The organism is Bradyrhizobium sp. BR 10261, assembly GCF_019455395.1.
GTDB classification, from domain to species: Bacteria; Pseudomonadota; Alphaproteobacteria; order Rhizobiales; family Xanthobacteraceae; genus Bradyrhizobium; species Bradyrhizobium manausense.
Genome location: NZ_JACOFQ010000039.1, coordinates 1 through 57,671, shown reverse-complemented (window position 1 = coordinate 57,671; position 57,671 = coordinate 1). Strand labels below are relative to the sequence as shown.

Below are 57,671 nucleotides of genomic sequence, written 5' to 3'. Positions count from 1 at the left end.
CGGCCATCTCGGCATTCCCTACACCATCGTCGAGAAGAACGCCGAGCTCGGCGGCACCTGGTGGATCAACCGCTATCCCGGCTGCGGCGTCGACACGCCGAACCACTCCTATTCCTACTCGTTCGGCCCGCGCAATGCCTGGACACGCTATTTCTGCCAGCGCGAGGAGCTGCTCGGTTATCTCCTGAAAGTCGCCGATGAATACGGCATCCGCAAGCATCTGCGCGTCAAAACGGAGCTGACCTCGTCGCGCTGGGATGAAGGAAAGCGGCGCTGGATCTCGACGCTGAAGACGTGCAATGGGGAAGAAACCTTCGAATCCACCGCGCTCGTCGCGGCCATCGGCCAGCTCAACGATCCCTCCCGCGCGCAATTCAAGGGCGAGGAGAGCTTCGAGGGCACGATCCTTCACTCGGCGTTGTGGTCGGACGACATCAAGCTCGACGGCAAGCATGTCGCCGTGATCGGCACAGGCGCGACGTCGATGCAACTGGTGCCGTCGATTGCCGGCCGCGTCGCCTCGGTCACGGTCTATCAGCGCAGCGCGCAATGGGCGCGACCGGTGAAGGGCTATGCCGATCCGATCACCGAGGGCGCGCGCTGGCTGCTCGCGCACCTGCCGTTCTATGTGCAATGGTATCGCTTCAACATGTTCTGGCGCTACGGCGATGGCCTGCTGCCGTTCCTGCGCAAGGACCCGGCCTGGCCGCATCCGGAGCGCGCCGTCAACAAGGGCAACGATCGACACCGCCAGGAGCTGACCGACTTCATCCTGTCAGAGCTGAAGGACCGGCCCGACCTGATCGCAAAATGTGTGCCGACCTACCCGCCCTATGGCAAGCGCATCCTGCTCGACAACGACTGGTTCAAGACATTGACGCGGGATCATGTCGAGCTCGTCACCGACGCAATCGACCATTTCGATCAAAGCGGCGTCGTCACCGCCGACGGCACGCACCGCCCCGCCGACATCATCGTGGTTGCCACCGGTTTCAAGGTCACCGAGATGGCCGCGCGCCTCAACATCAGCGGCCGGGACGGCAAGGCTTTGCGGCAGGCCTGGGCCAACGACAATCCGACGGCGTTTCTCGGCCTCACCGTGCCCGATTTCCCCAACTTCTTCTGCATGCTCGGACCCAATTCCGGTCCGGCGCATGGCGGCAGCGTCATCTTCCAGTCGGAATGCCAGAGCCGCTACATCTCAGTTTGCCTCGTCGACATGATCGAGCACGACATCGCCGCGATTGATGTCCGCAGGGATGTGCTCGACGATTACGTCAGCAAGGTCGATGCAGAGCACGAGGCGATGATCTGGACCCATCCGGGCATGAGCACTTACTATCGCAACGCAAGCGGCCGCGTGTTCTCGGCGATGCCATGGCGCTTCGTGGACTATTGGCGCATGACGCACGATCCGGACATGCGACAGTACAGGTTGACGAAGGCGTAGGTTCGCGGCTCTACGCCGCGAGCCCGCTTTCCACCGGCGCGAATTCCAGCCCGAGGCTGTCCGCCACCGCCTTGTTGGTGATACGGCCGCGATGCACGTTCAGCCCGTTGCGCAAATGCGGGTTCTCCAGCATCGCGGCAAAGCCCTTGTTCGCCAGCATCAGGCCGAACGGCAGCGTCGCATTGTTGAGCGCCTGGCTTGAGGTGACCGGCACCGCGCCCGGCATGTTGGCCACGCAATAATGCACGACGCCATCGACCTCATAGGTCGGCTCCGCATGCGTCGTCGCATGCGAGGTCTCGAAGCAGCCGCCCTGGTCGATCGCGACGTCGACCAGCACCGCGCCTGGGCGCATCGATTTCAGCATCGCGCGCGTGACGAGTTTCGGAGCGCTCGCGCCCGGCACCAGCACCGCGCCGATCACGACGTCGGCGCTGAATACTTCTTCTTCGACGGACTCGATCGTCGAGAAGCGCGTGCGCACACGTCCGGTGAAGAGATCATCAAGCTCGCGCAAGCGCGGAATCGAGCGGTCGATCACGGTGACTTCGGCGCCGAGGCCTGCGGCCATCCGCGCGGCCTGCATTCCCACCACGCCGCCGCCAAGCACGACGACGCGCGCCGGCTGCACGCCCGGCACGCCGCCGAGCAGCAGCCCGCGACCGCCGGCCGTCCGCTTGAGCGCGGCGCCGGCGGCCTCGATGGCGAGGCGGCCGGCGACTTCGCTCATCGGCGCGAGCAGGGGGAGGTGGCCGGCCGCGTCGGTGACGGTTTCATAGGCGATCGCTGTGCAGCCGGAAGCGAGCAGGCCCTTGGCTTGCTCCGGATCCGGCGCAAGGTGGAGATAAGTGAACAGGATCTGGCCTTCGCGGAGCTGGGCCCATTCGCCCTTCTGCGGCTCCTTCACCTTCACGATCATCTCGGACTTGGCGAAGATGTCGCTTGCGCTCGCCGCAATGGAGGCCCCTGCCCGCTGGTACACCTCATCGGACGCGCCGATGCCGTTGCCAGCGCCCGTCTCGACCGTCACCTGGTGCCCGGCTGCGACATATTCGCGGACGGCGCCCGGGGTGAGCCCGACGCGATATTCCTGGACCTTGATTTCCTTGGGTACACCGACACGCATCCTGCTGGTCTCCTTTTGATTCCTCCTGAGATCGTAGCGGCGCAGGCGGTTTGGTTTCGTGCAAATATCCGCTAGCTTTGACCTTCCCGCGCCGGTTTCGGTCGCGGAAGTGTCCTTTCACGCCGGAAACGAAACCTTGGCCCTCGACCGCAAAGACCTCGCGATTCTCGCGGAACTCACGACCAATGCGCGCGCCAGCCATACCGAGCTCGCCAACAAGGTCGGCCTGTCAAGCACAGCGCTGGCGCGACGGCAGAAGGCGCTGGAGGATGACGGCTACATCCAGGCCTACCAGGCCGCGCTCGACCTCGCCCAGTTCGGCCTCACCACGACGGTGCTGGTGCGCATTGCGCTTGAGAGCCAGAGCGACGAGGCCCTGAAGGCCTTCGAGGCGGAGGTGGTGAAGTGTCCTTCCGTCGTGCGCTGCTTCCTGATGTCAGGCACCGACGATTACATCCTGATCGTGCTTGCACGTGACATCCAGGATTTCGAGCGCATCCACCGCACCGAGCTGTCGCGACTGCCGCGCGTGGCGCGGGTGCAATCGAGTTTTGCGTTGCGCGAGGTCGTCAACCGCGCAGTGCCGACCGTGGTGTTCGGCGAGACGAAGCGGTAGAGCACGGTGCTCGATTGCCGCCAACTGTCATAGGACTTGCATCGAATGTGCAGAGACCTGTCGGCTCCGCACATTCGGGACTTGCCATGGACTATTTCAAACGCTTCAACTTCCCGTTCGTCGCACCCGGGTTCGACGCCGGCGACCTCGAAGCGTCGGGTTCGCGCGCGCTCACCTGCACTGCGGCGTCGCCCATCGCCACGGCCGCTGCACCGACACCGTCATGGTGCAACGTTCGCTCGGTGCGGGGACGACGGCTCCGCCGCCGGTCACAGCGCCGGGCCGCTAGCCCTCACGACGGAAAATCGGACGGCCTGACCTGGATGCGATCGGCATGCAGCGACCAGTGATGCAACGCCTGGTCCTTGCAGAATTTTGCCTTCGCTCGCTCCGTGGCCTCGATCTCGTCGATAGCGTCGATCTCGAGCGTACCCTGACAAACTTCGCTCTGCCGGCCGTACTCCCCGAGCACGTCCTTCATGAACCTGACGACATAAGTTGACATGGGACCTCCTGCTGCGCCGCCGGCACTCTAATCCCATTTAGGCCGGTTGGGGGAGGGAGATTTTGACGCGGATCAAGGCAAGGCGGCGGTTCCCGCCACCGATGCGCCCGTCGATACAGTCCGTCAGCAATCAGGCGGTGATGTCGAGCAGGGACTTTTCCGTCTCGGAATAGGCCTGAATGACCTTGGCATTGGCCACGAAGCTGTATTTTGCGGTCGCCAGCTGAACGAATTGGTCAGCGAGATCGACATTAGGCGCAGCGACCAGGCCATCCTGGTTTGCGAAGGGAGCGCTCGGGTCGGATTGTGCGATATAGCTCGGCGACACCGTCGACACGGTCGCGACCGTACCGCCAGGCGTCGAGCCGCTCGATCGGTCGACCTGATCGACGCGTAGCGGTACATAGGCCGCCGGAAACGTGGGAGCAATGCCCGAACTGCCCGCACCGGCCGGTGCGCCCGATCCGCTTGACGCGGGCAGCGGACCCGCCGTTCGAACATTGGCAATGTTGCTGGCGGCCACGTTCGCTCGCAAACTCGCCGCAGAAAGTCCTGACGCCGCAATCGAAAAGATGCTCATGGGCCCTGATCTACAGGACAAGTCATACGCGTTCACTGACCCAATCAGTAAAATCCGTTGGGTTCTGTTTTCATCCGCGTAACCAGCGCAGAGGGCGCTTCGCCCCTACCCCGGCGTCACGCCAAAGGCCTGCCTGAAGCGCTCGGCATAGACGGGCCAGACCTCCGGATTGATGATGCGCGGCGGCCGCTTGCCGTCGAGCGTCTCCAGCACCTGCTCGGCTGCGATGCGGCCCATGTTCCGGCGGGCTTCGATCGTCACACCCGCCGTATGCGGGCTTGCCAGCACGTTGTCAAACTGCAGCAGCGGATGCTCCGGCGGCGGCGGTTCCTTGGACCAGACGTCGAGACCGGCACCGGCGATGCGCTTGTCGCGCAACGCCTGGAGCAGCGCATCCTCGTCGTGGATGAAGCCGCGTGCCGTGGTGATGAAATAGGCGTGCGGCTGCATCAGGCCGAATTCGCGCACGCTGATCATGTTGCGGCTGCCCTTGTTGAGCGGGCAGGAGATCGAAACGAAATCGGCTCGGCGCAGCAGTTCGTCAAGCTCGACCTTCTCGCCACCCCGCTCGGCCATCACCTCTTTGGTGAGATAGGGATCGTAAGCCAGCACCTTCATGCCGAGCAGGCCCTTGCAGAGCGCGGCGATGCGGCGGCCGACATTGCCGAGACCGATGATGCCGACGGTCTTGTGCTCGACCTCGTTGCCGACGAGCTCGTTACGATTGACATTGGCCTCGCGGCGCAGCCGGCGATCGGACTGGATGATACGCTTGGACAGGGTCAACATCATCGCCAGCGCGTGCTCGGCCACCGAATGCGCGTTACCGCCGGACTGGTTGACGACCAGCACGCCTGCATCCGTGCAGGCCTCGACATCGACGGGGTCGAAGCCCGCGCCGTTGCTGGAGACCAGGAGCAGGTTTGGTGTGCGCTTCAGGAAGGCGGCGTCGACATGGAAGTGCGGCGCCAACTCGTCGCGCGCGGCACCGATCTGATAGACATGCGCCGCGCTCAGGATCGGCGCGTAAAAATCCTCTGGGCTCTCGTTCTCGATGCGGTCGAGCCGTACGTCGGACCGCGCCTTCAGGATGTCGATGTAAACAGGGTTGGCCAGGTATTTGACGTAGAAGACGCGCTTGCTGTTGACCGACATCAGGACCCTTCCGGCTCTGTCGCGGAGGCTCGCAAAGGTCGGCGCAATGCGCGTCCGTTCCTAGCGTTCCTCCCGTTCTCATTATCCCGCTTATGGCACGGCGGTGCCGGCCACGGGAGCCCGTCTGGCGCAGATCACGGTGCCGGCCCGGACATGTTGACAATCCCGTCCGCTCCGTCAAGTTCGGCAAACGCCAGGACGACCAAAGAAGACGGCCAAAGAAGAAGCATGTGCGGCGCGAGGGAGAACGCAATGGCGATTGCGGAGCAGCATAATTCGACGCAGGAATCCGGCGACAAGAGCTGGCATGGCATCGTCCTGCAAACCCTGAAGCGGAATGAAATCAGTCTCATTCCCTACGTGCCCGACCGGGTGCTGACGCCGCTGATCAAGAATTTGCACGCCGATGCTTTCTTTACGACCTTTGCCACCGCCCGCGAGGAAGAGGCCGTCGGCATCGTCTCGGGCGCCTGGATGGGCGGACGGCGCGGCGCGGTGCTGATGCAGACCTCGGGCTTTGCAACGCTGGCAAACACCCTCGCCTCGCTCGCGGTGCCCTACCAGATCCCGCTGATCATGTTCGTCTCCGAGCGCGGTACGCTTGGCGAATTCAACTACGGCCAGTCGCTGGTCTGCCGCACCATGCGCCCGGTGCTGGATTCGCTGGCGATCGAGCACCACACCATCACCCGGCTCGACGAGCTGGAATTCATCGTCGACCGCTCGATCAAGCAGGCCGTCACGACACAGGCGCCGGTGGCGCTGATCCTCAATCCGCTGCTCACGGGCGGCAAGGTCTTCGACAAATGAGCACCGCCATGAAAACTGGCAATACCAAGATCATGAACCGCTTCGATGTGACGTCGCGCCTGATCGCAAAACTCAAGCATGGGGAAGCGGTGATCGGCGGGATCGGCAATACCAATTTCGACCTCTGGGCCGCCGGCCACCGCCCGCAAAACTTTTACATGCTGGGGAGCATGGGCCTCGCCTTCCCGATCGCACTCGGCGTGGCACTGGCGCAGCCTGATCGACGCGTCTTCGCGCTGGAGGGCGACGGCTCACTGCTGATGCAGCTCGGCACGCTCTCGACGATCGCGGCCTTGAAGCCGAAGAACCTGACCATGATCGTGATGGACAACGGCATCTACCAGATCACCGGTGCGCAGCCGACGCCCGCCGCTGATGTCGCCGATCTCGTTGCAATCGCACAGGGCTCGGGCCTCACCAACAGCGCATGGGCCACGGACGAAGAGGATTTCGAGCGGCTGGTCGATGAGGCGATGTCGGCTGACGAGCCCAGCCTGATCGCGCTCCGCATCGACGATAAGCCGGGCGTCGGCACCACCCGCCGCGATCCTGTGCAGATCCGCGAGCGCTTCATGCATGGCCTCGGCGTGCGCGAGCCGCTCTAGGCGCTCGTCATTGACAATAAGGCCCCACGGAGCGTTGCTCCGGGGGCCCTTTGCCTGACGTTCAACCGGATCAGTCGATGATCTTGATCACCCGGCGGGTGCGCGGCTCAACGATCACGCGGCGATCGTTCACCACGGCGTAGCGATACTGGGTGTAGTTCGGCACGGGGCGCAGCACCACGGTCGGGGGCAGCGGCTCGCCGACCTCGACGCGCTCGTGAATCACGACTGAATCATCGCGCGGGATGCCGCCGAGGATCGCATTCGGAATCTCGAGACCGGCGCCGACCGCCGCACCCACGGTGCCGCCAACCATCGCGCCGATCGGGCCGCCGACTTCGCCGCCCGTGCGTGCGCCGTTCCTGGCGCCTTGTTCGGTCGTCGACTGAGCAAAGGCTGCACTCGACGCCAGCAGCGACGCGGCAGCCAACGAAATCACAAGACGGGTCTTCATATCCACACTCTCCAGTATTGTTGTGTGCGCTTTCAACCCGCGGGGGCGGACCATTGTTCCGGTTCCCCTGCGCCGAAAGTTGCATCAAACGCCGAAAGGCGCATCTCACCTTGGGAGTGTTACGCCGTAACAATTCAGCTGGCTGTGATCTCGTGACCCGCCATCAGTTCCAGCGCCCGCACCATGGCCGAATGATCCCAGCCTCTGCCGCCATGCGCGGTGCAGGACGAAAACAATTGCTGCGCGACTGCCGTGCTCGGCAGCGACAGGCCGAGAGAGCGCGCGCCTTCGAGCGCGAGGTTTAGATCCTTCTGGTGCAGCTCGATGCGGAAGCCGGGATCGAAATTGCGCTTCACCATGCGCTCGCCATGCACTTCGAGAATCCGCGACGAGGCGAATCCCCCCATCAGCGCCTTGCGCACCAGCGCAGGATCGGCGCCGGCCTTGGAGGCGAACAGCAGCGCTTCACTGACCGCCTCGATCGTCAGTGCCACAATGATCTGGTTGGCGACCTTGGTCGTCTGGCCGTCGCCATTGGCGCCGACATGCGTGACGTTCTTGCCCATTTTGTCGAAGATCGGCTTCATGGTGCCAAAGGCCCGCTCGGAACCGCCGACCATGATGGTGAGGCTCGCGGCCTTGGCGCCGACTTCCCCGCCGGACACCGGCGCATCGAGGTAGTCCGCACCGAGTGCCTCGATCTTCTTGGCGAACTCCTTCGTCGCCAGCGGCGAGATCGAGCTCATGTCGACCACGATCTGGCCTTTGGAGAGGCCGCCCGCAACGCCGTCCTTGCCGAACAACACGGCTTCGACATGCGGCGTGTCGGGCACCATGATGATGACGACATCGGCCTCCTCCGCGACCTCCTTGGCCGATTTGCAGGCGACGCCGCCTGCGGCAATCAACTCGGGCGCGACGGGCGAAATGTCATGCAGGAATACGCGATGGCCCGCAGCAAGGAGATGGCCGGCCATCGGCCGTCCCATAGTGCCAAGTCCGATGAATCCGATGTCGATCATGGTCTCGTTTCCTCTCGATCAGGTAAGTCGATCTCCGCGCTCGCTCCCTCTCCCGCTTGCGGGAGATGGGAGCGCACCGCCGCTGTGGCTGCGTCTCACGTCTCAAATGTCTGCGCGGCGTGCCAGGACAGGCCTTCCAGCGTCGTGGTGCGCGGCTTGTACTCGCAGCCGATCCAGCCACGATAACCGATCGCGTCGAGATGGCGGAACAGGAAGGGATAGCTGATCTCACCGGTGCCGGGCTCGTGCCGGCCGGGATTGTCGGCGAGCTGGATGTGGGCGATTTGCGGCAAATGTTCCTGCATCGTGCGGGCGAGATCACCCTCCATGATCTGCATATGATAGATATCGTACTGGATGAACAGATTGTTCGATCGCACCTCGGAGATCAGCCGGAGCGCCTGCTCCGTGCCGCTGAGGAAGAAGCCGGGAATATCGAGCGTGTTGATCGGCTCGATCAGGAGCTTGATGTTCTCACGCGCCAGCGTCGAGGCCGCAAAGCGCAGGTTTCCGACCAGTGTCTCCTGCAGCTCGCGCGGATCGGCATCGACAGGAGCAATGCCGACGAGACAGTTGAGCTGTTCGCAATCGAGCGCCTTGGCATAGTCGATGGCACGAAACACGCCGTCGCGGAATTCGGCGGTGCGATCGGGCATGATCGCGACGCCGCGCTCGCCCACGGCCCAATTGCCGGCGGGCAGATTGTGCAACACTTGGGTCAGCCCGTGGGCCTCACGCTGTTCGCGGAGCTGCGCCTTGTCGAAATCGTAGGGAAAGAGATACTCGACCCCGACAAAGCCTGCGGCCTTCGCGGCGGCAAAGCGGTCGATGAACGGCATCTCGTTGAAGAGCATGGTGAGGTTGGCGGCGAATTTCGGCATGATGCTACCCCCTATTCTGCCGGCTGCAGCACGCGCGCAGACCCGACCTCGTCGAGCGGCAAATCCAGCACCTCCTCGAACTCGACGATGTTGTCGATCTCGGTGCCCATCGCAATATTGGTGACACGTTCGAGAATGAACTCCACCACCACGGGCACGCGGTGCTTCGCCATCAGTTCGCGCGCGGTCGCGAACGCGGCCTGCGTGTCCTTGGGATCGGTGACGCGGATCGCCTTGCAGCCGAGGCCTTCAGCCACCGCGACATGATCGACGCCGTAGACGCCGATCTCCGGCGCGTTGATGTTCTCGAAAGAGAGCTGGACGTGATAATCCATCTCGAAGCCACGCTGGGCCTGGCGGATCAGGCCAAGATAGGAATTGTTCACGACGACGTGGATGTAGGGCAGATTGAACTGCGCTCCGACCGCGAGCTCCTCGATCAGGAACTGGAAGTCGTAGTCGCCGGACAGCGCGACGATGTCGCGGTCCGGGCACGCCGCGCGCACGCCGAGCGCTGCCGGCAAGGTCCAGCCCAGCGGCCCAGCCTGCCCGGCATTGATCCAGTTACGCGGCTTGTAGACGCCTAAAAACTGCGCGCCGGCGATCTGCGACAGGCCGATCACGGTGACATAGGTGGTGTCGCGGCCGAACGCCTTGTTCATCTCCTCATAGACGCGCTGCGGCTTGATCGGAACGTTGTCGAAATGGCTCTTGCGCAGCATGGTCTTCTTGCGGTCGCGGCAGGACGCGGGCCACGCCTGGCGCTCGCGGAGTCTGCCGGAACGTCGCCACTCCCGGGCAACGGAAACGAAGAGTTCGAGTGCGGCTTTCGCGTCCGACACGATGCCGAGATCGGGGTTGAACACGCGCCCGATCTGCGTCGGCTCGATATCCACGTGAACGAATTTGCGCCCCTTGGTGTAGGTCTCGACCGAACCGGTATGCCTGTTGGCCCAGCGATTGCCGATGCCGAGCACGAAATCGGACTCCAGCAGCGTAGCGTTGCCGTAGCGGTGGCTGGTCTGCAAGCCCACCATGCCGGCCATCAGCACGTGATCGTCGGGGATCGCGCCCCATCCCATCAGCGTCGGCACCACAGGCACGTTGGCGATCTCGGCGAATTCGACCAGCAGGCCCGAGGCGTCGGCATTGATGATGCCGCCGCCCGCAACGATCAGCGGCCGTTCGGCTGCGTTGAGCATCTCCAGCGCCTTCTCGACCTGCTTGCGCGTGGCCGCGGGCTTGTAGACCGGCAGCGGCTCATAGGTCTCGTCGTCGAACTCGATCTCGGCGAGTTGCACGTCGAGTGGCATGTCGATCAACACCGGCCCCGGCCGGCCCGAGCGCATCACGTGAAAAGCCTGGCTGAAGACGCGCGGCACCAGCGCTGGCTCGCGCACGGTCACCGCCCATTTCGTCACCGGCTTTGCGATCGACTCGATGTCGACGGCCTGAAAGTCTTCCTTGTAGAGCCGCGCCCGCGGCGCCTGGCCGGTGATACAGAGGATCGGAATGGAATCGGCGATCGCCGAATAGAGGCCTGTGATCATGTCGGTGCCGGCCGGCCCCGAGGTGCCGATGCAAACGCCGATATTGCCGGCCTTGGCCCGTGTATAGCCTTCGGCCATGTGCGAGGCACCCTCGACATGGCGTGCCAGGATGTGGCGGATCGAGCCACGCTTCTTCAACGCCGAGTAAAGCGGATTGATCGCAGCGCCGGGAACGCCGAAGGCGGTCGAGATGCCTTCCTTCTCCAGGATTCGCACGGCTGCATCGACGGCTCGCATCTTCGCCATATCGGACCTCGCTCGTTTAAATCAGCGAGCGAGATCATCAGGTGCGCGAGATGCGATCTCAACGAAGCAGATTTTATTTTCCACGATGTGGCAGCCGCTGGAAAAACGCGGCGGTCTCAATCGGTTAGATCAGTCAATGCGTGAAAGCTGATCATTCGAACAACGGCGCCAGCTCCATCTGCGGCACCAGCACGAGGCCCTTGTCGGTGATGCGAATTTCCGGAATGACCGATAGCGGAATCAGATTGAATCCCATGTAGGGGATGGTGCAGCCCGCATCAGTCCATTCCTTCTTCAACACCTTGACCTCTTCGGCCACTTCGATGACGCGCTTGTCGGAGAGCAGACCCGCGATGGGCAGCGGCACCAGCGCCCTCACCTTGCCGTCGGCAACGACGCAGACGCCGCCCTGCTTTTCCTTGATCGCAGCGATCGCGACCTGCATATCGACCTCATTCGTTCCGGCGACGATGAGGTTGTGGCTGTCGTGGCCGACGCTGGAGGCGACCGCGCCCCGCTTCAGCCCGAAGTCCTTGAGGAGACCATAGGCGACATTGCCAGCCGATTTGCCATGGCGCTCGACCACCGTCACGAAGCAGAGGCCATAGCGCTCGAACAGCTGCGGCCAATCCTTGGCCGGCTCGATCGCGACCTTCTCGTGGATCAGCGTAATGCCGGGCAGCGCGGTCTTGATGGCGTTGACGGTGCAGGCCTTTGTCGGCAGCTCCGGCGTCAGCTTGATCTTCTCCGGCAGCTTCACGGTCGCGTAGGCCGCCTTCGGATATTGATAGCGCTGCGACAGCGCCTGATCGAGTCGCGGCGTGATCTTGCGATTCTCCACCACGAGCTCGCCGCCATACCAGGTCGATTGCGGCTTGAGATTGTCGTCCATCAGCACGAGATCGGCGCGGCGGCCGCCGCCGAGCCCGCCGATATCTCCCTCCATGCCAAAGCGGGTGGCGCCGTGCAGCGAACCCATCGACCAGGCCTGTTCCGGCGACATCCCCGCCTTCACGGCTTCGCGCACCACCCAGTCGAGGCCGAACAGCAGGAGGTCATCGGCATCGCGGTCGTCGGTGCAGACGGCGGTGCGCTTGTGCGAGGCCCCGAGTTCGGTGATCGTCCGGATCGCCTGCGGTAGCGAATGCCAGGGCGTTGTCGGCGGCCCGCCGCGCAGGAAGATCCAGACGCCGGCATCGAGCAGATCGTCAGCGATGTCGCGGTCGATCGCTTCATGCGTGTCGGTGACGCCTGAAGCCGCGTAGGCAGCGACGAATTCGCGACCGTAGATGTGGCCGGATACCGGCCGTCCGCGCTTCAGGGCGGCTGCGAGGATCGCGTGGCTGCGCTCGTCGCCCATGGTCACTGGCACGAAATCCATCTTCTCGCCGAGCGCGACCGCTTCCGGCCAACGGTCGAACAGGCCGGCGATCTTGTCGGGCGTGAGGTCGCCGCCGGCGGTCTCCAGTTCCGCCGAGGTTGCCGGCACCGTGCTCGGCACTGTCAGAAAGATCGACAGCGGCGCCTCGCGGGCGTCCTCCAGCATCGCCTCGACGCCGGCGACATCCATGACATTGCCGATCTCGTGGCTGTCGCAGAATATCGTGGTGGTTCCGTTGAGCAACGCGGCCTCGGCGTAGGCGCAGGCCGTCACCATTGAAGATTCGATGTGAATATGCGGGTCGACCAGCCCTGGCGCGATGATCCCGCCCGCGGCGTCATACAGCGGCACGTCGCTCCACATCTTCTTCGCCGTTCCGGCGGGTTTCACCGCGGCGATGCGGCCGCCGGTAATCCAGACCTCGCGTCCCGGGTGGATCCGCTCCGAATAGGTCGAGAGCACCCTTGCACCTGAGATGACGAGGTCAGGCGCGAGCCGCGCAGAGGCGACATCGGCGAGACGTCGCGTCATCGAATGCAGTGGCGAGACGGCAAAGCGGGTCAGTTTGGTCATCGGAGCTCCCGGCGGACGTGGTTCGTCCGGCAATGGTTGCGCCCTCATGCAGGAGGGGCAACTCAATTAAAACGGCACTTCTGCTTACGCATTGGGCAGCCGCTGGCACGTGGCGGGCACAGCCCATCGATGGCCGCGGAAGCATAGCACGGCTCCGCTAGAATCCGCCCTATACAGCCCCAAATGAACTCGCCCGCGCCGCCGCGACCAACTACTTTCAATCGCGGGCGGCTTCGCGCTGGCCTGCGCCTCGATCACGACGTTTGTCCTGTATGTCTACGTGATCAGGGCCGTACTCGACTAGGACGCCTTCGGCTCCGGCGCGACGCCGCCGAGTGCCGCCGTTAGTTCCGCCGCTACCTCGCGCACCATGCGGCCAACCTCTGGCAATCGCTCATCGGTGATGCGGCTGGTCATCCCGGACACCGAGATTGCCGCAAGCGGCTCGGCCAGCGCGTTGTAGACCACGGCGGCGACGCAGCGCAGGCCCATCTGAGCCTCCTCGTCGTCGATGGCAAAGCCCTGCTTGCGAACCATCGCGAGTTCTTTAAAAAGGTCGCTGGGCCGCACGATGGATTTTTCCGTGAGTCTCGGCATGCCGTGATGGCGGATGACCGCGCCGACATCCTCGTCGGAATAGGTCGCGAGCACGGCCTTGCCGACTCCCGATGTCACCATCGCGACGCGGCCGCCGACCTTGGTCAGCGAGCGCATGATCTCGCGGCTCTCCATGCGGGTCAGCACGATGATGAACTCGTCATCGACAACGGCGAGATTGGCGGTCTCGCGGGTGAGATCGCGCAGTTTGCGCAAATAGGGAATCGCCTGTGCGGTGAAATTGCGCCGCCGCGCGAAGCTCGCCCCGACGGTGAAGCTGCGGACGCCAACATGCCATTTGGACTCGGCGCGGTCGAACTGCACGAACCGGCGGCTTTCCAGCGTCGCCAGCAGGCGGTGCACGGTCGAGGCCGACAGGCCGGTGCGAACGGCGAGATCGCTGAGGCGATAACCTTCGTCGTCCTCAGCCAGCGTCTCGAGGATCGACAGCGCGCGGTCGACAGACTGCACGCCGCCGTCACGATCGGCCTCAGCAGCCGATCGTGTCTCAGGCGATTTGCGCCGGATCACGTTCTTGCCCATCGCGACCTGCCGCTGTGGCTGGCGTCATTCCGGGACGCGCGAAAGCCCGAACCCGGAATCTCGATATCCTCAGGTGCGCAAGTGCGCACCATAGTTCGACGCTTCGCGCCGCCCCGGGATGACCGGAGAGATTACGCTCAGAGCAGCCCTGCCCCGCGCGCCCACTTGTACTTGGCACCTAACACCTCGACCGGCAGCTCGGTCGAGTAGGCGTAGGCCGGGATGCCGTTCTGGTAGAGATATTCGGCGGCTTCCTCGACTTCGACGTCGCCGGCCAGTGAGGCCACGATTGGCTTCACAAAGCCCTTGGCCTCCATCTCCTTCTTCACCTCGACCATATTGCGGGCGAACACCATCGGCGGGGTGACGATGGTGTGCCAATAGCCGAGGATCAGCGAGTGGATACGCTCATCCGACAGACCGAGCTTCACCGTGTTGACATAGGTGATCGGCGGCTCGCCACCGGTGATATCCACAGGATTACCAGCCGCGCCGAACGGCGGGATGAACTTGCGGAAGGCCGCATCGAGATCCGGCGGCATCGACATCAGTGACAGGCCGTTGTCGACACATGAGTCCGACAGCAGCACACCCGAACCGCCGGCACCGGTGATGATCAGCACGTTCTCGCCCTTCGGCGTCGGCAGCACCGGCACGCCACGGGCGAATTCGAGCAGCTGCCGCAGGCTGCGGGCGCGGATCACGCCCGACTGTGCCAGAACGTCCTCGTAGATCTTGTCGTTACCGGCGAGCGCGCCGGTGTGCGACGAGGCCGCCTTCGCGCCGGCCGAGGTGCGGCCTGCCTTGAGCACGACGACCGGCTTCTTCTTGGAGACCCGCTTGGCGGCTTCCGCGAAGGCGCGACCGTCCTTGAGGTCCTCGCAGTGCTGCGCGATCAGGTTCGTGTTCGGGTCCTGCTCGAAGAAGGCGAGCAGATCGTCCTCATCGATGTCGGACTTGTTGCCGAGACCGACGATCGCGGAGACGCCCATCTTGGCCGAGCGCGAGAAGCCGATGATGGCCATGCCGATGCCACCCGACTGCGACGACAGCGCGGCGTGGCCCTTGACGTCGTAGGCGGTGCAGAAGGTCGCACAGAGATTGGCGGGCGTATAATAGAACCCGTAGATGTTCGGTCCCATCAGGCGGATGTCGTACTTCTTGCCGACCTCGACGATCTCGGCCTGCAGCTCCGGCGCGCCGGCCTCGGCAAAGCCTGACGGAATCAGCACCGCACCGGGGATCTTCTTCTCGCCGCATTCGGTGAGCGCGCCGGCGACGAACTTGGCGGGAATCGCGAATACCGCGACGTCGATCACGCCGGGCACGTCCTTGACGCTCTTGTAGGCCTTGTAGCCGAGGATCTCGGCTGCCTTGGGATGGATCGGAATGATCTCGCCCTTGTAGCCACCGTTGATAAGGTTCTTCATCACGGAGTTGCCGATCTTGCCGTCCTCGGCCGAGGCGCCGATCACGGCAACCGCCTTCGGCTGCATGATGCGGTTCATGGCTGCGACGATCTCTTCGGTCGGACGCGGCTTCGGCTTTGGCTTGTAGGCGAAGTCGACGACGATGCGCACGTCGGCTGCGATTGCGTCCTTTGCGGTGGCGAAGACCGGGTTGAGGTCGAGCTCGACGATCTCAGGGAAATCGGTGACGAGCTGCGAAACCTTGACGATGACATCGGCCAGAGCGGTGCGGTTCACCGGCTCGCCGCCGCGCACGCCCTTCAGAATTTCATGCGCCTGGATGCCGTCAAGCATCGACAGCGCGTCTTCCCTGGTCGCGGGCGCGAGGCGGAAGGTGATGTCCTTCAACACCTCGACAAGCACGCCGCCGAGGCCGAAGGCGACCAGCTTGCCGAACGAGCCGTCGGTGATCGAGCCGACGATCACTTCGGTGCCGCCGGCCAGCATTTGCTGCACCTGGATGCCCTCGATCTTGGCATCGGCTTTATACTTCTTGGCGTTGCCGAGAATGGTCTCGTAGGCCTTCTCGGCATCTTCAGCCGTCTTGACGCCGACGATGACACCGCCCGCTTCGGTCTTGTGGAGAATGTCCGGGGAGACGATCTTCATCACCACCGGGAAGCCCATCGACGACGCCATTTTGCCGGCCTCGCCGGCCGACTTCGCCACGCCCTCTTTCGGCACGGGAATGCCGTAGGCATCGCAGACCACCTTGCCTTCCGGCGCGGTCAGGCTGGTGCGTTTGTCGGCCTTGACCTGGTCAAGGACCTTGCGGACGACGTCTTTGGAATTCGACATGAGCTTCTCCCTTGACCTTCAGTTCTTACTTTGCAGAGCGCGCGTGATGCGGCTGCCCGTGATATTTGCCATCTCCGCTCCTTGTTCCACCCAGCGGGACGGAGGGCTGAAAGGCCTTGATGACTCCGCCAGCTTGGATCAAAAATGGCTAACGATGGCATTTGGTATGCCAGGAGCCAACTTGTCAAGCTAGAGCACGGTCGATAACGCCGCAAAAAATAGGCAGCTTGACATTCTGGCATGTGGTATGCCAAAAACTTTCCGGCAAATATTCCTGTAAAAGACGACTCCCACTGGAGGAGAATCGTCGTGTCACTGCGGAAACCAACCAAGGCGTTGCCGAACATGGCCGAGGCAGACATCGCAATCGTTCGTATTGCCCCGGAGAGTAGCTTCAAGAACAAGGCGTATGACGCCTTGAAGGAAGCCATCCTCAAGATGGACATCTATTCGACGCCCGAGCCTGTGATGCTGGACGAGCGCGCGCTGTCCGAACGGCTGGGCGTCAGCCGCACGCCGATCCGTGAGGCGATCGCGATGCTCGAGCAGGATGGTTTCGTGAAGACCGTGCCGCGCCGCGGCATCATGGTGGTACGCCGGACCAAGAGCGAGATCGTCGACATGATCCGCGCCTGGGCGGCGCTGGAGAGCATGGCGGCGCGCCTGATCACCACCACCGCGCGCAAAAAGGACATCACGGCGCTGCGCGACTTCTTCAAGGATTTCGGCAAGGACCGCCTGCCCGAGGATCACGTCGAGGAATATTCGAAGGCGAACATCGCCTTCCACCAGGCGCTGATCTCGCTGTCGGAATCCCCCGTCCTGGTCGATCTCACCAACGACCTCTTGCTGCACGTGCGCGGCTATCGCCAGCTGACGATCGGCCGCAAGGACCGCACCGCGACCTCCCTGCCCGAGCATCTCGGCATGATCGAGGCGCTGGAAGCGCGCGACACCGAGCTCGCCGAGAAGCGCGCCCGCGACCACACCCTTGGCCTTGCCGCTTACGTCGAAGCGCACGGCCAAGAACTGTTTACTTAACTGTTCACCTAGCGACATTCACCAGAAGGGCGAACCATTCGCCCCACTACCTTGAGATCAGGGAGACAAGGCCCATGCTGAACACCGCGACCAAGTCCGAAGCACCGGGCACCGAGCAGGAACTGACGGATGGCTTCCATCTCGTCATCGACGCGCTCAAGCTGAACGGCATCAACACCATCTATAATGTGCCGGGCATCCCGATCACGGATTTGGGCCGCATGGCGCAGGCCGCCGGCATTCGTGTGATCTCCTTCCGCCACGAGCAGAACGCCGGCTACGCCGCTGGCATCGCCGGCTATCTCACCAAGAAGCCCGGCGTCTGCCTCACGGTGTCCGCCCCGGGCTTCCTGAATGGTCTCACAGCGCTCGCGCACGCCACCACCAACTGCTACCCGATGATCCTGGTCTCGGGCTCCTCCGAGCGCGAGATCGTCGACCTGCAGCAGGGCGACTACGAAGAGATGGACCAGCTCGCGATCGCAAAGCCGCTGTGCAAGGCGGCCTATCGCGTGCTGCACGCCCAGGACATCGGCATCGGCTTTGCCCGCGCCATCCGCGCGGCGGTGTCGGGCCGTCCGGGCGGCGTCTATCTCGACTTGCCGGCAAAGCTGTTCGGCCAGGTGATGAACGCCGAGGCCGGCCAGAAGTCGCTGGTCAAGGTGATTGACGCTGCGCCCGCGCAGATCCCCTCACCCGCGTCGGTGAAGCGCGCGCTCGACGTGCTCAAGAGCGCCAAGCGTCCGCTCATCATCCTCGGCAAGGGCGCGGCCTACGCGCAGGCCGATGAGGAGATCAAGAGCTTCGTCGAGAAGAGCGGCGTGCCGTTCCTGCCGATGAGCATGGCCAAGGGCCTGCTGCCCGATACGCATCCGCAATGCGCCGGCGCTGCGCGCTCGACCGTGCTGAAGGACTCCGACGTCGTCATGCTGATCGGCGCGCGGCTGAACTGGCTGCTCTCGCATGGCAAGGGCAAGAGCTGGGGTGATCAGCCGAAGAAGTTCATCCAGGTCGATATCGAGCCGAAGGAGATGGACTCCAACGTCGAGATCGTCGCGCCCGTGGTCGGCGACATCGGCTCGGTGGTCTCCGCCTTCAACCAGGCGATGGGCTCGTCCTGGACCGCCCCGCCGGCCGAATGGACCAAGGCGGTGTCGTCCAAGCGTGAAGAGAACGTCGCCAAGATGGCGCCGAAGCTGATGAACAACAAATCGCCGATGGACTATCACGGCGCGCTCGGCGTGCTGAAGAACGTGATCAAGGATCATCCCGAAGCCATCCTCGTCAACGAAGGCGCCAACACGCTCGACCTCGCCCGCGGCGTCATCGACATGTACCGCCCGCGCAAGCGTCTCGACGTCGGCACCTGGGGCGTGATGGGCATCGGCATGGGCCAGGCGATCGCGGCTGCGCTCGAGACCGGCCACCCCGTTCTTGCAGTGGAAGGCGACTCGGCCTTCGGCTTCTCCGGCATGGAGGTCGAGACCATCTGCCGCTACAACCTGCCGATCTGCGTCGTCATCTTCAACAATGACGGCATCTATCGCGGCACCGACGTCAACGGCGCCAACTCCGATCCCGCGACCACCGTGTTCGTCAAGGGCGCGCGCTACGACAAGATGATGGAGGCCTTCGGCGGCGTCGGCGTGAACGCGACCTCGCCGGATGAACTGAAGCGCGCTGTGAACGAAGCCATGGCATCCCGCAAGCCGACGCTGATCAACGCCGTGATCGATCCGGCCGCGGGGTCGGAGAGCGGCCGCATCGGCAACCTCAATCCGCAGAGCGTTCTGCAGAAGAAGAAGTAAGTCCACCCCTCAACCCTTATTCCCTGCGGGTGCAGGGGCAGACAGAGTACGGAGCATACAAGATGACCAAAGCGCTCGAGGGCGTTCGCATTCTCGACTTCACCCACGTCCAGTCAGGACCGACCTGCACGCAGCTGCTGGCATGGTTCGGCGCCGACGTGATCAAGGTGGAACGCCCCGGCGTGGGTGACATCACCCGCGGCCAGCTGCAGGACATCCCGAACGTGGACAGCCTGTACTTCACCATGCTCAACCACAACAAGCGTTCGATCACGCTCGACACCAAGAACCCGAAGGGCAAGGAAGTCCTCACCGAGCTGATCAAGAAGTGCGACGTGCTGGTCGAGAATTTCGGCCCCGGCGTGCTCGACCGCATGGGCTTCCCCTGGGAGAAGATCCAGGCGATCAACCCGAAGATGATCGTCGCGTCGATCAAGGGTTTTGGCCCCGGACCGTACGAAGACTGCAAGGTCTATGAGAACGTGGCGCAGTGCACCGGCGGCGCCGCCTCCACCACCGGCTTCCGCGACGGGCTTCCGCTCGTCACCGGCGCGCAGATCGGCGATTCCGGCACCGGCCTGCACCTCGCGCTCGGCATCGTCACCGCGCTCTATCAGCGCACCCACACCGGCAAGGGCCAGCGCGTCACCGCGGCGATGCAGGATGGCGTGCTCAACCTCGCGCGCGTCAAGCTGCGCGACCAGCAGCGCCTCGCCCACGGCCCGCTCAAGGAATACAGCCAATACGGCGAAGGCATTCCGTTCGGCGATGCCGTGCCGCGCGCCGGCAACGATTCCGGCGGCGGCCAGCCCGGCCGCATCCTGAAGTGCAAGGGCTGGGAGACCGACCCGAACGCCTACATCTACTTCATCACCCAGGCCCCGGTCTGGGAGAAGATCTGCGACGTGATCGGCGAGCCCTCCTGGAAGACCGATCCGAACTACGCCAAGCCGGCGGCCCGCCTGCCGCGCCTCAACGAGATCTTCGCCCGCATCGAACAATGGACGATGACCAAGACCAAGTTCGAGGCGATGGAGATCCTCAACAAGGACGACATCCCCTGCGGCCCGATCCTGTCGATGAAGGAACTCGCCGAGGACCAGTCGCTGCGCAAGACCGGCACCGTGGTCGAGGTCGATCACCCGACCCGCGGCAAGTACCTCTCGGTCGGCAACCCGATCAAGCTGTCGGATAGCCCGAGCGACGTCACCCGGTCGCCGCTGCTCGGCGAGCACACCGACGAGATCCTGCGCGCGGTGCTCGGCTTCTCCGATCACCAGGTCGCCGAGATCCACAAGTCGGGCGCGCTCGACCCGCCGCAGAAGCAGGCCGCCGAGTAAGCGGCACCACATCGCGTCAAACGAAAGGGCCGCCCTTCCGGGCGGCCCTTTTTGCATGAGACGAGACCTTTCGACCGAGTTCCAAACCAAAACCGAAAACAACCCCATGCACAGTAGCCAAAGCCTTGGCCCCAAAAGCGTATTTCGTATTTTTCGAATTTTCGTTGACCCGTCGGGCAAAACAGGCGTAGAATGTCACGATGCGAAGGAGCGCGCGCCCTGACGATTGAAACACGGGCGGAGTAGCCGATCGGCCGCACAAACCCGACAATTCACCGATTGCTGCTTCCTTCAGAACGCGGCCGGGTCATCGCCCCGGCGCTTCGGTTTCGTCATTGCTTTCGAGCCTCTTCCGCAGTGCCGTGACGACGCGTTGAACGGTTTGCAGGTCCTTGACGGAGAGCCCTTCCGAGAGGCGGTTGACCCACGGCGCCTGGAGGGCCATCGCGCCATCGAACGCGCCCCTTCCCTTCTCGGTTAGGACGACAAGTTGAGCCCGCCGATGATGCGGGTTGGTCTCGAAGGCCAACATCCCTTCGGCGTGAAGGTCGTTGACGATCCGCTGGACGTTTTGGCGATTGGCGCCGAGGTCGCGGGCGAGCCACGCGACCGGCTGCGGCCGTCCGGCATGCACGATGGCGCCGAGGATCTGCCAGCGTGCGCTCGTGAGCCCGAGCTGAGCCACCAGACGGTCGCCGGCCGTCAAGAGCTGGCTGTTCAACCGGAATAGATCGAGCATGAGGTCGGTCAGGGCATCGCCGGCTGGCGTGCGTCGGGATTTGAGCATTTGTCACCATCAGACTGTATTGACATTATAATGTCAAATTCGTAGTGTATCTAGCGTACCACATTGACATCATGCAACCAATTAACTGGAGACCTTCATGACGTCGTTCCGCCCCCTCGACCCCGCCTTCCCCATCGATCGCCAGATCGGCATCGATGCCAGCCCCGTTGTCCTCGTGAATGTCTTCACGCTCGATAAGGCCGATGAGCAAAGCTTCCTCCAGGTCTGGCAGGGCGACGCTGCTTTCATGAAGAGCCAGCCCGGCTTCATCTCCACCCAGCTCCACCGCGCGATCGGCGAAAGCCCGACTTATCTGAACTATGCCGTCTGGGAATCGACCGCCCATTTCCGGGCGGCCTTCATGCATCCTGAGTTCAGATCGAAGATCGCGGCCTCGCCCGCCGTCGCTACACCGCACCTGTTTCAGAAGGTCGCGGTGCCCGGCATCTGCGTCGCGTAGCTCGTCCCGCGGCCGCTGCGACACATGTGGTTCAGCAAGTAACCTATGACGCGAGGGCCAGGAACGGAAATCGGCTCGGGCTCTTTGCTTTGACCGACTTCATGCTGCACTCGCCCGGGCATGTCGGCCTCTTCCGTGAGCGGGAAAGGCGGAGCAAACCCGCAGACTCTCGTGAAATCCGTACGCGATTGCGCTGCATGCACAATAGCCAAGTGCTTGGCATCAAAAGCTGGTCGGATTGAGCTCTACCGGATCTGACCGTTTTTCGAGCGGCGCTTCCTATTGAACGAGGCTGGCAGGGCGATAGTTCCCGTGGTTTGATGACTGCGTCTGAACAAGGCGCCGGGCATGACACGAAGCGACGCGTCTATTTGCAAGGAGCGGGAAGCGCGGCCATGTCATAGCCGATGCAGGCGTCGTCTTTGCGCATAGCCAGGGAGGAGATGAGGCCATGACTGCTGAAGCCATCACGACCAATGCTTTCTCGGATCTTACGCGGCTGATTAACGGCTATCAGATTTCGCAAGCCATTCACGTCGCGGCCCGCCTTGGCATCGCCGACCACCTCAGTCAGGGGCCGCTAAGCAGCAATGAACTTGCCCGGCTCAGCGGATCGCATCCGAGGACGCTTTATCGGCTGTTGCGGGCACTGGCTTCAGCCGGTGTTTTCCATGAGGCCGAGAACAGAACGTTCTCGCTCACAGCGATGGGCGAGTGCCTTCGTTCCGACTCGCCCACGCCACTCGACGGCTGGGCCGCCTATGTCGGCCGACCTTATGCCTGGCAGGCCTGGGCCCATCTTGAACACAGCGTCCGCACCGGCGAGAACGCCTTTCGGCATCTCAACGGTCAGAGCGCATGGGAGTATCGCAGCGCCCATCCGGATGAGAACGCGATTTTCAACCGAGCCATGACGGCCAATTCTCGCGGCGCCATCGAGGCCATCATCGCCGCCTGCGACTTCAGCCGCTTTCGTCACGTTGCTGACATCGGGGGCGGTGAAGGCCAACTGCTGGCGGGAATTCTCTCCGCAAACAAGGGCCTGCGCGGAACGCTGTTCGATCAGCCGCACGTGGTCGGCAAGGCGGCCGAAGTTCTGAACAGCCATGGTGTCGCCGACAGGTGCGACATCGTTGCCGGCAGTTTCTTTGAAACCGTCCCGGGGGGCGCTGACGCGTATGTGATGCGGGCGATCATCCACGATTGGGACGACAAGGAAGCGATTTCCATCCTGAAGACCTGCCGCCGCGCCATGACTGATGACGCCAGACTGCTGCTCGTTGAACGGGTCGTGGAGCCGCCGAACGAGGGACTGATCTCGAAACTCAGTGACCTCAATATGCTCGTCATGCTCGGTGCGCTGGAAAGAACGTACGACGAGTATTCCGCGCTGTGTCGTACAGCCGGATTCGAGACGCGCGGCACGACTCGCGCGGGCTCGCTCTACCAGGTCATCGAGGCGGTCCCCAGTAAGGCTGAACGCGTGTGAGGCTTTGCGTCACGGCCGTGAGGCGCGCCTCAGATACGCTTTCGTAGCCTGAGGTTTGGCCATGGCCCGCGGCGAGCCCTAGCTCTCAGCGATGCTGAGGTCTGCTTGCTTCAGCTGATCCGAAAGACGCCGGCAAACTCGGCGCGGCGCTCCTCTACTGTGCCCTCAATTTCACCTTGAGAGGACACCCGCACCGGCATAGGCTTGTCTTGTTTCAGAGAATTCATTTCTTTTAAGGAATTTGGCCATGCTTGCGGAATTCGCTGCACGACATGCCGCCGCTCGAAACATCCACTACGGCTGGGTGATGGCTGCGGTGGGATTTCTCTACTCCCTGTTTGCAAGCTCGGCGCTCGGCGTGCCCAGCGTCCTGATGCGGGAGATCGCTTCCGACGTCGGCGTCAGCATGGGCGAGTTGTCGGCCTCGCAAGGGCTTCGCTTTGCGCTGTTTGGCCTCGTGGCGCCGTTCGCCGGCGGTCTGATGCTCCGCTACGGACCAAGGATGATGCTGGCAATCGCCGGCACGCTGGCGCTGGCCGGATTGCTGCTGACGATCGTCATGACCAACCGGCTCGAGATGTGGCTCGGCCTCGGGCTGATTCTCGGCCTGGCGCCGGGGCTGACGGCGCTGCAACTCGCAGCCGTCATTTCGGTACGCTGGTTCACGACCCATCGCGGGCTGGTGGTCGGTCTCCTGAACGGATCGATCGCAACCGGCACCTTGATCTTCATGCCGCTCGGCGCGTGGATCGCCGAACATTGGGGGTGGCGTGTCGCGCTGCTGCCGTCCGGACTCGGTCTTCTGCTGTCGATCATCCTGTTTCTGTTGCTCGGCAAGGACCGCCCGCAGGAATTGGGCCTGGCGCCGCTCGGGGAGACGTTGATGCCGCCGATCCCCGCAATTCCCACACAGAGCTTTGCGACGATCAGCTTCCGCGGCCTGCGCCTTGCTTCAACCCGGCTGGTGTTCTGGGTGCTGTCGCTGACCTTCCTGATCTGCGGCGTATCGAGCTACGGGCTGACTTCGACCCACTTCGTCCCGTTCTGCGGCGATCTCGGCTTGCCGGCCGTGACGTCGGCAGGCCTGCTCGCCATGATCGGCGTGTTCGACCTGGTCGGCACGATCGGTTCTGGATGGTTGTCCGACCGCTTCGACAACCGATGGCTGCTGGCGATCTATTACGGCTTTCGCGGGCTTGCGCTGATCTGGCTGGTGGAGTCGAACGCAACGCTGGGCGCGATGAGCGCTTTTGCGATGCTTTACGGGCTGGACTTCATCGCGACCGTTCCGCCGACGGTGAAATTGACGGTCGGCGCGTTCGGGCGGGAGATGGGCCCGGTCATCTTCGGCTGGATCTTTGCGGCCCATCAGCTTGGCGTTGGCCTGATGGCCTTTGCCGCCGGCGTCAGCAGGGATGCGCTGGGGACTTACGTTCCAGCTTTTCTCGTCGCCGGGGTCCTCTGCCTGCTCGCAGCGGCAGCCTTTACGCTGGTGAAACGCCCGGCGGTGCCGGCTCCGGCATAACGATCAGAAGAAACGACGCAGTCGCGTCACCGCGCATCCGCTGTCTCAACGTGACGACGGTCCAGTCCAGCCTCGTAGGGTGGGCAAAGCGCAAGCGTGCCCACCACCTTTCGCCACGTTGGAAGATCGTGGGCACGGCGCAAATGCGCCTTTGCCCACCCTACGGCACCTGGTGTGCTCGTGCCCACCGTGTGACGTCGACGAATCTTGCGCTCCTGGCGGATTGATCGAGCGGATCTCGAGGCACGGCAAAAAGCCATCGACAGCGCGCCCCTGGACAGGCTCTGCCCCACCCGCGCTATGATACCCGGGTCACCTCCCGCGGCTCGGCGGGCGATGAATGGCCGCGAGCGACGATGGCGCGACGAACCAGGCTGATGTGCTCACGCAGCGTATAGGCCTCGCTCGCGAAGCCGGCCGGCGTGCGTATTCTGGCGACGGCCTCTTCGATGCGGGCAAGGTCAGCCTCCCACTTGTCTCTCGGCAAATCGCCTGTGCGCGCGGCAACGTCGCGCTCGAGCAGCGCCAGCTCGCCGTACCACCGGTAGATGCGCGAGCGGACATGCCAGCGGACCAATTGCGGCAGGTAGTGGAACAGCGGCAACAGGATTGCTGCCAGAGGCAACAAGATGATGATTGCACGCTCGCCCCAGGCCGCGATCCAGAACGGCAGGTATTGGTAGAGGATCGTGCGGCCGAAGCGTCTGTGCTGATCGGCATCGGTCGAGACGGGCAGATCCACCTGGGCGGTGCCTGGGAATTCGCCGGCCTCCTCGAAAAGACCTTGCCGGCCGTGGATCTCCCTTGCGGCGTCGACCAACAAAAGCGTGATGGCGGGATGGAGGTCCTTGCGCGCTGCCAGCATCACCTTGGTGCCGATCAGGTCAATGTCCTCTTCCGGAATATGGTCCGCCAGGTCGATCACACCGGACGGCAATTTGAGCGTGCTGATGAAGTTGAGCCGACGCCGATAGGCTTCGGCTCGCGTGAAGCTGAGCAAGCTCAGGGTCGGATCTCGCAGTGCGTTCCAGACGGCGGGATTGTCCGCTCCGTCGACAAAGACGACGGCGTCCACCTCGCGCGAGCGCAGCGCAATCAGCGCCGGAAGATTGCTCAAAGGCTCCATCGTGACATTGTCGGGCGTAAGACCGTTGAGCGCGAAAACGGCCTCGCTGAACGAACGTGCCCCGCTGCCGGGAACACCAATGGCGACCTTGCGATTGCGCAATTCATTGACGTAGTTCAGCTGCTCCGACTTGCGGTAGAAAATCCACAGCGGCACATAATAGAGGCTCGCCACCATGACCACGTCCTTGGCGTCGGACGCCTGCGACAGGCCGCCTTGCGTGAAGCCGATATCCACGCCGGACTTCGGATCCTGCAACAGTGCCAGATTGTCTTCTGCACCGTTGGTGATCCGCTCTTCGATCGTGACCCCGGAACGTGCCAGAATGTCGATGTAGCGTTTTGCGTATTGGTGTAAAAGGCCATCTTCCAGGCCGGACGCCAGCACGATGTGGCGCGACGGAGCCGTCTGCCAAACATGCACCACCGCCCAGATCGTTGCAGCGATCAATGCCAAGAGGACGATCGCGAGGCTCAGGCGGCCACGTGGCGAGAGATGTGCGAGGTATTCGGCCCTCACAACGCGCGCTTCAGTGACGAGCGAAGAAGGCGGCGGGTGCCGATGACGTGCGGAAAGTCAGGAGTAATTTCATTGCGCGGCGCTTTCCGTTCATGAAGAAGCCCTCCTTTTTGGAGAGCTCGCGCCATCAAACGCTTGACATAGGTCAAGACCTCGAGGCTCGCAAGAAATTCCGGGACGAATTGTCGGGTCCCGGACGCCTCGTTCGTCCTCGGGCCATGATCGGCCCCTAGACCTCGACGGCGATCAATTCATGAGGATAACAACCATGCCCGGCACTGTCCGCCTGCACCGCGTTCTGACGACCAACCCCGAGAAACTCTATCGCGCCTTCGTGGAGGCGGATGCGCTGGCAAAATGGCTTCCGCCCAACGGCTTCACCTGCACCGTGCATCACCATGAGCCGAAGGTCGGAGGAACTTTCAAGATGTCGTTCCGGAATTTCACGACCGGCAGCGGCCACAGCTTCGGCGGCGAATATCTCGAGCTCGTGCCTGGCGAACGCCTGCGCTACACCGACAGGTTCGACGATCCGAACCTGCCTGGCGAGATCGAGGTGACGGTGGTGCTGAGGAAAGTGCTTGTCGGCACCGAGCTCGACATCACGCAATCAGGCATTCCCGACGCAATCCCGCCGGAAGCCTGCTATCTCGGCTGGCAGGAATCGCTGCGCAACCTTGCGCGCCTGGTCGAGCCCGAGATCAAGCCATAGCAGCGACGTTGGTCTCGTAGGGTGGACAAAGGCGCCCTTGCGCCGTGCCCACGATCTCTACAACACGGCGACGGACGCGTGGGCACGCTCCGCTTTGCCCACCCTACGGCACTGTTGATCGAACACGCAGATGGTTCGCAATGAAGCAGTCTCCATCGCCAACAGATGGTGGGCACGGCGCAAGAGCGCCTTTGCCCACCCTACGCCGCCTGTCAGGATCGCGCTTTAGCTGGCGCCGCCTTGGCGGCGTCTGGAGTTGCGGCCAGACGGTCCCTGCCAATATGGATTCTCCTGGCACATGGCCGAGAGTCCCGAAGCCGTCATCCGGCATTGATCCATCGACGTATAGCTGCAGTCGAAGCTGATGACGCCCCGTGCCTGCCATCTCTGAAGGCACACCGGATAGCGCGGATCATAGCGTTGAGCCGTGGCCGGGGCGGCGCCGAGCACCATTGTCGTACCCACCAGGATCATCCAGCACAGCAAGCGCATCTTTGGGCCTATCCTGAATTTCAGATCGACCGGCCAGTGCGAGCGACGCATCATCGCCTAGTCGATCGTTGCGTTCACCGTGATGACCGACCGTCCTGAGCCGTACGGACCTTTGCCCGATCCGTAGATGGCAAAGGTATCGCTGCCCTTGTAGCCACGCGGCGCCGAGTAGGTAAAGGTCGTGATGTTGACCTGCCTCAGCGCTCCCTGCGCAGGCTTTTGCGCAATGCCTGATGCCGTCATCATGCCGGGAATTCTCATCGGAAAGTTGCAGGTTTCGCCGGATTTGACGGCAATGAACGCGACCATATCGACGCCAAAAGCGGACGGATTTCCCGTGACCCGACAATCCCTCGCATGCGCCGGATCGGCGGCTACGCCAAACGCAAGCACGATCAGGGCGAAGAACCGACGCATGGCTGACCTCCCGTAGCGACCGGAAAATCAAAGTCGGACCCGATCAATCACCATTGATCTGCGTCAACGGTTCGCAACGCCGGCAGAGGCCTACGCGCGGGCCTTCAGCCCGCCATCGGCGGTCCAGCGATCCGGCGCGGGACTGTGCCCGATCAGCGCGAGGCCGTAAGCGATCGACTCGAACTGGTCGCCCGACATCAGCCTCTCGTTGCCGAAGCGGTCGGCGAACAGTTTTCGGACCGCCGGCACGAAGGAGGTGCCGCCGGTCAAAAACACCTTCTCCACCTCGCGCGCGGTGATGCGGGCTTCGCCCAGCACCTTGTCGACGGTGGCGCCGAGGCGCGCGATGTCGTCGGCGATCCAGGACTCGAACTTCTTCCGCCTGATGGCCGAGCCGATGTCGACGCCGCCGCCCCTGAAGCGGAAGTCCACTTCGTCCTTGGCCGACAGCGCGACCTTGGCGTCGGAGACCGCGCGATAGAGCGAGAAGCCGAGATCGAGGTCGACGATGGTGATGAAATCCTCGAGCTGTTCAGGCTTGAGCGCCGTGCGTGCAAGCTCGCGGAGCTCGCGCAGGTCGCCGTTGCTCTTCATCAGCGCGAGCTGATGCCAGCGTGCCAGGTTGGTGTAGTGGCTATTCGGGATCGGCAGCACCTTGTCGAACGAGCGGAAGCTCGAGCCCTTGCCGAGTCGCGGCGAGACGATTTGATCGACGATGCGATAGTCGAACGTGTCGCCGGCAATGCCGATGCCGGCATGGCCGAGCGGCTCGGCGCGCAAATGGCCGCCGGCGCGCGAGAAACGCATCACCGAGAAGTCGCTGGTGCCGCCGCCGAAATCCGCAACCAGCACGGTGGCATCGCGCTCCAGCCTTCGGGCAAAGGAGAACGCCGCACCGACGGGCTCGTAGACATAGCGGGCATGGCCGGCACCGAGACGTTCGAAGGCGGCGCGGTAGCGCTGCATGGCCAAATCATCGTCGGGATTGCCGCCGGCAAAGCGCACGGGACGGCCGACGGTGATGTTCCCCGCCTCGAAGCCGAATTTGTCGCCGCCATGGCGCGCCAGCGTGCGCAGGAATGCAGCCAGGATGTCCTCGAACTTGAAGCGCTGCCGGAACACTTGCGTGGTGTTGAAGCTCGAGCTGGCCGCGAAGGTCTTGAACGATTGCAGGAAGCGGTAGACGTGGCGTCCCTCGAGAAACTGCTCGATCGCCCACGGCCCGCCCTCGGCCTGGGCGCCGGCGCCCGGCCGGTCCTCCCAGAAGCACAGCGCCGAGACGTAGGTGCTGTGGCGTTGCCCGCCGTGGTCGAACCGGATGGCTTCGACCCGGCGGTCGTCCGCCGCGAGGGCGACGACGGTATTGCTGGTTCCAAAATCGATGCCGATCGAGACGGCGGGCGAGGCGCTCGACATGAACACTCTGATGGTTGGATGGAAGGGGGCGCACCACTAACGGCTCCGCACGCTGCTGCCAAGACCTTTGATTGTGCATCGCGTCAGGCAAATAGCCCGGATTCAGCAGCGTTTGGCTGTCTTAAGCCCAAATCGGCTCTCCAACGCATCATTATGCTGCAATGCGAAGAGCTGCATGCTGCTATGCACTGGCATGCATGGACATTGGCATCTGGTATACATAGATTGCCCTTCGAAATGAGACAGCACTACTGACTGTCTCGGGAAAGGGAATTCCGATGTCCAAGACCGCATCCGTCGCGCTCGCGCCCTCCGCCTCGCTGTTGGCCCGCCTCATGGCCGCGATCGACCGCTTCCTGATGGCGAGCGCCGAGATTTCCAACCAGAACGGCGACCTGCCCCGGTTCGGCCTGTAACGAACGGATCCCAGGTCGCGCGCGTCGAATTGTCGCGCCGGTTGCAAATCCAGCGAATTCCTACTTTTGAAGAATGGCTCCGCACTGCGGAGCCATTTCTATTTGGGATCGGCTCACACGTGCACCCTCGATAAAACGAGGTTGCGTCATAAGCGCACAATGGGTCAGGGCGCGCTTGAAGCTTGGCATAATGAATACAAGAATGTCGCCAACGCTCGCTCAAAAGACAGAAGCGCAACCGGAGGATTCATGACGGACATGGTGCAGGCCACAACAGCCCCTTCAGCCGCACGCGTCAGCGACACCTATCGCTGGACGCAATTGGCGATCGGCGTGGCGGCGATGGTGATGATCGCCAACTACCAATATGGCTGGACTTTCTTCGTCCCCGACATCCAGAAGACATTCGGTTGGGATCGCGCCTCAATCCAATGGGCCTTTACGCTGTTTGTTTTGTTCGAGACCTGGCTGGTGCCGGTCGAAGGATGGTTTGTCGATAAATACGGTCCGCGCATCGTCGTGCTGGTCGGCGGCGTGCTCTGCGCGATCGGCTGGGCCATCAACGCGCAGGCCACCACGCTCAACGGCTACTATCTCGGCATGATCATCGCGGGCATCGGCGCCGGTGGCGTCTACGGCACCTGCGTCGGCAACGCGCTGAAATGGTTTCCGGACAAACGCGGTCTTGCAGCGGGCATTACCGCAGCCGGTTTCGGCGCGGGCTCTGCGCTGACGGTCGCGCCGATCCAGGCCATGATCAAGGACTCTGGCTTCCAGACCACCTTCCTCTATTTCGGCCTTGGACAAGGCATCATCATCTGCATCCTCGCCTTCTTCCTGCTGGCGCCGAAAGCGGGCCAGGTGCCGAACGTCGTGGCCAATGCCGCCTTGCAGCAGAGCCGCCGCAACTACCAGCCGACTGAGGTGCTGCGCCAGCCGATCTTTTGGCTGATGTACTTCATGTTCGTGATCGTCGGCGCCGGCGGACTGATGGTGACGGCCAACCTGAAGCCGATCGCGGTCGACTGGAAGGTCGACGCCGTGCCGGTGACGCTGATCGGGATGACCATGACCGCCGTGACGTTCGCAGCGACGATCGACCGCGTGCTCAACGGATTGACGCGTCCGTTCTTCGGCTGGATCTCCGACATGATCGGCCGCGAGAACACCATGTTCATCGCCTTCGGCATGGAAGGCTTCGGCATCTGGATGCTCTATCTCTGGGGCCACGATCCGATCTGGTTCGTGATCCTGTCGGGCTTCGTGTTCTTTGCCTGGGGCGAGATCTACTCGCTGTTCCCCTCGACCTGCACCGACACGTTCGGGGCGAAGTTCGCGACCACCAATGCCGGCCTGCTCTACACCGCCAAGGGCACCGCCGCGTTGCTGGTGCCACTGGCGAACTACATGCAGCAAAGCTCCGGGCATTGGGACAACGTGTTCATCCTGGCTGCCGGCGCCAACATCCTGGCCTCGCTGCTGGCGCTGATGGTGCTGAAACCCTGGCGCAAGGTCGTGGTCGCGCATTCGACCATCTGATCTCGCAATCGCAGCATAATTATCGTGACTCGCGCCCGGCCTCACCGCCGGGCGCTTTCATTTTCCCGAATAGACCTGAATACCGCAAAACCGAAGGAACCCTGCACTTTTCTTGAGCTTGGTCCCAGATAGGGCTTGCATTCTGGAATATGGTATACCAAGCTGCGCGCCGCGCTTGCGACCATAAGCCACAAGATTTGCGACAATCCGTCATATGGGCGGCGCTGTCGTAACCAGACAGGCGCTTGGGAGGTTGTTGATGATTTCCAGCACGGATGGCGCCGTCACGGCCGCGCCTCTTCGCACAGGTTTCCGTTGGCTCCAGCTGGTGATGGGCATCGTCTGCATGGCGATGATCGCCAACCTGCAATATGGCTGGACGCTGTTCGTCGACCCGATCGACGCCAAGTACCATTGGGGTCGCGCCGCGATCCAGCTCGCCTTCACCATCTTCGTCGTCACGGAGACCTGGCTGGTGCCGATCGAGGCCTGGTTCGTCGACAAATACGGCCCGCGCATCGTCATCATGTTCGGCGGTGTGATGATCGCACTGTCCTGGGTGCTCAACTCCTACGCCGACTCGCTTCCCCTGCTCTATACCGCGGCCGTCGTCGGCGGCATGGGCGCAGGCGCGGTGTACGGCACCTGCGTCGGCAATGCGCTGAAATGGTTTCCCGATCGCCGCGGCCTCGCCGCCGGCGCGACGGCTGCCGGCTTCGGCGCGGGCGCAGCGCTCACCGTGGTGCCGATCGCGGCGATGATCGCATCGTCAGGCTACCAGCACGCGTTCCTCACCTTCGGCATCGGCCAGGGCCTGATCGTGTTCGTGCTCGCCTTCTTCATCCAGCCGCCGCGGCTCTCGATCCCGCCGAAGAAGAAGCAGCTCAACCTGCCGCAGACCAAGATCGATTTCACGCCGCCGCAGGTGCTGCGCGCTCCGATTTTCTGGATCATGTATCTCGTCTTCGTCATGGTCGCCTCCGGCGGCCTGATGACCGCGGCCCAGATCGCGCCGATCGCGCACGACTTCAAGATCGCCGACACGCCAGTCTCGCTCGCCGGCTTCCAGATGGCGGCACTGACCTTCGCGATCTCGCTCGACCGCATCTTCGACGGCTTCGGCCGCCCGTTCTTCGGCTTCGTGTCTGATACGATCGGCCGCGAGAACACCATGTTCATCGCCTTCGGCACCGCCGCCTTGATGCTGCTGACGCTGTCGGCCTACGGTCACGTCCCGCTCGTGTTCGTGCTCGCGACCGCGGTCTATTTCGGCGTGTTCGGCGAGATCTACTCGCTGTTCCCCGCCACCTGCGGCGACACTTTCGGCTCGAAGTTCGCGACCACCAACAACGGCATGCTCTACACCGCGAAGGGCACCGCCTCCCTGCTCGTCCCGCTCGCCAGCGTGATCTCGACCGCCTATGGCTGGAAGGCCGTGTTCGTGGTGGCCGTGGCGCTGAACGCGACGGCCGCGCTGATGGCGCTGTTCGTGATCAAGCCGCTGCGCCGCTCCTTCATCCTCGGCAAGGAGGCCGAGAGCGCCAGCCCCGCGACCGCCACCGCCGAGACGCGTGCCAAGACCGGGACGGCGTGAGCCGCGACACATCTTCACGTCGATCAAGGGGGCGCAGTGATGCGCCCCTTTTTCTTTGTCGATGAGGACAAACGTCAGCATTGCTGCCGCAAGAATTTTCGGATGAACCAAATCCAGCGCTTGACGGTTGGCATTATGTATACCACACTCCCTGCATCGTTCACCCAGGGAGGTTGCCATGCTGGTCGGAGACATTCTGCGCAAGAAGACGCCGCGCGTCGTCACGGTGCGAATGAACGAAACGGTGGGTGTTGCCGCCAAGCTGATGCGGGCCAACAACATCAGCGCGCTGGTGGTGAAGGACGTGGTCCGCTCGGAAGGAAACACCGCGGTCGGCATGTTCACCGAGCGCGATGTGGTGCGCGCGGTTGCCGAGCATGGCGCGGGTGCCATCAACGTCAAGGTCTCGCAGCTCGTCTCGGTGCAGCAGCTCGTCTCCTGCACCTCCTCTGACACGATCGAGCATGTCCGGCATCTGATGAACCGGAATCACATCCGGCACCTGCCCGTGATCGACGACTACAGCCTCGTCTCCGTCATCAGCATGCGCGACATCGCCGCTGCGGTTGACGAGGCCCTCAACGGCGCGCCGCAAGCGGCGGCGTAAGAAACCGCACTCTTCCCTGCGACTGTCGGCCGGCTCGGACACATCCGAGCCGGACCGGATCCTTCGTCCGAAAATTCCGGTACCCCGCGAGGATTTCATGAAGATCTGCATCTACGGCGCCGGCGCGATCGGCGGATATCTCGGCGTGCAGCTGGCCCGCGCAGGCGCCGATGTCAGCCTGGTCGCGCGCGGCGCGCATCTCGCCGCGATGCGCGAGCGCGGCTTGACACTCCTCGCCGGCGAGGAGACGCACACCGTCCATCCCCGCTGCACCGACAATGCGGCCGAGCTCGGCGTGCAGGACTATGTCATCGTCACGCTGAAAGCGCATTCGATCACCGGCGTGATCGAGAAGATGCAGCCGCTGCTTGGGCCGCACACCCGCATCGTCACCGCGGTCAACGGCATCCCCTATTGGTATTTTTACAAGCACGGCGGCGCGTATGAGAACGCGACCTTGGAGAGCATCGATCCCGGCGGTCGGCAGTGGCGCGAGCTCGGGCCTGACCGCGCGATCGGTTGCATCGTCTATCCCGCCACCGAGATCGAAGCGCCCGGCCTGATCCGCCACGTCTACGGCAACAATTTCCCGCTCGGCGAACCATCAGGCGAAATTACTGATGACGTGCAGCGCCTCGCCGAGCTCTTCGTCGCCGCAGGGCTGAAGGCCCCGGTGCTCGACCGCATCCGCGATGAGATCTGGCTCAAGCTGTGGGGCAATGTCTGCTTCAACCCGATCAGCGCGCTGACCCATGCGACGCTCGACGTGATCTGCAGCGATCCCGCCACGCGCGCGCTGTCGCGTGCGATCATGGTGGAGACGCAAGCCATCGCCGAAACCTTCGGCGTCAAGTTCCGCGTCGATGTCGAGCGCCGCATCGAGGGCGCCCGCAAGGTCGGCGCGCACAAGACCTCGATGCTGCAGGATCTCGAGCGCGGCCGTCCGATGGAGATCGACCCGCTCGTCACCGTGGTGCAGGAGATGGGGCGCTTGACCAGGATCCCGACGCCCGCGCTCGACTCCGTGCTGGCGATGGTGACCCAGCGCGCCCGCATCGCCGGCCTCTATGACGGCATCTCCGCGCCCATTGATCCGCGCGCGCTGGCGGTGGCGTGATGAGCACCGCGATAACGAAATGGCTGCGCTTCCGCCACGCCGGCAGCACCGGCTTCGGCACGCTGACCTCGTCAGGCATCAGCGTGCATGAGGGCGAGATGTTCGGCCGGAATGCTGCGACCGGCAAGATCCTGGCGTTGACGGAGGTCGAGCTGCTGGCGCCCTGCGCGCCCAGCAAGATCGTCGCGCTCTGGAATAATTTTCATGCCCTCGCGGCCAAGCTGAACCAGCCAGAACCGCCTGAGCCGCTCTATCTCCTCAAGGCCACCACCACCATCACGACGCCGGGCGCGGTGATCCGCCGTCCGTCCTATTACGACGGCAAGACCACCTATGAGGGCGAGCTCGGCATCGTCATCGGCAAGACCTGCGCACGCGTCTCGCCTGATGAAGCGAATGGCTTCATCTTCGGCTATACCTGCGTCAACGACATCACCGCCAACGACATCCTGACCAACGACCCCACTTTTCCGCAATGGGCCCGCGCCAAGGGCATCGACGATTACGGCCCGTTCGGACCTGTGATCGCGACCGGCCTCGATCCGGCCAAGCTCACGGTCCGCACCATCCTCAATGGCGCGGAGCGGCAGAACTATCCGATCTCCGACATGATCTTTTCCGCGCAGGCCCTGGTCAGCAAGATCTCGCACGACATGACCCTGCTCCCCGGCGACCTCATCGCGGTCGGCACCTCGGTCGGCGTCGGCGTGATGAAGGAGCCGGTGAATACAGTGACGGTCGCGATCGACGGCATCGGCGAGCTGACCAACGAGTTCAGGCTGTAACCTCTCGGCGTCACGGCCGCGTTCTCCTCCGTCATTCCGGGCGCGACGAAGTCGCGAGCCCGGAATCCATTTCGCCACCGTCTCTGCTGCCTGATGGATTCCGGGCTCGGCGCTTCCGCGCCGCCCCGGAATGACGATTGCGAAGCACCCCGCCTGTGGATCGCGCCGTCCAACACCTCCGGCCGCCGGCCCGCCCCTTGATCTCGGTTCCGCTCTCCAATAGCAATTATGGCGAAAATGTGCGCGGACGTGAGGACGTCGCCATGTGGCTGTTTTTGCTGGTTGCCTGGTTTGTCCTGCTCGTCGCCATCGCGTTTCTCGCCCCGCAGGCGTTTGGTTACGACATCACCCATTTGCCGGGCGCCTTCATCGCCCTGCCGGTGCCGCAGCGCATCGCGGCTGGTGCGATCGTGCTGGCCGGTCTGGCGCTGATCGGCGCCTCGGCCTTTCGGCTCTCACATCAGGACCGGCGCCTCGACAGCTTGCGCGACCGCCTCAAGAAGACCCGGGAGGACGTCGTGGTCGCGCACGCCCTCCAAAACCATCTCGACGCCACCGTCCAGCACCTGATCGAGAGCGATCCCCGGGGGGCTGTCGCCGCATTGCATGACAAGCTCGGCGAGACCGAGCAGCGCGCGCTGCTCCAGCAGGGCCGCAACCAGTCGACCGACATGCACGACCAGCTCGCCGAGATCCGCCGCCGCCAGCAGACGGTGCGCGAGATCGTCGGCAAGGTCGCCGATCAGCGCCGCACGGTCGAGCCCGTCTTCACCGAGATCCGCGACCGCCAGAACCAGCTCGAACGCGCGCTGCTCGACCTCGAGACCGACGATCGCAAGAACAATCTGGCCGACCGGCTGAAGGATATTGCCCGTGACGTGTCGACGCTGCTCGGCCGGGTCAACGCGGTGCAGGACACATTTGCGAGGCTCAACCAGTACAAGGAAGATCTGGCGAAATCCCACGCCGAGCTGGTGCCGCTGCGCTCGTCCGACGCAGGCATCAACGCCCTGATTGCCGAGCTCGGCCTCAGCTACGATCGTCTCGCCAAGAGCGTCGACGAGCTCGAAACCGGCGGCGAGACCCCGCTCAGCACACGCGTCGAGACGCTGTCGAAAAACAAGGATGAGATCGAGCAGCGCCTCGCCCGCATCGACGACAGCGCCAACATCCTGAAAAGCATCCGGTTCGATTTCGAGGAGCTCGCCCAAAGCCGGGCCCAGCTCGAACGCTCGCTCAACGAGGTCGAGACCGACGCTGACGGCAGGACCCTCGTCGATCGCCAGAACGCGCTGAACGATTTCGTCCTGCAGTCGCGCCAGCGGCTGGCTGCGTTGCAGGAAACGCTGGCGACGCTGAACGCTTTCAAGACGGAGCTGTCGAAATCGCAAGCCGATCTCGTGCCGCTGAAGGCGCCGGTGTTCGGCATCGAGGCCATGATCACCGAGGTCAGCGCCACCAGGGATCTCCTGGCCAAGTCCGTCGGCGAGATCGAGGCGGGCGGCGGCACCACTCTCACCTCGCGTGTCGATGCGCTGACCAAGAGCAAGCGCGAGGTCGAAGACCGCCTCGCCCGCATCTTCGAGAATTTCAACGCGCTCGATGCCTTGCGCAAGGACATCGGCGGCATCTTCTCGACCATCCGCAACAGCCTGAACCGGATCGGGTGAGTTGCTCGGCGGGATGGGCAGAGTGCAGCGAAACATTTCGACCCACATCACATCTGCGCGCGCCCAAGAGATGCCGCCAACATGTCTCGCCGCTGCCGCACTGTGGTCGCATTCCGACGTCCATCTCTGAGGCGTGTCTGGGGGCACGGCTCAGCCGTGCTTGGGCCAAACTGCTAGGGGTATGACTGTGAAGAAGATTGTATTTGTTCTGGGTGCGACGCTTGCTCTGGTGACGGCTGCGAACGCTGCAGATTTGCCGCGCCGCCAGCCCGTGCCGGTCTATCCGGCCGAGCAGGCTCCGATCGGCAAGATGCCCATCGGCAAGGGTCCCGTTGGCAAGGCCCCGATCGGCAAGGCGCCCGGCCCGGTTGCTGCGCGCTACTGAGGCGCCAGCGAACGAAAAGCGGCCGACAGTCGAGGGGCACAGCGTGACGAACAAGTTTGATCGATCGGAATCCTGCATCCTTGCGGGCCTTGCGCTCGCGACCATGATCGCGTGCGTGATGCCGTCGGCTTCGGCCCAACAAACGAAACACGAAACGAACAAGCGCATGGCCGATGCCAGTGCGCTTGTCTCGACCGACACCGCATCGCGCGCCACGCCGCAAGCGACGCGGCGCTCGGTGACGCGGGCGGAGAAAGGCCCCTACTACGTCGACTTCCGCGCGCGGACGGCGGCGAGCTGGGGCCATGCCTTCGTCTGGTACGGCAAGACCAGCGAGCGCGCCGTCGAGGTCGCGGGGCTGACGCCTGCCGGCGACACCTGGACCTACGTGCTTGGCCATCTCACCTGGGTGCCATCGGAGACCGGCGCCAGCTACGGCGATCTCGATCCGGACTATCTGACCGCGAGCTATCGCGTCTATCTGAACGAAGCAGACGCCAAGCGCGTATTCGCCTATATCGAGAAGCTGAAGGCAAGCTCGCCGGTCTGGAACGCCGAGACCACCAATTGCACCGGCTTCATCGGCGACATCGCCGAGTACATGGGCCTGAAAGTGCCGTATCGCTGGCAGCGCCCGGAAAACTTCGTCAACAGCCTGAAAGAGATGAACGGCGGCCGGCAGATGGTGCGGCTGTCGGCGGAGTAGCTCCCGCTACTTACTCGGTGTCATTGCCCGCGCAGGCGGGCAATCCAGTATTCCAGAGACAGCGAGGCTAGAACCGAGAAGCTGCGGCGTACTGGATACCCCGCCTGCGCGGGGTATGACGACGGAGTTCGAGGAACAAGCTTGCCTCATCGGCGCAACGGCGCCGCCCCAATTGTCCGCCGCACGGAATCGCCCTCATCCCCGCATGGGGCCCCGCCCCCACCGCACGCCCCCGCAATAGACTTTTCCTGACCCGGCCGGCATCCTCCCGCCATCAACCGATAACAGAGCGCCAACGCGAGGCGCGGGGGAAACGTCATGCTGCAAACACGGTTCACAAAGCTTGTCGGTGTCGAGCACCCGATCGTCCAGGGCGGCATGCAGTGGGTTGGGCGCGCCGAACTGGTCGCGGCGGTCGCCAATGCCGGCGCGCTCGGCTTCATCACCGCGCTGACCCAGCCGACGCCGGAGGACCTGACCCGCGAGATCGCGCGCTGCCGCGATCTCACCGACAAGCCGTTTGGCGTCAATCTCACCATCCTGCCGGCGATCAAGCCGCCGCCTTATGCCGAATACCGCGCCGCCATCATCGAGGCCGGGATCAAGGTGGTCGAGACCGCCGGCAACAGGCCGCAGGAGCATGTCGACGAGTTCAAAAGGCACGGCGTCAAGGTCGTGCACAAATGCACCAGCGTCCGCCATGCGCTCTCGGCCGAGCGGATGGGCGTCGACGCCATCTCGATCGACGGGTTCGAATGCGCCGGCCATCCCGGCGAGGACGATACCCCCGGCCTGATCCTGATCCCGGCCGCCGCCAACAAGGTCAAGATTCCCATGATCGCCTCCGGAGGCTTTGCCGATGCCCGCGGCCTGGTCGCGGCGCTGGCGCTCGGGGCCGAGGGCATCAACATGGGCACCCGCTTCATGGCGACCAAGGAGAGCCCGATCCACCAGCTCATCAAGGAGAAGATCGTCGCCAACGACGAGCGCGAGACCGAGCTGATCTTCCGCACCATGCGCAACACCTCGCGCGTCGCCAAGAACGAGATCTCGACCAAGGTCGTCGCCATGGAGAAGGAAGGCGCCAGGTTCGAGGACATCCGCGAGCTGGTTGCGGGTGCCCGCGGCAAGATGGTCTATGCCACAGGCAATTCGGACGAAGGCATCTGGTCAGCCGGCCAGGTGCAGGGCCTGATCCAGGACATCCCGAGTTGCGGCGAGCTGATCTCCCGCATCGTCCGGGAGGCGGAGGCGATCATCCGCGGCCGGCTCGAAGGCATGATCGTTCAACCAAACGCGCAAGCCGCGGAATAGTCACTGCAAGAAGCGAGAGCAATTCATGAAGGCTTACGTCTACGGCGCTGAAGGCGCTCGGATTTCCGACGTCGCTCAACCCAAGCCGAAAGGCACGCAGGTGCTGGTGCGCGTCCGCGCCTGCGGTCTCAATCGCGCCGACACCGGCATGCGCAAGGGCCACGCCCATGGCGCGGCCGGCGGCGTCGGCACCGTGCTCGGCATGGAATGGGCCGGCGAAGTGGCCGAGCTCGGCCCCGATGCGAAGGGCGTCAAGATAGGTGACCGCATCATGGGCTCCGGCGGTGCGGCCTTCGCCGAATACACGCTTGCCGACCACGGCCGGCTGTTCCGCGCGCCCTCGAACATGAATTTCGAGGAGGCCGCCACCCTGCCCGTCGCGCTCGCCACCATGCACAACGCCGTCGTCACCGTCGGTGGCGTGCAGCCGGGGCAGGCCGTGCTGATCCAGGGCGCGAGCTCGGGCGTCGGCTTGATGGCAATGCAAATCGCAAAGCTCAAGGGCGCAAGGCTGGTGATCGGATCCTCGACCGATGCCTATCGCCGCGGACGGCTGAAGGACTACGGCGCCGAGCTCGCGGTCGATTCCTCCGATCCCAAATGGGTCGACGACGTGCTGAAGGCGACCGGCGGCGAAGGCGTCGACCTCATCGTCGACCAGGTCTCCGGCAAGGTCGCCAACCAGAACCTCGCGGCAACGAAGATCCTGGGCCGCATCGTCAATGTCGGCCGGCTCGGCGGCACCCATGCCGACTTCAACTTCGACCTCCATGCCGCCCGCCGCATCTCCTATATCGGCGTCACCTTCCGCACCCGCAGCATCGAGGAGGTCCGCGCGATCTTTGAGGAGGTCCGCAAGGACATCTGGGGCGCGGTGGAATCGCGAAAGCTTCAGCTGCCGATCGACAAGGTCTATGCGTTTTCCGACATCGACAAGGCGTTCGAGCACATGGAGGCGAACAAGCACCTGGGGAAGATTGTCGTGACGGTGCCGTAGCTCTGGCCGCGGCCGTCATTCCGGGGCGATGCGAAGTCACTCCGGCGGCGGTGCCGTAGGGTGGGCAAAGCGGAGCGTGCCCACGATTTGTGAGCGATCATGGAAGAATCGTCGGCACGGCGCTTTGCGCCTTTGCCCACCCTACGAGATTCTCTGCTGGTCATGGCCGGGCTTGACCCGGGCATCCACGTCTTGGCGGCTTGGCACGAAGAACGTGGATGCCCGGGACAAGCCCGGGCATGACGGAGCAAGTGGCATAAGCCACCCTTCAATTCGGAAGCATTCGCAACAGCTTCTATTCTGCAACTCACTCGCGGCCAGTTCTGTGGATCGTCGCTTGATGTTCGCGAACGCCCTGCTAAATCCCCCGCCATGAGCGGACAACACGACAAGACATCGGTCGCGGCCATCTCGATCCTGGCCAGCGGCGGCATGGCGGCGGCCAAATTCGTGGTCGGGATCGCAATCGGATCGCTGGCGCTGATCTCCGAGGCGCTGCACTCCTCCATCGACCTGGTCGCGACCATCATCACCTGGGCGGTGGTGCGGGTCTCGGACAAGCCGGCCGACGACGAGCACCATTACGGCCACGGCAAGCTCGAGAGCGTCTCCGCGCTTGGCGTGACCGCCCTGCTCTATGTGCTCGCCGGCGGCATCCTCGTCGAATCCTACAGCCGGCTGCGCGAGGGAACCCCGCCGCCGACGATCTCGGCCGTGCCATTCGTGGTGCTGGTGCTCGACATCGCCGTCAATCTCTGGCGCGCCCGCGCCCTGCACAAGGCCGCGCGGGAGACGCGGAGCCAGGCGCTCGCGGCCGACGCGCTGCATTTTGCCTCCGATGTCATGGGCTCATTCGCTGTTATCATCGGACTGATCCTTGCGGCCCTCGGCTTCTGGTGGGGCGACGCGGTGGCCGCCGCCGCGGTCGCCGTGATGATCGCCCTGCTCGGCCTGCGCATGGCGGGCTCGACGGTGCAGACGCTGGTCGACCGCGCGCCGGAAGGGGCACAGGACAAGGCCACCGCCGCCATCCGCAGCGTGCCCGGCGTGATCGACGTCGAGCGGCTGCGCGTGCGCATGGTCGGGGCGACCACCTTCATCGACAGCATCGTCAAGGTGCCCAGGACCTACCCGATCGACCGCGTCGAAGGCATCAAGCGCAACGCCGAAGCCGCCCTCGCCAAGGCCTTCGGCGATGCCGACCTGTCCTTCACGGCCGTCCCCGTCGCGCGCGACAACGAGACCGTGCGCGACCGCATCATGGTGATCGCGCGCAATTCGGGCCTCGCCATCCACCACGTCACGGTGCACGATCTCGTCGCGAAGCTGATCGTCAGCATCGACCTCGAGGTCGACGCCGACATGCAGCTCGAGGCCGCCCACGACGTCGCCAACAGGCTGGAGCGCAGCATCCAGGAAGAGTTCGGCGCTGACGTCGAGGTCGACGTCCATATCGAGCCGCTGGAGCCGGAACTGCCGTTCGGCGCCGATGCCGCGCCCGACAGGGTACAGACCATCGCCGCCGCACTCGCCGAATATGCCGCCGGCGGCGAGATTCACGACATCCATAATGTGCGCGTCCGCGACACCGAAGGCGGCGAGATCGTCAACTTCCATTGCCGCGCCGCGCCGTCGATGAGCGTGATCAAGGTGCATGAGCAAGTCGATGCGATCGAGCGCCGCTTGCGCCGCGCGTTCCCGAGCGTGAAGCGCGTCATCAGCCACGCCGAACCACCGCGCGCGTGAGGCGGAAAGCGCGAGGAGTCACGCGTTCTCGTTTCGGACTCCTGATGCACGTGAGTTTGCGGAGCAGAAGCCGCGCAAAGTCTGCATTGGATAAGAATTATTTCGCGTTAACCTTTCGTTGACTCTCGACAGCCTGCGCAAACTGGATTCAAATCGCTGTGATTCGAAAGGGTTGTGGGGCTGCTTTCGAATGGTGTTGCAGACAGGTTTTCAGGGGGCCGAAGGCATGGCGCGCGCAGACGCCGCGAACGCGTGCGTCCAATCCGATTCGATCAAGGGATTGGCGCAATCGATCGCGAAACCTGCCTATCATCGGCTGCTGATCGCGGAGCCGGCGCTGCGTCGCGCCGTGCCGACGCTCATCATTGCCTTCCTCATCACGATCTGCCTCGGCGCGTTCGTCCAGGTCGTCGACCAGACACGCCAGAAGCGCCTGGTGATCCAGAACGACATCTCGATGCTCGCCGAGCTGCTCGCCGAGCGCATCGACCGCGCGACCTCGCTCCGCGCCGAGCGGCTGAAGGCCATCGAGAACCTGCCGACGCTGCTGCCCGACATGATCCCGAACAAGGCCAGGGTCTCGGGCCGCCACGTCGTCGTCACCTCGGCCGGCGTCAACGGTCACATCCTCGCCCGCATTCCGATCGACAGCGATCCAGCAGGCAACGACCGCCTGCTCGATGCGATCACCACCGCACAGCTGCTAGCGGCGCCGCCGCGCGACAACACCATCGTGGACATGACGCTGCCTGACGGCAACGTGGCGCTGGCGACCGCGCGGCCGATCAAGTCGTTGCCGGGTCTCGTCACGGTGATCCAGGAGCGCAACGAGCCGATCTGGGGCTCGGACGCGGCGCTGTCGGTGACGCTGTCGGCGACCACGGGCTTCGTCGTCCTGATCCTCGGCTTTGCCTTCCACTGGCAGTCGACCCGCGCCCGCGAAGGCGACCTCATCAACGACGCGGTGCGCGGCCGCATCGACACCGCGCTCAACCGCGGCCGCTGCGGCCTGTGGGACTGGGACCTGTCGCGCGGCCGGATCTTCTGGTCGCAATCGATGTTCTCGATGCTGGGCCTCGACGGCCGCAACGAGCTGCTCACTTTCGGCGAGGTCAACGCGCTGGTGAAGTCCGACGATATCGACCTGTTCGAGATCGCCGACCAGCTGATCTCCGGGAAGATCGACCACATCGACCAGACCTTCCGCATGCAGCACGTCGACGGCCACTGGATCTGGCTGCGCGTCCGCTGCGAGCGAACCCGCGGCGCAAGTGATGCCGGCATGCACCTGATCGGCATCGCGGTCGACATCACCGAGCAGAAGAGCCTCGCCGAGCGGACCGTGGAAGCCGACCTGCGCCTGCGCGATGCGATCGAGACCATTCCGGAAGCCTTCGTGCTGTGGGACGCCAGCGACCGCCTGGTGCTCTGCAACTCGCACTTCCAGCGCCTGCACAAGCTGCCCGACACCGCGGTGATCCCCGGCACCTCCTACGAGACCGTGCTGGAAGTCGGCCGCATGCCCGAGGTCCGCACCCGCCACAACGAGACCGGTGCCCAGGGCCCGGGCGCGCGCACCTTCGAGGCCCAGCTCGACGACGGCAGCTGGCTGCATATCAGCGAGCGTCGGACCAAGGACGGCGGCTACGTTTCCGTCGGCACCGACATCACCCGCATCAAGGAGCACGAGCAGAAGCTCGTCGACAACGATCTGCGCCTGCGCGCCACCGTCATCGACCTCAAGCGCTCGCAGGCCGCGCTGGAACGCCAGACCATCGAGCTCGCCGACCTCGCCGAGAAGTACCAGCGCGAGAAGACCCGCGCCGAGGAAGCCAACCAGACCAAGTCCAAGTTCCTCGCCAATATGAGCCACGAGCTGCGCACGCCGCTCAACGCCATCATCGGCTTCTCCGAGATCATGGGCTCGGGCATGTTCGGCGAGCTGGGCTCCGAGAAGTACCAGGAATACTGCCACGACATCCTGACCAGCGGTCACTATCTGCTCGAGGTCATCAACGACATCCTCGACATGTCCAAGATCGAGGCCGGCCGCATGAAGCTCGACATGGAAGAGCTCGACCTGTCGCAGACGCTGGCTGAATCCTTGCGCGTCGTCGCCGGCCGGGCTCAGGACAAGCACCTCGAGCTCGATGCCGACATCGGGAAATCGATCTCCGTCGTCGCCGACCGCCGCGCCACCAAGCAAATCGTCGTCAACCTTTTGTCCAACGCCGTGAAGTTCACGCCCGACGGCGGCCGCATCGTGGTGCGCAGCCGGCAGCTCGAGGACAGGATCGTGCTGATGATCGCCGATACCGGCATCGGCATCGCGCCGCACTCGCTGGCGCGGCTCGGACGTCCGTTCGAGCAGGTCGAGAGCCAGCTCACCAAGACCTATCACGGCTCGGGCCTCGGCCTCGCGATCGCCCGCTCACTGGCCCAGCTCCACGGCGGCTCGATGAAGCTGCGCTCCAGGCTGGAAGTCGGCACCGTCGTCCGCGTGACGCTGCCGCGCGACGCCGTCAAGGCGGCGTCAGGGATTTCGGCGGCGGCGTAGGGCTCAATGAGCTCTGGTTGAATCGAAGCGACCCAAGAGCACCGCTCCGGTAGGGTGGGCAAAGGCGCACTTGCGCCGTGCCCACGCTGTGTTGGATCGATACGGCTAAACCGCGTGGGCACGCTACGCTTTGCCCACCCTACAAGACTGTCGCGATAGCCCTTACGATTGCAGCGATGGCGCGACTTCGCGGGCGATATTGACCAGCGCTGCGATCAGCGGCGTCATCGGGTCGCGCTGCGGGATGACGAGGCCAATGCTGTAGGTGACCTCGGGGTCGACGATCGGGATGGTGCGGACCTTGTCGGACAGGCCGAGCGTCTCGGCGAGCTTGGCCGGCATCACGCTCGCCCACCGCCCGGTCTTGACGTGGGTGAACAGCACCAGCAGCGAATTCGATGTCAGCGTCGGCGTCGCCTCCGCGCCGACCGAGCGCAGCGCACGGTCGATGATGCGGCGGTTCTGCATGTCAGGCGTCAGCAAGCACAGCGGCACCTGCCCGACCTCCTTCCAGGTCACCGTCTCGCGATCGCCGAACATCCCATCGGGCGCGGTGAGCAGGCGATAGCTCTCATTGTAGAGCGGAATGGTACGCACCTTGCCGATCGGCTCGTTCTCGATATAGGTCAGCCCCGCATCGACCTCGAGATTTTCGAGCAGCCCCAGCACCTCCGACGAGGTCGTCGAGCGGATGCTGAAGCGCACCTCGGGATGCCGCGCACGGAACGGCGTCGTCAATGACGCGACCATGCCGAGCACGGTCGGGATCGCCGCAATGCGGATCTCGCCGGAGAGCTGATGCTTCAGTCCGTTGATCTCGTCGCGCATCGCGCGAGCATCGCCGACGATGCGACGCGCCCAGTCGAGCGCCCGCTCGCCCTCCGGGGTGAAACCCTGGAAACGGGAGCCGCGCTGGACCAGCATCACCCCGAGGATCTCCTCCAGCTGCTTCAGCCCGGTCGACATGGTCGGCTGGGTCACGCCGCAGGCCTCTGCCGCCCGTCCAAAATGCCGCTCCTTGGCCAGCGCCAGCAGCAGTTCAAGCTTGTCGATCAATCGTCCGTCCCTTCGGATTCCAACGTGGCATGCAAGCTATCACGCCGGGGCTGCACCAACACGCAAAAACCGGCAGCCGATACGAGTTTCATTACCTGATCGTATCGGTCGATTGCGCTTTCCAATCGATCCGAATTCGCAATCGCAGCATGAGACAGCTTTATTGATCTTCGAATGATTCCAAATAGTTTGCGGAAAGGGACGCTCAATTTGAGAACGAAGAATGACAGCGGTTTTTGAGCCTTCATACGAGCCTTCATGCGAACCTTGGAACGAGATTCGCGGCGGCGAGATCATCGCCGAACATGCCAGCCAGGAAGGCGCAACGCTCGTCATCCTCCATGCGCTCCAGGAGGCATTCGGCTACGTGCCGGAGGCCGCGATTCCCATGGTGGCGCAGGAGCTGAACCTGTCGCGCGCCGAGGTCCATGGCGTCTTCACCTTCTACCATGATTTCCGCCACAAGCCGGCCGGCCGCCACGTGCTGAAGCTGTGCCGCGCCGAAGCCTGCCAGGCCGCCGGCGGCGATGCGCTGGCGGCGCGCGCCGAGGCGAAGCTCGGCGTTTCGCTTGGCAACACCACTGCGGATGACCGCGTCACGCTGGAGCCGATCTACTGCCTCGGCCTGTGCTCGACCGCGCCGTCGGCGATGCTCGACGGTCGTCTCGTCGGCCGGCTCGACGAGAAGCGCCTCGATGCGCTGGTTGCGGAGGCGCAGCGATGAATATGAAGATTTTTGTTCCGCGGGATGCGGCGGCAATCGCCGTCGGCGCCGATGCCGTCGTCACAGCGCTTGACCAGATCGCGCAGCAGCGCGGCCTGTCGATCAAGATCATCAGGACCGGCTCGCGCGGATTGCACTGGCTGGAGCCGATGGTCGAGGTGGCGACGGCAGCGGGCCGCGTCGCCTACGGGCCGGTGAGCGCCGAGGACGTCGCCTCCGTGCTCGAGTCCATGACGAGCGACGGACCGCACGCGCTGCGGCTCGGCGTCACGGACGCGATCTCCTGGCTGAAGCGCCAGACCCGCCTCACCTTCGCCCGCTGCGGCGTGATCGATCCGCGTTCGCTCGACGACTATCGCGCCCATGGCGGCTACAAGGGATTTGAGCGCGCGCTGTCGCTGGGCCCGGACGCGATCCTCAACGAAGTGACGGCATCGGGCCTGCGCGGCCGCGGCGGCGCCGGCTTTCCGACCGGCATCAAGTGGAAGACCGTGGCGCAGGCCAAGGCCGACCGTAAGTTCATCGTCTGCAATGCCGACGAAGGCGACAGCGGCACCTTTGCCGATCGCATGATCATGGAAGGCGATCCCTTCCTGGTCATCGAGGGCATGACCACCGCCGGCATCACTGTGGGGGCGACCAAAGGCTATATCTACATCCGCAGCGAATATCCGCACGCGGTCGAGGCGATGAATGCGGCCGTCAAGGCCGCCAGGCGCGGCGGCTATCTCGGCGACAGGATCGGCGGATCGACCCATAGCTTCGACATGGACGTGCGCGTCGGCGCCGGCGCCTATGTCTGCGGTGAGGAGACCTCGCTGCTGGAAAGCCTCGAAGGGCGCCGCGGCCTGGTGCGCGCAAAACCGCCGCTGCCGGCGCATCATGGCCTGTTCGGCAAGCCGACCGTCATCAACAACGTGCTGTCGTTTGCCGCCATCCCCTTCATCCTCGCCGAGGGCGCCAAGGCCTATGCCGATTTCGGCATGGGCCGTTCGCGCGGCACCATGCCGATCCAGCTCGCCGGCAACATCCGCCAGGGCGGCCTGTTCGAAACCGCGTTCGGCGTGACGCTGGGCGAGCTCGTCGACGACATCGGCGGTGGCACGTTCACGGGGCGCCCGGTGCGCGCCGTTCAGGTCGGCGGCCCGCTCGGCGCCTACTTCCCCCGCGCCCTGTTCGACACGCCGTTCGACTATGAGGCCTTCGCCGCACGTGACGGCCTGATCGGCCATGGCGGCATCGTCGTGTTCGACGACAGCGTCGACATGCGCAAGCAGGCGCGCTTCGCGATGGAGTTCTGCGCCATCGAATCCTGCGGCAAGTGCACGCCCTGCCGCATCGGCTCGACCCGCGGCGTCGAGACCATCGAGAAGATCATCCGCGGCGAACGCGTCGCCGAAAATCTCGCGCTCGTCGAGGACCTCTGCAACACCATGAAATTCGGCTCGCTCTGCGCACTCGGCGGCTTCACGCCCTACCCCGTGCTCAGCGCATTGAAGCATTTCCGGGAGGATTTTATCCCGGCCCCGACCACGCTTCAGGCCGCGGAATAGGAGAACGACAATGTCTCTGATCGAGGAAGTCGATTTCGGCACGCCGCGCTCCAAATCATCAACGATGGTCACGCTCACCATCGACGGCAAAGAGGTCACGGTGCCCGAAGGTACCTCGATCATGCGCGCCGCGATGGACGCCGGCCACCAGATCCCAAAACTGTGCGCGACCGACATGGTCGATGCCTTCGGCTCCTGCCGCCTCTGCGTCGTCGAGATCGAGGGCCGCGCCGGCACGCCGGCCTCCTGCACCACGCCCGTGATGAACGGCCTCATGGTCCACACCCAGAGCGAGCGGCTGAAGCGGCTGCGCAAGGGCGTGATGGAGCTCTACATCTCTGATCATCCGCTCGACTGTCTCACCTGCGGCGCCAATGGCGATTGCGAATTGCAGGACATGGCCGGCGCCGTGGGCCTGCGCGAAGTCCGCTACGGCTATGAGGGCGAGAACCACGTCTTCGCGAAATCCAACGGCGAGGTCAACGCCGCCTGGATGCCGAAGGACGAGTCCAACCCCTATTTCACCTACGATCCCTCCAAGTGCATCGTCTGCTCGCGCTGCGTCCGCGCCTGCGAGGAGGTGCAAGGCACCTTCGCGCTGACCATCTCCGGCCGCGGCTTCGACAGCCGAGTCTCGCCGGGCATGAGCGAGAGCTTCCTCGGCTCCGAATGCGTCTCCTGCGGCGCCTGCGTGCAGGCCTGCCCGACCGCAACGTTGACGGAAAAATCCGTGATCGAGATCGGACAGCCCGAGCACTCCGTCGTCACCACCTGTGCCTATTGCGGCGTCGGCTGCGCCTTCAAGGCGGAAATGCGCGGCGAGGAAGTGGTGCGCATGGTGCCCTACAAGGACGGCAAGGCCAATCGCGGCCATTCCTGCGTCAAGGGCCGCTTCGCCTGGGGCTACACCAACCACAAGGAGCGCATTCTCAAGCCGATGATCCGCGAGCGGATCGAGGACCCGTGGAAGGAAGTGTCCTGGGACGAGGCGTTCTCCTTTGCCGCCGCGAGGATGCGCGGCATCCAGAAGAAATACGGCCGCGATGCCATCGGCGGCATCACCTCGTCCCGCTGCACCAACGAGGAAACCTATCTGGTGCAGAAGCTGATCCGCGCCGGCTTCGGCAACAACAATGTCGATACCTGCGCCCGCGTCTGCCACTCCCCGACCGGCTATGGCCTGTCGCAGACGTTCGGCACCTCGGCCGGCACGCAGGATTTCGACTCGGTCGAGGAGACCGACGTCGCCGTCATCATCGGCGCCAACCCCGCCTCGGCTCACCCGGTGTTCGCCTCGCGCCTGAAGAAGCGGCTGCGCCAGGGCGCAAAGCTGATCGTGATCGATCCGCGCCGCACCGAGATGGTGGAATCGCCGCATGTGAAGGCGCTGCACCTGCCCTTGATGCCCGGCACCAACGTCGCCGTCGTCACGGCGCTGGCGCATGTCATCGTCACCGAGGGCCTCGTCAACGAAGCCTTCGTGCGCGAGCGCTGCGACTGGAGCGAATTCGAGGAATGGGCCGCCTTCGTCGCGCAAGCAAAGCACAGCCCGGAAGCCACGGCGATCCTCACCGGTGTCGATCCGAAGGTGCTGCGCGAAGCCGCCCGCCTCTACGCCACCGGCGGCAATGGCGCGATCTATTACGGCCTCGGCGTCACCGAGCACAGCCAGGGCTCGACCACCGTGATCGCGATCGCCAATCTCGCGATGGCAACAGGCAATATCGGCCGTCCCGGCGTCGGCGTGAATCCGCTGCGCGGCCAGAACAACGTGCAAGGCTCCTGCGACATGGGCTCGTTCCCGCACGAGTTGCCCGGCTATCGCCACATCTCGGGTGATGCCGTGCGCGACCAGTTCGAGGCGCTGTGGAACGTCAAGCTCAACCCGGAGCCGGGCCTGCGCATTCCCAACATGTTCGATGCCGCCATCGAAGGCACGTTCATGGGCCTCTATGTGCAGGGCGAGGACATTCTCCAGTCCGACCCCAATACCAAACATGTGGTGGCGGCGCTGTCGGCGATGGAATGCGTCATCGTTCACGACCTCTTCCTGAACGAGACCGCGAACTACGCCCATGTCTTCCTGCCCGGCTCGAGCTTCCTCGAGAAGGACGGCACCTTCACCAATGCCGAACGCCGCATCCAGCGCGTGCGCAAGGTGATGTCGCCGAAGAACGGCATGGCCGACTGGGAGGTCACCATCGGCCTCGCCAAGGCGATGGGCTTCGAGATGAGCTACAGCCACCCCTCGGAGATCATGGACGAGATCGCAGCGCTGACGCCGACCTTCACCGGCGTCTCCTATGCCAAGCTCGACGAGCTCGGCTCGGTGCAGTGGCCCTGCAACGAGAAGGCGCCCGAGGGCACGCCGGTGATGCATATCGACGGCTTCGTCCGCGGCAAGGGCAAGTTCATCGTCACCGAATATGTCGCGACCGACGAGCGCACCGGCCCCCGCTTTCCGCTGCTGCTCACCACGGGCCGCATCCTCAGCCAGTACAACGTCGGCGCGCAGACAAGGCGCACCGAGAACGTGGTCTGGCATGCCGAGGACCGGCTGGAGATCCACCCCCACGACGCCGAGCAGCGCGGTGTGCGCGACGGTGACTGGGTGCGGCTGGCGAGCCGGGCCGGCGAGACCACGCTGCGCGCCGAAATCACCGACCGCGTGTCGCCGGGTGTCGTCTACACCACCTTCCATCATCCGGACACGCAGGCCAACGTGATCACCACAGACTATTCGGACTGGGCAACCAATTGTCCGGAATACAAGGTCACGGCGGTGCAGATCTCGCCCTCGAACGGGCCGACCGACTGGCAGAAGAGCTACGACTCGCAGGCGCGGCACTCCCGCCGCATCGCGCCGGCCGAGGCCGCAGAGTAACCGCATGCACGTACCGGTCCAGGCCATAGACCGCGAGATCTGGCGCGACGCTGTCGCGTCGGCAGGTACGCGGCTGATCCCCGAGGAGACCCCGCTGGCGCTGACCTATAATGGCGGCACCTATGCCGTCATGATGGGGACGCCGCACAACCTGGAAGATTTCGCCGTCGGCTTCAGCCTGGACGAAGGCATCATCAGGTCCGTCGACGACATCAAATCGCTCGATATTATCCGCCTCGACGACGGCATCGAGCTGCGCATGTGGTTGGAGTCAGAGGACGCCGCGCGCATCAGCGAGCGCCGCCGCCATATCGCCGGTCCGACCGGCTGCGGCATCTGCGGCATCGAGTCCATCGCCGAGGCCATACGGCCCGCCGCGATCGTGCCGCAGGGTCAGATCTTCACGCCGCAACAGATCATGACGGCGATGCAGGCGATCGCTCCCCTGCAATCGATCAACATGCAGACCCGGGCGGTGCACGCCGCCTCCTTCTGGTCACCGTCGCACGGCATCGTCGCCTTGCGCGAGGACGTCGGCCGCCACAACGCGCTCGACAAGCTCGCGGGCTCGCTCGCGCGCAGCCGGACGAGCGCAAGCAACGGCATGGTGCTGCTGACGAGCCGCGTCTCCGTCGAGATGGTGCAGAAGACCGCCGCGATCGGCGCGCCCGTCATGGTGGCGGTTTCCGCGCCGACAGCGCTTGCAGTACGTACCGCGGAGGCTGCCGGCATCACCCTGATCGCGATTGCGCGCAGCGACGGGTTTGAAGTGTTCACGCACCAGGGCCGCGTTGCGGCTGATTGTGCTCCGGAGATCATCGATGTCGTCGCCTGACCGCCTCGTCTACATGGCCAACCAGATCGGCACTTTCTTCCGCAGTCAGGGTCACGACAGGGCCGTGCCCGGGATCGCCGACCACATCAAGAAGTTCTGGGATCCCCGTATGAAGCGCGCAATCTTCGCGCATCTCGACGCGGGCGGCGCAGGGCTGGAGCCGAACGTGCTCGAAGCCCTCACCTCGCTCAAGCTGGCGACTTCCCTTCCAGAAGCGCGCTGAACACGCGCCGCACCTCGCTTTGCGTCTCCTTCACGCGTGCCTCCAGCGAGGAGAAATCCGGTGCGTCGCCGGCGCGCGCCATCACCCGCTGCAGATCGGTGCCCGCGGTTTCCGGCTTGAAGCGGTCGCTGACGCAGAGCCGCAGGATCTGCGTCAGATCATGATAGAGCCGCGCGGCGGCGCGCAGGATTTCGGTTTCAGGTTGTCCGATGACGCCGAGCCTGCATGCATTGTCCAGCACCTGCAACGTGCTGACATCGAGAATCTCGGGCTTGTCGTGGGCGTGGACGAGCTGGAGATATTGCGCGATAAAATCGATGTCGACCATGCCACCTGAGGCGTATTTCAGGTCCCAATAGTCGGTCTCGCCCTTCTCCTGCGCGATGGCGCGGCGCATGTCGGCGACGTCGTTGGCGATGGTGGCCCGGTCGCGGCGGCGGGTCAGGACCTCGCGGACAATCTGCTCGATGCGCGCGGTGAATTCGGGCGACGCCGACACCACGCGCGCGCGCGTCAACGCCATGTGCTCCCAGGTCCAGGCCTCATTGGCCTGGTAGTCCGCAAAGGAGACAAGGCTCGACGCCACGGGACCCGCGCGTCCCGAGGGCCGCAGCCGCATGTCGATCTCGTAGAGCACGCCGTAATTGGTGCGGGTCGTGAAGGCGCTGATCAGGCGCTGGGTGAGGCGGGCGAAATAATGCGCGCCCTGAAGTGATTTATCGCCGTCCGAGTCCGGATGGTCGCTGTCGAAATCGTAGAGCAGGATCAGATCGAGATCCGAGGACGCGGTCATCTCGCGGCTGCCGAGCCGTCCCATGGCGATGATCGCGGTCTCCTGCCCCCTGATCCGGCCGTGTTGCGCGGCAAAGCGATCGGCGACGAGACCGTGGACGGTGTGAACGATGCCCTCGGCGACATCGGCAAAAGCCGTGCTGGCCTGCTGCGCCGAAACGGTGCCGGACAGGATGCGGGTGCCGATCAGGAACAGGCTCTCCTGTCCGAACAGGCGCAGCCGATCCAGAAACTCCTCATAGGAGCCCGCATCCTGCACCGTGGCCGCAAGCCGTGCCGACAGTTCCCGCCGATCCGGCATCGCGCCGAAGAAGCGCGGATCGATCAGGCCGTCCATCAATTGCGGTTGCCGTGCCAGCATCTCGCCAAGCCGGGGCGCGGCGCCAAGCACCAGCGCCACGAGCGCGACGAGATCGCGGTTCTGGCCGAGCAGTGTGATCAGCCGGCCGCCGCGCTGGAGCGCCCGGAGGAACTGATCGAATGCCGTCACTGCGCGGTCCGGCTCCTCCGCATGCGCCAGGCCATCGATCAAGGCCGGCACGAACTCGATGAAAGCGTTGCGCGTCTGCTTGTTGCGGAACACGCGATAATCCGCGGTGAGCCAGTCGCAGACGGTCTGCGCCACCGCGGCAGGCTTCTTGAAACCAAGCGTCGTCAAATGCTGGAGCAGGCGCGGACCGTCAGGGCCGGTGCGATAATCGATCGCGGGCAGGCTTGCCGTGCCGGTCGGATCATCGCCCTCGAACAGTTTTTCGTAGTGCCCCTGGACGATCTCGAGCTGGTGCATCAGGTCGCGCGCAAAGGCCTCGCGGCTGTTATAGCCGAAGAACCAGGCGAATCGTTCGACCGCCTCCTTGTCATCAGGCAACGCATGGGTCTGCTCGTCGGCGATCATCTGGAGACGATGCTCGACCCGGCGCAGGAATTCATAGGCCTTGGTCAGCTCGTCGCGGGCGGCGGAGGTGATCCAGTTGCGCGCGGCGAGGACATTGAGCGCGGCCAGCGTCGGCCGCACCCGCAATTCCGGATGGCGGCCGCCGGCGATCAGTTGCTGGGTCTGGGCGAAGAACTCGATCTCGCGGATGCCGCCGCGGCCGACCTTGACGTTGTGCCCCTCGACCGCAATCTCGCTCTGGCCGCGATAGGTCTGCATCTGCCGCTTCATGTCGTGCACGTCGGCAAGTGCGGCGAAGTCGAGATGCTTGCGCCAGACGAAGGGCGCGATTTCGGCCAGCAGCGCCTCGCCCGCTCTGGCGTCGCCGGCGCACGCCCGCGCCTTGATCATGGCGGCGCGCTCCCAGGTGCGCCCTTCCCGCTCGTAATAGTTCAGCGCTGCATCGCGCGAGATCGCCACTTGCGTCGAGGATGGATCGGGCCGCAGCCGCAGATCGACGCGGAACACGTAACCATCATAGGTGCGCTGTTGGAGAATGCGCGCCAGGCCTTGCGTGACCCGCACGAAGAACGGCTGCGGCTCGATATCGGGCACAAGCGTCGCGGCATCGGGGTCGAAGAACACGATGAGATCGATGTCGCTGGAGTAGTTGAGCTCGCCGGCCCCCATCTTGCCCATGGCGAGCACGATCAGGCCGCAGCCGACCTCGGGCGCCTCGGGATCTTCAGGCAGGATCTTGCCGCGTGCGGCTTCCTGACGCAGCAGGTACTGCAGCGCCGCCTGCACCGAGGAGACCGCGAGATCGGTCAACGCCGCCGTCACCCGCATCACCGGCCAGATCCCGCCGATGTCGCACAGCGCGATCAGCAACGCCGCCTCAGCCTTCATACGGCGAAGCAGCCGCATCACCTCGGCTTCATCAGGCGCGGCAAGTACCGCGCCCCTCGCCTCCGCGATCAGCGCGGCGAGATGCGCATCCGGCTCGCATTCGAGCAACCGAATCAGGCGCAGCGGATCGGCCCGCACCAGATCGAACAAATAAGGCGAGAATTGCGCGATGCCGACCAGGATGTCGCGCGCGAAGGGGTGAGCCAGCAGCGCTTCCAGACGAGCCGATTGGGCCGGCTCGAGCTCGGCCAGCCAGCTGTCGAAACGTCGTTCGTCTGATGTGGAAACGGCAATATGGGGAGCCTCCGCGAAGCGTGCGGCAAGGCTCTCGCCAGTCTTGTCCGCGTTTCCCGGCGCGGAGTGGTTCATGCCACCTTCTGTGGCACATCCGGCATTGGCGGGGCAACCCTGTCGCCGGCACCGGCGCGCGCCGGCAGCACCAGCGTGGCGACGAGGCCGGGATGGGCATCGCCCAGGCGCAATTCGCCGCCATGCAATGTGGCAACGGCCGAGGCGAGGCTGAGGCCGAGTCCGGAGCCCGGCATGGTGCGGCTCGCTTCCAGCCGCACGAAGCGCTCGATGGCGTGTTTGCGATCGCCTTCCGGAATTCCCGGGCCGCGATCGGTGACGCTGAGCAGCACCTGATCACCTTCGCGCCTGGCCTCGATCGTGATCTGACGAGCGTCCATGCTGACCACTGACCCCGCCGACTGCGTGGCCGGCTTGCCGTATTTGATCGCATTCTCGACCAGATTGGCGAGCGCCTGGCTGATCAATTCGCGATTGCCGTGAATGGGCGCTGCTTCCGTCTTGACCTTCAAGGTCATGCCGTCGTCTTCGGCGAGCGGCTCGTAGAGCTCGTGAATGCCGGCCGCGACATCGGCGGCATCGAAATCATCCATGTTGCCGCGCGCCTGACCGGATTCCGCGCGTGCGATCATCAGAAGCGCGTTGAAGGTGCGGATCAGCCCGTCGGATTCCTCGATGGTCCGCTCCAGCGCGGCGCGATAGTCGGCCTCGCAACCGGATTTCGCCAACGCCTCCTCGGCGCGGTTGCGCAGGCGCGTCAGCGGCGTCTTGAGATCGTGGGCGATGTTGTCGGAGACCTCTTTCAGCCCCGCCATCAGCGCCTCGATCCGCTCCAGCATGGCGTTGAGGTTTTCGGCGAGGCGATCGAGCTCGTCGCCGCTGCGCCCGACCGGCAGGCGCTCGCTGAGATCGCCGGTCATGATGCGATGCGCGGTGCCGCTCATCGCGTCGATCCGCGTCAACACCCTGCGCGCGACGAAGACGCCGCCGCCGAGGCCGAGCACGACGACGATCAGGATCGACCATTGCGCGGCCTTGGCGACGATGCCGAACAGGCGTCGCCGCTCGGCGAGATCACGGCCGATCAGGAGGCGGAAACCATTTTCCAATTCGATGACGCGAACGAGCGCCCGATGGTCGCGGTCATCCGTATCCTCGATCCGCCGATAGGCGGTCTCCGACCAGCCGATGGTCGCCATCACACCCGGCGCCAGCGAGCCGACGTTGCCGGCGATCGCCTGGCCGGTGGGCGAGGTTATGAGGTAGAGATTGGCGCCCGGCCGCAACGCGCGGGACTCGATCGTGCGCGCTAGGCCGTACAGGCCGCGACGGCCGTAGATCTCGTTGATCTCCGAGGTCTCGGCATTCACCGTCTGCGTGATCTCTTCGGTGATCAGCCGCCGCGTGTTCCAGGCGAAATAGCCGAGCAGCGAAGCCGCGAAAATCGCAAACAAAAACAGGTAGACCAGCGTCAGCCGGAACGCCGTGGTGCGGACGAGTTTACCGAATGCCGTCACGGATCATGTACCCGGCGCCGCGGATCGTGTGCAGCAGCGGCCGCTCGAACCCCTTGTCGATCTTGGAACGCAGCCGCGAAATGTGCACGTCGATCACGTTGGTCTGCGGATCGAAATGATAGTCCCAGACGTTCTCCAGCAGCATGGTGCGCGTCACCACCTGGCCGGCATGCTTCATCAGATATTCAAGCAGGCGGAATTCGCGCGGCTGCAGCGTCAGCTCGTCCTTGCCGCGGGCGACGCGGTGGGAGAGCCGGTCGAGCTCGAGGTCGCCGACACGGTAGAGCGTGTCCTCTGCAGGTCCGCCGCGACGGCGCGACAGCACCTCGACACGGGCGAGCAGTTCGGCGAAGGAATAGGGCTTCGGCAGATAGTCGTCGCCGCCGGCGCGCAGACCCTTGATGCGGTCGTCGACCTGACCGAGCGCGGACAAGATCAGCACCGGTGTCGCGTCGCCCTTGTCGCGCAGCGCGCCGATCAGCGACAGCCCGTCGCGCTTGGGCAGCATGCGGTCGACCACCAGCACGTCGTAATCGCCGCTCTCGGCCATGGCGAGGCCTTCCTCGCCGTCACCGGCGTGGTCGGCAATGTGTCCGACCTCGCGAAACGCCTTCACGAGATAGTCGGCGGATTCGCGGTCGTCTTCGATGATGAGGAGGCGCATCGTGCGTTCGGCGGCGGTCAAGGAGGTCAACCTTCTCTAAACATGGCGCTAGCGGCAATCCCATGCAAGCCGAGTGGGCGAGACTTGGTCGAGAACTTGGGTCGGCAAAAAGGGCGGGCGGTGAAGCTGGGGGGACCTCACCGCCCTATGCCTTCCGACGGAGGGGGGCGTATTCCACCGGAAGGTAGGTCGGGAAGCGAAAATTACGCTGCTTCCCCGAAGGGCGCCGGCGGCGGGGGCGACTGATGCCGGCGACACCCTTCATGTCGTAAGCCTCCTGAGGCTCAGCCCTTGTCAGCCCTTGGCGATGGGCACCGCGACGAAGCGCGACTGGCCGCCGCTCTTCACGCGCATCAGGACGCTGTTCTTGTTGTCGGTCCGCGCCGTGTTGATGGCGTCGCGGAC

The 57,671-nt window shown here is 64.2% G+C and carries 49 protein-coding genes and 1 pseudogene (1 of these 50 running past the window's edge); 30 read left to right on the top strand and 20 right to left on the bottom strand.

All coding sequences use genetic code 11. From position 1 onward, the window contains the following. Positions 1-1,450, top strand: part of the annotated coding region (locus HYH07_RS32290; RefSeq protein ID WP_220006256.1) for an NAD(P)/FAD-dependent oxidoreductase (this coding region is incomplete at its 5' end). 428 nt of the annotated region lie to the left of the window's left edge; 1,450 of its 1,878 annotated nt are in view. A 10-nt stretch (positions 1,451-1,460) separates the two neighbouring features. Here HYH07_RS32290 and ald read toward each other — a convergent pair. After that, positions 1,461-2,576: an alanine dehydrogenase gene (ald, locus tag HYH07_RS32285; RefSeq protein WP_220006255.1), complete on the bottom strand. Its 1,116-nt coding sequence runs from the start codon at positions 2,574-2,576 to the stop codon at positions 1,461-1,463. Positions 2,577-2,712: 136 nt separating this feature from the next. Here ald and HYH07_RS32280 point away from each other — a divergent pair, with 136 nt between their 5' ends. Both HYH07_RS32280 and HYH07_RS36460 read left to right on the top strand, forming a co-directional pair. Then, positions 2,713-3,192: an Lrp/AsnC family transcriptional regulator gene (locus HYH07_RS32280; protein ID WP_057759127.1), complete on the top strand. Its 480-nt coding sequence runs from the start codon at positions 2,713-2,715 to the stop codon at positions 3,190-3,192. Positions 3,193-3,349: 157 nt separating this feature from the next. Further along, a pseudogene (locus HYH07_RS36460) lies at positions 3,350-3,481 on the top strand (GNAT family N-acetyltransferase); the annotation flags it as partial. 3 nt (positions 3,482-3,484) lie between these two features. Here the strand turns inward: HYH07_RS36460 and HYH07_RS32275 are convergent. From HYH07_RS32275 to HYH07_RS32265, 3 genes are all read right to left on the bottom strand, one after another. Further along, positions 3,485-3,697: a hypothetical protein gene (locus tag HYH07_RS32275; protein WP_057742018.1), complete on the bottom strand. Its 213-nt coding sequence runs from the start codon at positions 3,695-3,697 to the stop codon at positions 3,485-3,487. 130 nt (positions 3,698-3,827) lie between these two features. Beyond that, on the bottom strand, positions 3,828-4,277 hold the full coding sequence (locus tag HYH07_RS32270; protein ID WP_220006254.1) for a flagellar basal body rod protein FlgC: 450 nt from the start codon (positions 4,275-4,277) through the stop codon (positions 3,828-3,830). 105 nt (positions 4,278-4,382) lie between these two features. Continuing rightward, positions 4,383-5,432 carry a hydroxyacid dehydrogenase gene (locus HYH07_RS32265; protein ID WP_220006253.1) on the bottom strand — a complete coding sequence of 350 codons (1,050 nt, stop codon included), beginning with the start codon at positions 5,430-5,432 and terminating at the stop codon, positions 4,383-4,385. Positions 5,433-5,684: 252 nt separating this feature from the next. On the opposite strand from HYH07_RS32265, the gene HYH07_RS32260 reads away from it, so the two are divergent. Both HYH07_RS32260 and HYH07_RS32255 read left to right on the top strand, forming a co-directional pair. Further along, positions 5,685-6,242 carry a thiamine pyrophosphate-binding protein gene (locus tag HYH07_RS32260; protein WP_220006252.1) on the top strand — a complete coding sequence of 186 codons (558 nt, stop codon included), beginning with the start codon at positions 5,685-5,687 and terminating at the stop codon, positions 6,240-6,242. An 8-nt stretch (positions 6,243-6,250) separates the two neighbouring features. Further along, positions 6,251-6,847, top strand: a complete 597-nt coding sequence (locus tag HYH07_RS32255) for a thiamine pyrophosphate-dependent enzyme (RefSeq protein ID WP_409363926.1) — start codon at positions 6,251-6,253, stop codon at positions 6,845-6,847. A 70-nt stretch (positions 6,848-6,917) separates the two neighbouring features. On the opposite strand, the gene HYH07_RS32250 is transcribed toward HYH07_RS32255, so the two are convergent. From HYH07_RS32250 to HYH07_RS32220, 7 genes are all read right to left on the bottom strand, one after another. Further along, on the bottom strand, positions 6,918-7,301 hold the full coding sequence (locus HYH07_RS32250; RefSeq protein WP_220006250.1) for a DUF1236 domain-containing protein: 384 nt from the start codon (positions 7,299-7,301) through the stop codon (positions 6,918-6,920). 134 nt (positions 7,302-7,435) lie between these two features. Continuing rightward, the gene (locus tag HYH07_RS32245) at positions 7,436-8,323 is read right to left on the bottom strand and encodes a 2-hydroxy-3-oxopropionate reductase (protein ID WP_220006249.1); all 888 of its coding nucleotides are present in this window, start codon (positions 8,321-8,323) and stop codon (positions 7,436-7,438) included. 95 nt (positions 8,324-8,418) lie between these two features. Further along, positions 8,419-9,204 carry a hydroxypyruvate isomerase gene (hyi, locus tag HYH07_RS32240; protein WP_220006248.1) on the bottom strand — a complete coding sequence of 262 codons (786 nt, stop codon included), beginning with the start codon at positions 9,202-9,204 and terminating at the stop codon, positions 8,419-8,421. 11 nt (positions 9,205-9,215) lie between these two features. Beyond that, the gene (gcl, locus tag HYH07_RS32235) at positions 9,216-11,000 is read right to left on the bottom strand and encodes a glyoxylate carboligase (RefSeq protein WP_220006247.1); all 1,785 of its coding nucleotides are present in this window, start codon (positions 10,998-11,000) and stop codon (positions 9,216-9,218) included. Positions 11,001-11,151: 151 nt separating this feature from the next. Continuing rightward, positions 11,152-12,954, bottom strand: a complete 1,803-nt coding sequence (locus HYH07_RS32230) for an adenine deaminase C-terminal domain-containing protein (RefSeq protein WP_220006246.1) — start codon at positions 12,952-12,954, stop codon at positions 11,152-11,154. A gap of 300 nt (positions 12,955-13,254) precedes the next feature. Continuing rightward, positions 13,255-14,094, bottom strand: coding sequence for an IclR family transcriptional regulator (locus HYH07_RS32225; RefSeq protein ID WP_220006245.1), 840 nt, complete (start codon positions 14,092-14,094; stop codon positions 13,255-13,257). A 137-nt stretch (positions 14,095-14,231) separates the two neighbouring features. Next, complete coding sequence (locus tag HYH07_RS32220; RefSeq protein WP_057742058.1) at positions 14,232-16,361, bottom strand: acetate--CoA ligase family protein; 2,130 nt, start codon at positions 16,359-16,361, stop codon at positions 14,232-14,234. A gap of 345 nt (positions 16,362-16,706) precedes the next feature. On the opposite strand from HYH07_RS32220, the gene HYH07_RS32215 reads away from it, so the two are divergent. The 3 genes from HYH07_RS32215 (at position 16,707) to frc (ending at position 20,550) form a co-directional block, all read left to right on the top strand. After that, positions 16,707-17,402 carry a GntR family transcriptional regulator gene (locus HYH07_RS32215; RefSeq protein WP_164936202.1) on the top strand — a complete coding sequence of 232 codons (696 nt, stop codon included), beginning with the start codon at positions 16,707-16,709 and terminating at the stop codon, positions 17,400-17,402. 74 nt (positions 17,403-17,476) lie between these two features. Continuing rightward, positions 17,477-19,210 (top strand): oxalyl-CoA decarboxylase, encoded by a 1,734-nt coding sequence (gene oxc / locus HYH07_RS32210; RefSeq protein ID WP_220006244.1) that lies wholly within the window; start codon positions 17,477-17,479, stop codon positions 19,208-19,210. 62 nt (positions 19,211-19,272) lie between these two features. Next, complete coding sequence (frc, locus tag HYH07_RS32205; RefSeq protein WP_220006243.1) at positions 19,273-20,550, top strand: formyl-CoA transferase; 1,278 nt, start codon at positions 19,273-19,275, stop codon at positions 20,548-20,550. A 307-nt stretch (positions 20,551-20,857) separates the two neighbouring features. Here the strand turns inward: frc and HYH07_RS32200 are convergent, their stop codons facing one another. Then, positions 20,858-21,337: a MarR family winged helix-turn-helix transcriptional regulator gene (locus HYH07_RS32200; protein ID WP_220006242.1), complete on the bottom strand. Its 480-nt coding sequence runs from the start codon at positions 21,335-21,337 to the stop codon at positions 20,858-20,860. Between the two features lie 97 nt (positions 21,338-21,434). Here HYH07_RS32200 and HYH07_RS32195 point away from each other — a divergent pair, with 97 nt between their 5' ends. From HYH07_RS32195 to HYH07_RS32185, 3 genes are all read left to right on the top strand, one after another. Then, on the top strand, positions 21,435-21,797 hold the full coding sequence (locus HYH07_RS32195; RefSeq protein WP_220006241.1) for an antibiotic biosynthesis monooxygenase: 363 nt from the start codon (positions 21,435-21,437) through the stop codon (positions 21,795-21,797). Positions 21,798-22,248: 451 nt separating this feature from the next. After that, the gene (locus tag HYH07_RS32190; protein WP_228749892.1) at positions 22,249-23,286 is read left to right on the top strand and encodes an acetylserotonin O-methyltransferase; all 1,038 of its coding nucleotides are present in this window, start codon (positions 22,249-22,251) and stop codon (positions 23,284-23,286) included. 247 nt (positions 23,287-23,533) lie between these two features. Beyond that, positions 23,534-24,811, top strand: a complete 1,278-nt coding sequence (locus HYH07_RS32185; protein ID WP_220006240.1) for an MFS transporter — start codon at positions 23,534-23,536, stop codon at positions 24,809-24,811. 298 nt (positions 24,812-25,109) lie between these two features. Here HYH07_RS32185 and HYH07_RS32180 read toward each other — a convergent pair whose 3' ends face one another. Then, positions 25,110-26,393 (bottom strand): TAXI family TRAP transporter solute-binding subunit, encoded by a 1,284-nt coding sequence (locus tag HYH07_RS32180; RefSeq protein WP_220006239.1) that lies wholly within the window; start codon positions 26,391-26,393, stop codon positions 25,110-25,112. Between the two features lie 331 nt (positions 26,394-26,724). Between HYH07_RS32180 and HYH07_RS32175 the strand changes: the two genes are divergently transcribed. Beyond that, complete coding sequence (locus tag HYH07_RS32175) at positions 26,725-27,168, top strand: SRPBCC family protein (protein ID WP_220006238.1); 444 nt, start codon at positions 26,725-26,727, stop codon at positions 27,166-27,168. Between the two features lie 225 nt (positions 27,169-27,393). Here the strand turns inward: HYH07_RS32175 and HYH07_RS32170 are convergent, their stop codons facing one another. From HYH07_RS32170 to HYH07_RS32160, 3 genes are all read right to left on the bottom strand, one after another. Beyond that, the gene (locus HYH07_RS32170; RefSeq protein ID WP_409363927.1) at positions 27,394-27,642 is read right to left on the bottom strand and encodes a DUF3551 domain-containing protein; all 249 of its coding nucleotides are present in this window, start codon (positions 27,640-27,642) and stop codon (positions 27,394-27,396) included. Between the two features lie 75 nt (positions 27,643-27,717). Beyond that, positions 27,718-28,077: a hypothetical protein gene (locus tag HYH07_RS32165; RefSeq protein ID WP_228749891.1), complete on the bottom strand. Its 360-nt coding sequence runs from the start codon at positions 28,075-28,077 to the stop codon at positions 27,718-27,720. Between the two features lie 90 nt (positions 28,078-28,167). Beyond that, complete coding sequence (locus HYH07_RS32160; protein ID WP_220006237.1) at positions 28,168-29,493, bottom strand: Hsp70 family protein; 1,326 nt, start codon at positions 29,491-29,493, stop codon at positions 28,168-28,170. A 278-nt stretch (positions 29,494-29,771) separates the two neighbouring features. Here HYH07_RS32160 and HYH07_RS32155 point away from each other — a divergent pair, with 278 nt between their 5' ends. From HYH07_RS32155 to HYH07_RS32095, 13 genes are all read left to right on the top strand, one after another. Continuing rightward, positions 29,772-29,909, top strand: coding sequence for a hypothetical protein (locus HYH07_RS32155; protein ID WP_220006236.1), 138 nt, complete (start codon positions 29,772-29,774; stop codon positions 29,907-29,909). A 249-nt stretch (positions 29,910-30,158) separates the two neighbouring features. Further along, positions 30,159-31,448, top strand: coding sequence for an oxalate/formate MFS antiporter (gene oxlT / locus HYH07_RS32150; protein ID WP_220006235.1), 1,290 nt, complete (start codon positions 30,159-30,161; stop codon positions 31,446-31,448). Positions 31,449-31,707: 259 nt separating this feature from the next. Beyond that, a complete protein-coding gene (gene oxlT, locus HYH07_RS32145) occupies positions 31,708-33,042 on the top strand; it encodes an oxalate/formate MFS antiporter (protein WP_220006234.1) in 1,335 nt (444 codons plus the stop codon). Positions 33,043-33,220: 178 nt separating this feature from the next. Beyond that, positions 33,221-33,649: a CBS domain-containing protein gene (locus HYH07_RS32140; RefSeq protein WP_220006233.1), complete on the top strand. Its 429-nt coding sequence runs from the start codon at positions 33,221-33,223 to the stop codon at positions 33,647-33,649. A 97-nt stretch (positions 33,650-33,746) separates the two neighbouring features. Then, on the top strand, positions 33,747-34,766 hold the full coding sequence (locus HYH07_RS32135) for a 2-dehydropantoate 2-reductase (RefSeq protein WP_220006232.1): 1,020 nt from the start codon (positions 33,747-33,749) through the stop codon (positions 34,764-34,766). Continuing rightward, a complete protein-coding gene (locus tag HYH07_RS32130) occupies positions 34,766-35,551 on the top strand; it encodes a fumarylacetoacetate hydrolase family protein (protein ID WP_220006231.1) in 786 nt (261 codons plus the stop codon). The genes HYH07_RS32135 and HYH07_RS32130 overlap by 1 nt, the downstream gene beginning before the upstream one ends. 263 nt (positions 35,552-35,814) lie before the next feature. Then, positions 35,815-37,221, top strand: coding sequence for a hypothetical protein (locus HYH07_RS32125; protein WP_220006230.1), 1,407 nt, complete (start codon positions 35,815-35,817; stop codon positions 37,219-37,221). Between the two features lie 181 nt (positions 37,222-37,402). Beyond that, positions 37,403-37,606: a hypothetical protein gene (locus tag HYH07_RS32120; protein WP_057753092.1), complete on the top strand. Its 204-nt coding sequence runs from the start codon at positions 37,403-37,405 to the stop codon at positions 37,604-37,606. Positions 37,607-37,649: 43 nt separating this feature from the next. Further along, positions 37,650-38,312, top strand: coding sequence for a hypothetical protein (locus HYH07_RS32115; protein WP_220006229.1), 663 nt, complete (start codon positions 37,650-37,652; stop codon positions 38,310-38,312). A 318-nt stretch (positions 38,313-38,630) separates the two neighbouring features. After that, a complete protein-coding gene (locus HYH07_RS32110) occupies positions 38,631-39,626 on the top strand; it encodes a nitronate monooxygenase family protein (RefSeq protein ID WP_220006228.1) in 996 nt (331 codons plus the stop codon). A 25-nt stretch (positions 39,627-39,651) separates the two neighbouring features. Then, positions 39,652-40,623, top strand: coding sequence for a zinc-binding dehydrogenase (locus HYH07_RS32105; protein WP_220006227.1), 972 nt, complete (start codon positions 39,652-39,654; stop codon positions 40,621-40,623). Between the two features lie 372 nt (positions 40,624-40,995). Then, positions 40,996-42,369 (top strand): cation-efflux pump, encoded by a 1,374-nt coding sequence (locus tag HYH07_RS32100; protein ID WP_220006226.1) that lies wholly within the window; start codon positions 40,996-40,998, stop codon positions 42,367-42,369. 226 nt (positions 42,370-42,595) lie between these two features. Beyond that, the gene (locus tag HYH07_RS32095) at positions 42,596-44,926 is read left to right on the top strand and encodes a PAS domain-containing sensor histidine kinase (RefSeq protein ID WP_220006225.1); all 2,331 of its coding nucleotides are present in this window, start codon (positions 42,596-42,598) and stop codon (positions 44,924-44,926) included. A gap of 162 nt (positions 44,927-45,088) precedes the next feature. Here HYH07_RS32095 and HYH07_RS32090 read toward each other — a convergent pair whose 3' ends face one another. Then, the gene (locus HYH07_RS32090; protein ID WP_057753087.1) at positions 45,089-45,982 is read right to left on the bottom strand and encodes a LysR family transcriptional regulator; all 894 of its coding nucleotides are present in this window, start codon (positions 45,980-45,982) and stop codon (positions 45,089-45,091) included. A gap of 223 nt (positions 45,983-46,205) precedes the next feature. Between HYH07_RS32090 and HYH07_RS32085 the strand changes: the two genes are divergently transcribed. From HYH07_RS32085 to HYH07_RS32065, 5 genes are read left to right on the top strand one after another with little or no spacing between them, the layout of a single operon-like run. Continuing rightward, on the top strand, positions 46,206-46,706 hold the full coding sequence (locus tag HYH07_RS32085; RefSeq protein ID WP_220006224.1) for a formate dehydrogenase subunit gamma: 501 nt from the start codon (positions 46,206-46,208) through the stop codon (positions 46,704-46,706). Next, entirely contained in the window at positions 46,703-48,259 is a 1,557-nt protein-coding gene (locus HYH07_RS32080; RefSeq protein ID WP_220006223.1) for an NADH-quinone oxidoreductase subunit NuoF, read from the top strand. Before HYH07_RS32085 ends, HYH07_RS32080 begins: the two co-directional genes overlap by 4 nt. 10 nt (positions 48,260-48,269) lie before the next feature. Continuing rightward, positions 48,270-51,143 carry a formate dehydrogenase subunit alpha gene (gene fdhF / locus HYH07_RS32075; protein WP_220006222.1) on the top strand — a complete coding sequence of 958 codons (2,874 nt, stop codon included), beginning with the start codon at positions 48,270-48,272 and terminating at the stop codon, positions 51,141-51,143. A 4-nt stretch (positions 51,144-51,147) separates the two neighbouring features. Beyond that, positions 51,148-51,978, top strand: coding sequence for a formate dehydrogenase accessory sulfurtransferase FdhD (gene fdhD / locus HYH07_RS32070; RefSeq protein ID WP_220006221.1), 831 nt, complete (start codon positions 51,148-51,150; stop codon positions 51,976-51,978). Then, complete coding sequence (locus HYH07_RS32065) at positions 51,965-52,201, top strand: formate dehydrogenase subunit delta (protein ID WP_220006220.1); 237 nt, start codon at positions 51,965-51,967, stop codon at positions 52,199-52,201. Before fdhD ends, HYH07_RS32065 begins: the two co-directional genes overlap by 14 nt. Here the strand turns inward: HYH07_RS32065 and HYH07_RS32060 are convergent. Genes HYH07_RS32060 through HYH07_RS32050 form a run of 3 tightly spaced genes read right to left on the bottom strand, consistent with a single transcriptional unit; the run spans position 52,167 to position 57,266 of the window. Next, positions 52,167-55,145 (bottom strand): bifunctional [glutamine synthetase] adenylyltransferase/[glutamine synthetase]-adenylyl-L-tyrosine phosphorylase, encoded by a 2,979-nt coding sequence (locus tag HYH07_RS32060; protein ID WP_220006219.1) that lies wholly within the window; start codon positions 55,143-55,145, stop codon positions 52,167-52,169. The genes HYH07_RS32065 and HYH07_RS32060 overlap by 35 nt on opposite strands. After that, positions 55,142-56,602, bottom strand: a complete 1,461-nt coding sequence (locus tag HYH07_RS32055; protein WP_220006218.1) for an ATP-binding protein — start codon at positions 56,600-56,602, stop codon at positions 55,142-55,144. Before HYH07_RS32055 ends, HYH07_RS32060 begins: the two co-directional genes overlap by 4 nt. Then, positions 56,586-57,266 carry a response regulator transcription factor gene (locus HYH07_RS32050; RefSeq protein WP_220006217.1) on the bottom strand — a complete coding sequence of 227 codons (681 nt, stop codon included), beginning with the start codon at positions 57,264-57,266 and terminating at the stop codon, positions 56,586-56,588. Before HYH07_RS32050 ends, HYH07_RS32055 begins: the two co-directional genes overlap by 17 nt. Positions 57,267-57,671 lie beyond the last annotated feature (405 nt).

What these genes read in the sequence shown, in the direction of transcription:
- HYH07_RS32110 (WP_220006228.1), top strand. Translation starts at nt 38,631, where the DNA reads ATGCTGCAAACACGGTTCACAAAGCTTGTCGGTGTCGAGCACCCGATC.
- HYH07_RS32250 (WP_220006250.1), bottom strand. Translation starts at nt 7,301, where the DNA reads ATGAAGACCCGTCTTGTGATTTCGTTGGCTGCCGCGTCGCTGCTGGCG.
- oxlT (WP_220006234.1), top strand. Translation starts at nt 31,708, where the DNA reads ATGATTTCCAGCACGGATGGCGCCGTCACGGCCGCGCCTCTTCGCACA.
- HYH07_RS32165 (WP_228749891.1), bottom strand. Translation starts at nt 28,077, where the DNA reads ATGCGTCGGTTCTTCGCCCTGATCGTGCTTGCGTTTGGCGTAGCCGCC.
- HYH07_RS32105 (WP_220006227.1), top strand. Translation starts at nt 39,652, where the DNA reads ATGAAGGCTTACGTCTACGGCGCTGAAGGCGCTCGGATTTCCGACGTC.
- gcl (WP_220006247.1), bottom strand. Translation starts at nt 11,000, where the DNA reads ATGGCGAAGATGCGAGCCGTCGATGCAGCCGTGCGAATCCTGGAGAAG.
- HYH07_RS32060 (WP_220006219.1), bottom strand. Translation starts at nt 55,145, where the DNA reads ATGAACCACTCCGCGCCGGGAAACGCGGACAAGACTGGCGAGAGCCTT.
- HYH07_RS32185 (WP_220006240.1), top strand. Translation starts at nt 23,534, where the DNA reads ATGCTTGCGGAATTCGCTGCACGACATGCCGCCGCTCGAAACATCCAC.
- HYH07_RS32130 (WP_220006231.1), top strand. Translation starts at nt 34,766, where the DNA reads ATGAGCACCGCGATAACGAAATGGCTGCGCTTCCGCCACGCCGGCAGC.
- oxc (WP_220006244.1), top strand. Translation starts at nt 17,477, where the DNA reads ATGCTGAACACCGCGACCAAGTCCGAAGCACCGGGCACCGAGCAGGAA.
- HYH07_RS32190 (WP_228749892.1), top strand. Translation starts at nt 22,249, where the DNA reads ATGACTGCTGAAGCCATCACGACCAATGCTTTCTCGGATCTTACGCGG.
- ald (WP_220006255.1), bottom strand. Translation starts at nt 2,576, where the DNA reads ATGCGTGTCGGTGTACCCAAGGAAATCAAGGTCCAGGAATATCGCGTC.
- HYH07_RS32215 (WP_164936202.1), top strand. Translation starts at nt 16,707, where the DNA reads ATGGCCGAGGCAGACATCGCAATCGTTCGTATTGCCCCGGAGAGTAGC.
- HYH07_RS32155 (WP_220006236.1), top strand. Translation starts at nt 29,772, where the DNA reads ATGTCCAAGACCGCATCCGTCGCGCTCGCGCCCTCCGCCTCGCTGTTG.
- HYH07_RS32175 (WP_220006238.1), top strand. Translation starts at nt 26,725, where the DNA reads ATGCCCGGCACTGTCCGCCTGCACCGCGTTCTGACGACCAACCCCGAG.
- HYH07_RS32260 (WP_220006252.1), top strand. Translation starts at nt 5,685, where the DNA reads ATGGCGATTGCGGAGCAGCATAATTCGACGCAGGAATCCGGCGACAAG.
- oxlT (WP_220006235.1), top strand. Translation starts at nt 30,159, where the DNA reads ATGACGGACATGGTGCAGGCCACAACAGCCCCTTCAGCCGCACGCGTC.
- HYH07_RS32135 (WP_220006232.1), top strand. Translation starts at nt 33,747, where the DNA reads ATGAAGATCTGCATCTACGGCGCCGGCGCGATCGGCGGATATCTCGGC.
- frc (WP_220006243.1), top strand. Translation starts at nt 19,273, where the DNA reads ATGACCAAAGCGCTCGAGGGCGTTCGCATTCTCGACTTCACCCACGTC.
- HYH07_RS32200 (WP_220006242.1), bottom strand. Translation starts at nt 21,337, where the DNA reads ATGCTCAAATCCCGACGCACGCCAGCCGGCGATGCCCTGACCGACCTC.
- HYH07_RS32245 (WP_220006249.1), bottom strand. Translation starts at nt 8,323, where the DNA reads ATGATCGACATCGGATTCATCGGACTTGGCACTATGGGACGGCCGATG.
- fdhF (WP_220006222.1), top strand. Translation starts at nt 48,270, where the DNA reads ATGTCTCTGATCGAGGAAGTCGATTTCGGCACGCCGCGCTCCAAATCA.
- fdhD (WP_220006221.1), top strand. Translation starts at nt 51,148, where the DNA reads ATGCACGTACCGGTCCAGGCCATAGACCGCGAGATCTGGCGCGACGCT.
- HYH07_RS32195 (WP_220006241.1), top strand. Translation starts at nt 21,435, where the DNA reads ATGACGTCGTTCCGCCCCCTCGACCCCGCCTTCCCCATCGATCGCCAG.
- HYH07_RS32095 (WP_220006225.1), top strand. Translation starts at nt 42,596, where the DNA reads ATGGCGCGCGCAGACGCCGCGAACGCGTGCGTCCAATCCGATTCGATC.
- HYH07_RS32125 (WP_220006230.1), top strand. Translation starts at nt 35,815, where the DNA reads ATGTGGCTGTTTTTGCTGGTTGCCTGGTTTGTCCTGCTCGTCGCCATC.
- HYH07_RS32140 (WP_220006233.1), top strand. Translation starts at nt 33,221, where the DNA reads ATGCTGGTCGGAGACATTCTGCGCAAGAAGACGCCGCGCGTCGTCACG.
- HYH07_RS32170 (WP_409363927.1), bottom strand. Translation starts at nt 27,642, where the DNA reads ATGATCCTGGTGGGTACGACAATGGTGCTCGGCGCCGCCCCGGCCACG.
- HYH07_RS32255 (WP_409363926.1), top strand. Translation starts at nt 6,251, where the DNA reads ATGAAAACTGGCAATACCAAGATCATGAACCGCTTCGATGTGACGTCG.
- HYH07_RS32230 (WP_220006246.1), bottom strand. Translation starts at nt 12,954, where the DNA reads ATGACCAAACTGACCCGCTTTGCCGTCTCGCCACTGCATTCGATGACG.
- HYH07_RS32065 (WP_220006220.1), top strand. Translation starts at nt 51,965, where the DNA reads ATGTCGTCGCCTGACCGCCTCGTCTACATGGCCAACCAGATCGGCACT.
- hyi (WP_220006248.1), bottom strand. Translation starts at nt 9,204, where the DNA reads ATGCCGAAATTCGCCGCCAACCTCACCATGCTCTTCAACGAGATGCCG.
- HYH07_RS32100 (WP_220006226.1), top strand. Translation starts at nt 40,996, where the DNA reads ATGAGCGGACAACACGACAAGACATCGGTCGCGGCCATCTCGATCCTG.
- HYH07_RS32085 (WP_220006224.1), top strand. Translation starts at nt 46,206, where the DNA reads ATGACAGCGGTTTTTGAGCCTTCATACGAGCCTTCATGCGAACCTTGG.
- HYH07_RS32160 (WP_220006237.1), bottom strand. Translation starts at nt 29,493, where the DNA reads ATGTCGAGCGCCTCGCCCGCCGTCTCGATCGGCATCGATTTTGGAACC.
- HYH07_RS32220 (WP_057742058.1), bottom strand. Translation starts at nt 16,361, where the DNA reads ATGTCGAATTCCAAAGACGTCGTCCGCAAGGTCCTTGACCAGGTCAAG.
- HYH07_RS32265 (WP_220006253.1), bottom strand. Translation starts at nt 5,432, where the DNA reads ATGTCGGTCAACAGCAAGCGCGTCTTCTACGTCAAATACCTGGCCAAC.
- HYH07_RS32080 (WP_220006223.1), top strand. Translation starts at nt 46,703, where the DNA reads ATGAATATGAAGATTTTTGTTCCGCGGGATGCGGCGGCAATCGCCGTC.
- HYH07_RS32275 (WP_057742018.1), bottom strand. Translation starts at nt 3,697, where the DNA reads ATGTCAACTTATGTCGTCAGGTTCATGAAGGACGTGCTCGGGGAGTAC.
- HYH07_RS32270 (WP_220006254.1), bottom strand. Translation starts at nt 4,277, where the DNA reads ATGAGCATCTTTTCGATTGCGGCGTCAGGACTTTCTGCGGCGAGTTTG.
- HYH07_RS32225 (WP_220006245.1), bottom strand. Translation starts at nt 14,094, where the DNA reads ATGGGCAAGAACGTGATCCGGCGCAAATCGCCTGAGACACGATCGGCT.
- HYH07_RS32120 (WP_057753092.1), top strand. Translation starts at nt 37,403, where the DNA reads ATGACTGTGAAGAAGATTGTATTTGTTCTGGGTGCGACGCTTGCTCTG.
- HYH07_RS32050 (WP_220006217.1), bottom strand. Translation starts at nt 57,266, where the DNA reads ATGCGCCTCCTCATCATCGAAGACGACCGCGAATCCGCCGACTATCTC.